Origin of the sequence: Rhizobium sp. BK275 (assembly GCF_014193555.1) — a bacterium.
Classification (GTDB): domain Bacteria; phylum Pseudomonadota; class Alphaproteobacteria; order Rhizobiales; family Rhizobiaceae; genus Rhizobium.
In genome coordinates this window covers 445,513-503,183 of record NZ_JACHZL010000004.1, presented here as the reverse complement: position 1 = coordinate 503,183, position 57,671 = coordinate 445,513, and the positions used below count along the sequence as shown (strand labels likewise).

The following is a 57,671-nucleotide window of genomic DNA, read 5'->3' as shown; positions in this document are numbered from 1 at the left end:
AGGATCCCTATTCCTCGCTGCATCCGCGCCACCGCATCTCCCGCATTCTCGGTGAGCCGTTGGCGTTGCGGGGCATGCGCAATGTCGAGGACGAGGTGAGTATTGCGCTCGATCAGGTCGGCTTGCCGGCTACTGCGGCCGTGCGTTATCCGCACCAGCTTTCCGGCGGGCAGCGGCAACGCGTGGCGATTGCCCGTGCGCTGCTTCTGAAGCCAAAGCTGCTGCTACTCGACGAGCCCACTTCGGCGCTCGATGTCTCGGTGCAGGCCGAAATCCTGAACCTGCTGAACGACCTCAAGGCCTCGCATGGGATGACCTTCGTGCTTGTCAGCCACGATCCTGGCGTCGTCGCGCATATGTGCGACCGGGCTGTGCTGATGCGGGCCGGTCGCGTCGAAACCGAACTCGACCGCGCCGCGCTTTCGCAAGGCGGCTGGGTCGAGCAGCTTGCCGTTCGCTAGTCAGGCGATTGGCAGGATCAGCACGTCGCGAGCTGGCACTTCGATGCGGCTGGCATCGTAGGCATGGTTCACCGGCCAGGCGGGTCTGCCGCCTGACAGCTTCCTATCGGCGAGCGTGACCGTCGTCGTCTGCGCCTTGCGTGTCGGGTTGACCAACCAGAGGAAGCTTCCGTTTTCGCCCTTGTGGATGCGGGCGAAGAGCGCGTCGTTGGACAGGCTCGCGTGGCGCGTCCTGCCGCTCCATTTCACCAGTTCGGCGAAGAAGGCGGCATTCGCCTTGCCGTCGGTGCGGTAGAAGGCGACAGAGGGGTTGGTGCCGATTAGCAGGGTGCGGCCCTTGCCAAAGCGGTTTTCGACGACGGCGAGACGCCCGCCGTCAAACGTGCCGCGGCCGGTGCCGCCGGTCAGGCGATAGGACTGTAGGAGGCCACCGCCATCGACGGCCATGTCGTCGAACTTGAAGTGGATGCGGTCGCCGATATCCGGCATGAATTCCACTTCTTCCTCGCGTGCACCGAAGACCTCATCGAGCCCCATATTCGGCTGCACCTGGCCGACATGGCCGCGGTCGCCGAAATAGCCGGGGCAAGCTTCCGCAATCAGCGTGCCGCCCTTTTCCACCCAGGCCTTCAGACGCGACGCCTGCGCGGCAGTAAACATGATCGGGTAGGGGAAATAGAGGAAGTCGTAGGCGTCAATATCCTCGATATGCACCCAATCCGGCTGCAGGCCCTGTGCGAGGAAGGCACGGTAGGCGCCCCACATGGCTTCCGGATAAGGCTTTTCCTTGCGATCGTAGTTCAGCAGGTAATCCCATTCCTGTGTTTCCGGGACAACCAGAATGCCGACCTCGCCACGAACAGGCTTTGCGTCCCAGAGCGTCTTTTGCGCTGGATCATTCGCCCATTTCGCCATGGCGCTCTGCATGTCGGAGCGTGGCGTGCGGCTGCCATCCATGCCATAGGCGCCGAAGGCGCCGAAGAGCGGGCCGTCGAGCAGCGGGCGCCAGCGCAGATTGAGGACGCCGCGCGCCCCGCCGGCAAAGGAGGTCATGCTCCAGATGCGGATGTCCTCGGGTTCAGCGACACGGCCATCTTCCTTGTCGCGGCTGATTACCTGCGGCTGCAGCCAGAGCGGGCCGCCCTGGCGCTCCGCATGCCAGAAGGGTTTGCCGCGGGCGGCGGCGCGGTTGATATCGACACCGTACCAGGTCTTCCACGGCTCCGTGCCCTTGCGGGCCTGGATCCAGGTGAAGCCGTAGATTTCCACCTTGGAGGCGGCGAGCCAGTCGTCGCAGCCATTGGCCGCCATATTGGGGATCGCGCCGGAAATGCCGTGGGCGGCGATGACGTTCTTCTGATCGACGGCGCGGATGGTGTCGATGCGCCATTGCATCTGGTCGTAGAAATTGTCGCGCTTGAACTGCAGCCAGTCGATGCATTCAGGGTAAGGCGCCATGTGGACCGGCGGCTCGATATCGTCCCATTCGGCGTAGCTGTAGCGGTGCCAGGCTTTGGCGAGCACTTTCAGGCTACCGTATTTCTTCTCCAGCCATTTGCGGAAAGCGGCCTTGGCATAGCTGCTGTAATCGACATCGGCGGAATAGTTGACCTCGTTCCAGACGTCATAGCCGTAGATTGCCGGATGATCCTTGTAGCGGGTGGCAAGTGCGGTCAGGAATTTACCGGCAGCTTCCTTCACTTCCGGGCAGTTCAGCGTCAGTGCGCCAGCGCCGCCGCCATTGTTGGAAAAGCCGCCGGTCGCGGCCGAGACGCCCATGTAGGAACCGAGCTTGGTGCCGTCGGCATTGACCTGCAGGGCATCGGCATATTTGCGTACCGCCCAGTCCGGCACGGCATGAATGAGTTCGGCGATAACAGTCTTGATGCCGTTCCTGGCGGCGAGATCGAGCTGGCGGTCATATTCTTCCCAGTCGTAGACGCCGGGAGCCACTTCGATCGCACTCCACATGAACCAGTGGCGGAAGATGTTCAGGCCATCTTCGCCTGCCGTCGTGTAGTCGCGTTCCCAGTCGTCGCGCGGCGGATTGGACTTGCGGAAATAGACGGCGCCGAAAGGGAATTGGATATCGTTTCTAAGCATTGTCCTGTCCTTCTCTGTCGATGTCCGGACATGGCTTCGCCGTCCGGAGAAAAGGCTCCGGCAGGAGGCAATCGAAGATGTCGTCCGGGTGTTCTAGATGGTCCTGATCTAGCGCGGCCCTCCGGCGAGGAGCTCGAGCGTGCGGATAAGGGCGGAATGGTCGCGTTCGCCGTCGCCATTGGCGATCGCGGCATTCATGAGCTGCTGGGTGGCCGCCGTATTCGGCAGCGACAGGTCGAGCGCGCGGGCGGCGTCAACCGCAAGCGTCATGTCCTTGCGGTGCAGGCGGATGCGGAAACCGGGATCGAAGGTTTCCTTGACCATGCGTTCGCCGTGTACTTCGAGAATGCGTGAGGCGGCAAAGCCCCCCATCAGGGCAGCGCGCACCTTGGCGGGATCGGCGCCGGCGCGTTTGGCAAAGAGCAGGGCTTCGGAGACGGCCTCGATGGTGAGGCCAACGATGATCTGGTTGGCGACCTTGGCCGTCTGGCCGTCGCCGACACCACCGACCTGCGTGATGTTCTTGCCCATCTTTTCGAAGAGTGGCCGTGCACGCTCGAAAGCCTGCTCCTTGCCGCCGATCATGATCGTCAGCGAAGCAGCCTTGGCGCCGACTTCGCCGCCCGAGACCGGCGCATCGATATAATCGCAGCCGAGCGCTTCGATGCGTTTGGCAAAGCCCTTGGTGGCGACGGGCGAAATCGAACTCATGTCGATGACCAGCTTGCCGGCGGACAGGCCCGAGGCCACGCCGTCTTCGCCGAAGAGAACGGCTTCGACGTCAGGCGTATCCGGCAGCATCAGGATGATGATGTCGGATGCTTGCGCGACAGCCTTGGCGCTATGAGCAGCCTTGCCGCCCTTGGTGACGAGGTGCTGCGAGGCTTCCTTCACGCGGCTCAGATGCAGGGTATGGCCTGCATCGATCAGGTGTTCCGCCATCGGGCGACCCATGACGCCCAGTCCGATAAAACCGATATTCATGTCTCGCTCACTTCCGATAGGGTTTCATCCAGCCGAGGCCTTCGCTGGTGCCGGCCTTGGGCTTGTATTCGCAGCCGACCCAGCCGTCGTAGCCGAGGCGGTCGAGTTCGGAGAGGATGAAGCCGTAGTTGATCTCGCCCGTACCAGGCTCGTTGCGGCCGGGATTGTCGGCGATCTGTACATGGGCGATCCTGTCCTTCAGCCTTGTGAATGTCGGGATCAGGTCGCCCTGCATGATCTGCATGTGGTAGAAATCATACTGGATGTAGAGATTGTCGGAGCCGACCTTTCCGAGGATGCGCTCGGCGTGGTCGGTGTTCGACAGGAAGAAGCCGGGAATATCGCGCAGATTGATCGGCTCGATCAGCAGCTTCACGCCGGCGTCGGCCGCGCGCTCGGCGGCATATTTCAGGTTTTCGACCAGCACCTTTTCCAGCGTTGCGAGATCGGCTCCCTTCGGCACGAGGCCGGAGATGACGTTGACTTGCGGGCAGGCGAGCGCCTTGGCGTAATCGAGCGCTAGCGAGATGCCGCTCCGGAACTCCTCGATGCGATCCGGCAGGCAGGCGATACCGCGCTCGCCGCCGGCCCAATCTCCCGAGGGCACGTTGAAGAGCGCCTGCTTCAGGCCGTTTGCCTGGAGCGCACCGGCGACCTTTTCCTTCGGTTCGGCATAGGGGCCGAGATATTCGAGCGCGCCGAAGCCGTCCTTCGCGGCAGCGGCGAAGCGGTCCAGAAAGGCAAGATCCTGATAGAGGAAAGAAAGATTGGCGGAAAATTTCGGCACTGGAACATCCTCAGGCATTGGCGGGAGCGATGAAACGATGCCGGTGCAGCATGCGCTTGTCGCGTGGGTCGGGATTGGGAACGGCGGAAATGAGGCTCTTCGTATAGGCTTCCTGTGGCGCGGTGCAGATCTGCTCGGCCTCGCCAAGTTCGACGATCTTGCCTCGATGCATGACGGCGACGCGGTCACAGAAATAGCGTACCACGGAAATGTCGTGGGAAATGAAGATGAAGCTCAGGTTCAGCCGCTGGCGGATATCGAGCAGCAGGTCGAGGATCTGGCTGCGGATGGATACGTCGAGCGCCGACGTCGCTTCGTCGGCGATGATGATGCGCGGATCGAGCGCGAGTGCTCGAGCAATGCCGATGCGCTGGCGCTGGCCTCCCGAGAAGGCGTGCGGATAGCGCTCCATGCCCATCGGATCTAGGCCGACGAGGCGCATCAATTCGGCGACGCGGTCCTCCAGCGCCTTGCCCTTGGCAAGGCCGTTGACGATCAGCGGATCGCCGATCACTTCCTTGACGGTCATGCGCGGGTTGAGCGAGGCGAAGGGATCCTGGAAGACGAGGCGGACTTCGCGGTGGAAATTGCGCAGTTCCTTCTTGCCGAGCTTGATGACGTCGGTCTCACCGCCATCCTTGTCACGATAGAGGACGGTACCGGTCGTCGGCTCGACGGTACGCAGAATCAAGCGGCCGAGCGTCGTTTTGCCGGAACCGCTTTCGCCGACGATGCCGAGATTTTCGCCGGGATAGAGGTCAAAATTGGCGTCATCGACGGCGCGCAGCGTATTGGCGTTGCCATGCCAGCCGAAGGTCTTGCTGAGATTGCGCACTGAAAGGATCGGCTGCGGCGCTTCCGAGGACAATGCGATGGGCGGCAGTCTGCCTTCGACGTGATGGCTGAGCTTTACCGTCGATGTCAGCAACTGGCGCGTATAGGGATGGGTGGCGGCATGGTAGATCTCATCGACCGAGCCGCGCTCGACGATATGGCCGAAGCGCATGACGGCGACATCATCCGCCACTTCGGCCACCACGCCCATATCATGCGTGATGAGCAACATCGCCATGCCGCGATCGACCTGCAGGCGCTTGATAAGGTCGAGGATTTCGGCCTGTGTCGTCACGTCGAGAGCGGTGGTCGGCTCGTCGGCGATCAGGATATCGGGATTGCCGGCAAGCGCCATGGCGATCATGGCGCGCTGGCGCATGCCGCCGGAGAATTCGAACGTATAGCGGTCGGCCATCTTGTCGGGATTGGGGATTTCCACCTGTCGCAGCAGCTCGACCATGTGGGCGCGTGCCGCCTTCTTGTCGAGATTGCTGTGCAGGCGGATCGCCTCGATGATCTGCGAGCCGATCGTGTGGACCGGAGAGAGGGAGCTCATCGGTTCCTGGAAGATCAAGCCAATGCGCCGGCCGCGGATCTCCCGCATGGCGCGACTGCCGGGCTGAAGAGTGGCGATATCGGTGATTTCGCTGCCGTTTCTCAGCAGGATGCGGCCCCCTACGATGGCGCCGGGCTTGTCGACGATCTGCAGCAGCGAGCGGGCCGTGACACTCTTGCCCGAGCCGCTTTCACCGACGAGGCAAAGCGTCTGGCCGCGCTTCAGCTGGAAGCTGACATCCTCGACGGCATGCAGGATATGCGTGCGCAGCCGGAAATCGATCGAGAGATTTTCAACAGAGAGAGCGACGTCATCGGGAAGATCGGTCATAGCTTCTCCTCAATTGTCATAGGGATCGGCTGCATCGCGCAGGCCGTCGCCGAAGAAGTTGAAGGACAGGACGGCAATGACGACCGCGAGAGACGGCCAGATCAACAGCCAGGGCGCGGTTGCGACCGTGCGGATATTCTGGGCGTCCTGCAGCAGCACGCCCCAGCTGACGACCGGCGGTTTGAGGCCGATGCCGAGGAAGGAAAGCGAGGTTTCGGCAACGATCATCGTCGGCACTGCAAGAGTGACGACGGCGAGGATATGGCTCGTCAGCGACGGTAGGATATGGCGGAAAATCAGCCGAGCCTCGCTTGAGCCGTCGAGCTTTGCGGCGGTGACGAAATCTTCGCTGCGCAGCGCCAGGAAACGGCCTCGCACCTCTCGGGCAAGGCTGGTCCAGCCGAGCAGCGAGACGATGATGGTGATGACGAAATAGACGTTGACGGGCGACCATGTGAGCGGAATCGCCGCCGCAAGGCCGAGCCAGAGCGGGATGGTCGGCATGGCGCTCACGACCTCGATCACGCGCTGGATCAGCGTATCCACCCAGCCACCGTAGAAGCCGGAGATAGAGCCGAGTACGACGCCGAGCACCAGCGACATGGCGACGCCAACGAGGCCGATCGACATGGAAATGCGGGTGCCGTAGATCAGCCGGGTGAGAACGTCACGGCCGAGGCGATCGGCGCCAAGCAGGTACATGGGATCATTGGGATTGATCGGACCGAAGAAATGCGTGGTCATCGGGATCAGGCCCCAGAGATAATAAGCCGGACCTTTGACGAAGAAGCCGACTGGCACGACCTTGCTATCGTCGACGACGAAGGTGCGCCTCAGCGCCACTTTGTCGATCTCCACCTTGTAGCCTTTCACATGGAAATTGAATTCCGAGCTGCCATCCGGCTTGGTGACGAAGAAGCTCAAGCCCTGCGGCGGCGCGTAGGTATATTGCGGCTTCGACGTCGCGGGCAGGGAAGGCGCCAGGAATTCGGCAAAGAGGCCAATGAGATAAAGAAGAAGGATGATCACGCCTGCAACCATCGCCACCTTTTGGCGGATCAGCTTGCCAGCAATCAGCCGCCAGGGACCGATGGCCGCTGTCGAGACCGTCTTTCCCTGTTTCAATGGGCTGATCGAGGGACCGTCGGCGGCGACGTTCAAAGGACCTGTATGGGTTCCCAATGTTTCGTGCGTCATCGGCGTCTCCTCAATTGAACCGGATGCGCGGATCGAGCAGCGCAAGCAGCAGGTCCGACAGGAGCATGCCGACGAGGGTCAGCGCGGAAAGCAGCAGGATGAAGCTGCCGGCGAGATACATGTCCTGCGAGACCAGCGCGCGGAAGAGCAGCGGTCCTGCGGTCGGCAAATTCAGGACGATGGCGGTGATTGTAACGCCGGAGACGAGATGTGGCAGCACCCAGCCGATCGCCGAGACGAAGGGGTTCAGCGCAATGCGCACCGGGTATTTCATGATCACCTTGTATTCCGGCAGGCCCTTGGCACGCGCGGTAATGACATAAGGCTTGTGCAGCTCGTCCGTCAGATTGGCGCGCAGGATGCGGATGAGGGCGGCGGTGCCTGACGCGCCGATGATGATGATCGGGATCCAGAGATGGGCGAGGAAGTCGCCGACCTTGGCGAGGCTCCAGGGTGCTTCGGCAAATTCGGGGGAGTTGAGGCCGCCGACACTCTGACCAAGATAACGGTAGGCGATATACATCAGCGTCAGCGCCAGGATGAAGTTCGGCACGGCAAGGCCAATGAAGCCGAAGAAGGTGAAGATGTGATCGCTGATCGAATGGCGGCGCACTGCCGAATAGATGCCGATCGGCAGCGCGACGATCCAGACGAAGAGGAGGCTGAGCAGCGAGATGACCAGCGTCGAGCCCATACGCGCCCATATGAGGCCGGAAACGGGCTGGTTCCATTCGAAGGACCAGCCGAAATCGCCACGGCTGACGATGCCCCACATCCATTTGAGATATTGGATGTAGAAGGGATCGTCGAAACCGTAGATTTCCTTCAGCCGCTCGATCTGTGCGGGATCGACAGCCTGGCCGCTGTCGCTCATCGTCGCGATCATCGAAGTCAGATAGTCACCCGGCGGCAGCTGGATGATCAGGAACGAGATCAGCGACATGCCGATTAACGTCGGGATCATGTAGAGCACGCGCTTGAAAATATAGCCAAGCATCGGAATGTTTCTCCTCCCGTTGAGAGCGCCGGGTCAGACGCTTCCTTCGGATCTTCATCCGCTTTCGGCCCTTCCAGGCCGAAAGCGCTCCTCCTTGTCTCAGCACCTCATTTCCAGGTGAGGTGCAGCACCTCCAGCCGTTCGATAGAAGGCACTTCCACCTGTGCGCGGCCATCTTTGACGCTGAAGTTTGCGGCTCGGTCGGCAACGACAAGCCATGCTTTGGCCACCGACTTGCCGTGGGGAATTTCCACTGAAACCGTCTGGGCCGCCAGAGAGTAATTTTCGCGTATCGGCCCCTTCATCATCATCGGGTTGGTAAGGTTGAAGAGGCTGACGGCTATACCTTCTGCGCTCTCGCGCAGCGCCATGTCGATGACACCGGGGCCTACCACGGTGACGCGTGAGGTCTTGCCGAGTGCCCAGCGGACAGCATTAGCAATCAACCTTCCATGGTCGACGGCGAAGACTTCCCAGAAGACTTCGCCGATGTTCCAGGGGATATAGACCGTGCGGCCGCCCTTGCCGGTTTCACGGGCGATAACGCCGGCGCCTTCCGGAGCCTTGCGCGGATAGACTTCTTCCATCGGGAGGTCCGGGAAATCAGGCACATAGAGGAAGGGCGTCGTCGCACTGCCGATGGGGTCGGCGTGGATGAGACGCGTGCCGCCCATGATGCGCTCGGCACCGTCATAGCCCTGATTGACCGGATGATCGCCCGAGAGCGCCACATAGGTGTTCTTGACGATGCCGCGCGGGCCGGAGACGAATTTCGCACCCAGCACGTCGGAAAGGCCGAACTCGCTGCGCTTCTTGCCGAATTCGTCGCGAAGCGAGGTTTCATAGGAGGCGACAATGCTGCCGCCGCGCTCCACATAGGCGCGGATCGCCTCGTTTTGAGCATTCGAAAGGCAGGAAGCGTTGGCGAGAATGATCAGTTTGAACCGGTCGAGGTTTTCCTTGGTCAGAACCTGATCGGAGAGAAGCTCGAAGGGCAAGCGGGCTTCGACGAGGGCATGGTAGAAACCGAGATCATGCTTCTCGGCGCTGTGTCGCTCTTCCGGCGCCCAGTGGCGGAGCGTGGTCGAGGGATCGATGACAGCGATTTCGGCCGTCGGTTGCATGCTTTCGAGGACGGGCTCGACGGCAGCCTGCAGGGCAAAGGAATCGGCGACCGGCTCCACCCAGCGCTTGTCTGGCACGACACCATTGAACTTGGTGAACCAGGCATAGAGGCCATGGGCCGTGCCATCGTTGATCCAGAGCTGCATCTCCTCGCCCGAGGTGACAGCATCCTTCCAGCGATATTCCTCCTCAGGACCGATCGAGGTGATGAGGACGACAGGCCGATCGGGGAAGGTGGCGCGGATGCGCTTGCCGTTGCGGCCGGCGGACCAGCCGAGCTCGAGGCCTTTACGGCCCTGATGATCGACGACGAGGAAGGGGCAATGTTTGGCGATGACTGAGAGGTCGAATTCCATGAGCGAAGCGCCACCCATGTTGGGGATGAAGCTCGCATGCGGGCGGATCGCTTTGACCGCATCGTCCCACTGGGCGATCATGTCGGTCAGAACCCGGCGGCGCCACTGTACCCAGGCCTGCCAGGCCGGATCCTCGGCATCGGGCTTTTTCGGCAGAGCGTGGCCGAACATATCCTTGAATCGGCGGGCGCTGTCTTCGCTGTAATCGACGCCGTGACCCTGCCAGCGATTGGCGAAGACGGCATCGATATCGTATTTGCGGACGATTTCCTTGACGACCTCAGGCATGAAGACCGTGTTGTAATCGCCATAAGCATTGGTGACCCAGACATCCGGATAGGCCCAGTGGCGGCGCGGCGTGCCATCGGCATTGATCATCACCCATTCGGGATGAGCCTTGGCGGCATCGTCATGGATCGCATGCGGGTCGACGCGGGCCATGACATGCATGTCGAGCTTGCGGGCGGCATCGACGAGCGCGCCGAAGATGTCCTTATCACCAAGATATTTGCTCACGTAGTGATAGGGAACTTCACTCGGATAATAGGCGATATAGCCGCCGGCGCTGAGGCAGACCGCATTCGATTTCGTGCGCTTGAAGACGTCGACCCAGAAGGCCGGATCATATTTCTCCGGGTCGTCCTCCACGAAGGTGAGCTGGGTCCAGCGCGTTGCGGTCTTGAACCAGTCGGGCGTTCGCAGCGTGTCGGTATTCTGTCTTCTGGCGTCGAGCATCGTCTTCATCCAATCATCGGCAAAAGAGGGGCCGCGGCGCCGGCTAGCGCGGCCGGCGCCTGCAATGCATCAAGCTGTTTCAGGCCGTCAGACCTTGTAGAACTGCTCCGGCATGGTGGGAGCGGGGGTCGGCCAGCCGAAGGAATTCGGCATGGTCTTGGTGATGTTCTTCATGTTGTTCTTGACGATGCCGTAACCATCCGGCGGCAGGGAAATGCCGAAGACATAGAAGTTTTCGGCAGCACCCTGCAGGATCTGTTTCATGATCTCCTGCTGGCTAGCTGGATCGGAGGTCGATTTCAGCTTGTCGTAAAGCTCGAGTTGCTTCTTCGTCTCTTCCGGCGGCTCTTCCGCATTGGCATTGTTGCGGTCGAGATACCAAAGCTGCCAGGCCGGGGCATACATGGCATTCGAATCCGTCGGCACGTAGTAGCGCGGGTCGAGCATCGCAGCGACGCCGCCATTCGCACCGAACTGGTGGGCCGTCGCATCGAAATCGCGGCCCTGGCGCACGCGGGTTTCCCAGAGCGAACGGTCCATGGTGCGCATCTGCGCATCGATGCCGACCGCCTGGAACATCGGGATGACCAGCTGGAAGAGATCGAGGAAGACGGCGCGCGCCTGGTCGATCTCGAAGATCACCGTCAGGCGGCGGCCCTTTTCATCGAGACGGAAGTTCTGGTCGTCGCGCTTCGGGATCAGCGTATCGAGCATGGCATTCGCCTTGTCGACATCGTAGCTGGTGAACTGTGTGGCAAGCTGCTCGTTGTAGAGCGGATCGCTCTGTTTGATCGAGGGCTGGGCAGGAGCGCCCTGGCCGACGAGCACGGCATCGATCAGCGACTGGCGATCGAGCGCCATGGAGAGCGCGGCGCGGAAATCCTTGTTGCGGAAGAGCTTGCGCTTGGTCTCGTCATTGTGGTTCAGGTTGAAGATGAAATTCATCACGTTGGCTTCGGTCGAGGTCAGCGTATAGAAATCATACTTGCCCTGTTCGCGCGCATCGTAGAGCACCGACTTGTTGTTCGGCGTGGCGATATACTGGTCCATCAGGTCGACTTCACCTTGCATGGCCTTCAGGAGCAGCACTTGCGGGTCCGCTACCATCTGATAGACGATGCGGTCCATGTAGGGGAGCTGGTTACCCTCCGTATCCACTTTCCAGTAGAAAGGGTTGCGTTCGGCAATAGCGCGTTCGGTATTCTCGCCGGGCGCTGTCGTAAACATCCAGGCATGCAGGCAGGGCTTCTTCGAGGAGTTCAGGAAGAAGGCATTGTCATCCTGGAAACCGGAGGCGGACTGGAAGGCGGCGATCCAGCTTTCGAAGCCGCGCTCTTTGGCAAGCTCGTTGGCCTTCGGGTTATAATCGATATGGAACTGCTCGAGGTAATGTTTGGGGCAGCGGGTCGTGTGGTCGCTATTGGACCAGGCGACCTGAAGCGGGAACATACCGTTAGGTTTTGCGAAGATAACTTTAAACGTCTGTTCGTCGACGATTTCGAGCTTGGCCGGCTTGCCGGCAGTTTTCCAGTGACCTTGGCCGTTCACGGCAACGCGCTTGTCGGTAAGGATGGTATCGTACCAGAATTTCACGTCCGCGGTGGTATAGGGTTGGCCGTCCGACCACTTCATACCCTTGCGCAGGCGGATGGTGTATTCGGTGGAATCCGTATTGCCATCGAAGGCTTCGGCGACGTTCAGCGTCACGCCGGACCAATCGGGCGTGTAGCGCAGCAGCGGCTCATAGGCCTGATAGCGGAACAGCATCGACAGCGAACCGCCGCCGACGAGCGCCATATTCCAGTCGCCGCCATATTTGCCGACGCTTTCAACCGGTTTGATGACGAGCGGATTTTCCGGCAGCCGATCCTTCAGAGCCGGTAGCACGCCGCTTGAAACTTTCTCCTTCAGAATGTCCGCTTCTTTGAAGTCGGCGGCAAAAACCGGCAGGGCCGGCAGGATCAGAACGGCCGAAGTCCCGGCCAGAAACGCACGACGTTTCAGCTTGATCATAGGGTTCTCCTCCAAAAATCCCCAGCCCTTATCGTTATTTTTGGCTTCAGGCTGAGATAACGGAAAGAATACATTTGGATATTGTTAGGTAAAGCGTTATGTTTTGTTATGGCAAGAATTTGCAATTCCGGTAGGGAAGGTGTAGCGAAGCGCTCCGAATGCCGGACGGGAAATCGAGGTGTAGAGTGGGAAGCAGGGGGCGAGTTACCTTACAGACGATCGCGCGGGAGGTCGGCCTCTCGAAATATGCGGTCTCGCGCTCGCTGGCAGGCAAGAGCGGCGTCAGTGAGGAGACGCGCGCGCTGATCCGCGCGACGGCCGAGCGGCTGGGCTATACGCGCCCTGCCGGCCAATCGCAGACGAACGATATCGCTGTCGTTTTCCACGATCTCGATGCCGTCAACAGTGAACTCTACATGCAGATCCAGAATGGCGTGCAGCGTGAGGCACACAGGCTGGGCATGGCACTACGCATCCGTTGGACACATAGCGCTGGTCAGCTTGAGGAATTGGCGTGTTCCTGCGCCGGGCTGCTGCTTGTCGGTCCGCATGACCGGGAGGCAATCGCCGCAGCAACAGCAATCGGGGTGCCGATCGTGCGTTTCGGCTGGGTTGATCCGCTGGAGCAGGCGGATCAGATCACCGGCACGGACCATGAGGCGGGCCAGGCCGTGCTTCAATATCTGATCGGGCTTGGTCACCGGTCGATCTGCTATGTCAACGGCACGCCCGGTTTCCGAGGCCGGCGCGAGCGCTTCTATGGGGCGCGGGAGATTGCAGAACGCTGCGAGGATGTCTCGCTGCATGTGCTGCGGTTCGACGAGCAGGTCGGCTTCGGCGAGGTTTTCAAGGACCTCAAGGCAAAGGGTATTCACCCGACAGCCTTCTTCTGTGCCCATGACGGACTGGCGCTAACGGTGGTTTCCGAACTGCTGGGCCAGGGCTATCGCATTCCCGATGATGTCTCGGTCGTCGGCTTCGGCGATTTCTCACCGGCTACGCAGATTTCGCCGCCGTTGACGACGGTGAAAATGGAAGGGCAGGAGGGCGGGGCCGTCGGTCTCCGGCTGCTCCTGGAGCGGATAGAAAATCCGCGTCTGCCCGGCATGCCCGCCCGCCGCGTCATGATCGCGTCACGCATCGTCGAGCGCCGGTCTGCCGGTCCGTGCAAGGTCGCGGCAGCGACCGATCCAGTAAAGCCGCAATCGGAAATCGCTCAGAACAACGCGCTCGTGAAGTGATTGGGCTGGAGTTGCCGGATGGCGGCAGAGAGCTGAACGTCAGCCCAACCTCGCTGCAACCGCCTTCACTGCATCGGCACCCGGCGCGAGGGGCTTGTATTCCAGCCCGATAGCGCCGGTGTAGCCGTTGGCGAAGATCCAGTTGAGGCGGTGAGCGAGATCGATCGTGCCGGTGCTAGGTTCGTTGCGGCCTGGGTGATCGGCCACGTGGACGTGAAACACGCGGTCTAAGCGGCCAGCCAGAACATCTTCCGTGCGTTCGTCCATAACAGCGGAATGATAGATATCATAAACGATGCCTATTTCCGGACGGGCGACATCATCGACGATGTCCAGGCCCTCGCTGGTGGAATCGAGGAAATAACCGATATGGTCGATGCGGATGTTGAGCGGTTCCACACCGAGGCGCACGCCGCTACCATCAAGGATATCGGCGCCGGCTCGCAGTGTTTCCGTCAGCGCCTTGCGTTGTTCATCCCGCGTGAAGCCCGCGAGATCGTCGCCGGCCTGCGCGATCAGGACAGGCGCGCCGAGGCGTTTTGCGACGGCAACGGAATCGGCAAGGCCGTTCAGCCAGGTCTCGCGATTGGCGGCGTTGGTGAGCGCGATCATCGGCTCGGCGACAAGGCTCGTTACCTTGAGACCGGTTTCCTTCAATGCAGCTTCGATCGCGTCGAGATCCTTGTCCGTCCAGCGCCAGAATTCGATCGCATCGAGACCGGCGGCATGGGCACGGCGGATGCGATCGGCGAAAATGTCGCCGTCCTCGGCAAACAGCCATTCGATGCAAGCTGAATAAAGTCGCATGAAAACTCCTCCACTATCGCTTCAGGCATGTGACAGATCCCAGCCTGCGGCAAGAGGGATCGGCTCCTGATGCTGATGATTTTCCGCCGTGGCTTGACGGGCAGAACCAATGCCGGAAGAGTTGACGAATTGGCCGGACCGTCGGCCGGATTGGGAGGATTTCATGGATCTCGGATTGAAGGGAAAGACCGCCGTCATCACGGGTGGTTCGGTCGGTATCGGGCTTGCCATCGCCGAAGGGTTGGCGGCCGAGGGTGCCAACCTCATTTTGTCTGCGCGTGGACGCGAGCGGCTGGATGCCGAAGCCGTGCGCATCGCTGAAAAATATGATGTCAGCGCCATTGCGGTCGAAAGCGATGTGGCGACTGTCGAAGGTACGGAGGCGATCATCGCGGCGGCAGCCGACCATGGTGGAGCGGATATTCTCATCAACAATGCCGGCACCGGCTCCAATGAGACGGTCATGGAGGCGCCCGACGAGAAGTGGCAGGCGTATTTTGATCTGCATGTGATGGCCGCCGTGCGCCTTGCCCGCGGAATTGCGCCGCAGATGAAGAAGCGCGGCGGCGGAGTGATCCTCCATAATGCCTCGATCTGCGCCGTGCAACCGCTCTGGTACGAGCCGATCTACAATGTCACCAAGGCGGCGCTCATGATGTTTTCCAAGACGCTTTCCACGGAGCTTGTGAAGGACAAGATCCGCGTCAACTGCGTCAATGCCGGCCTTATTCTGACACCCGACTGGATCAAGACTGCCAAGCAACTGACGGCCGAGACTGGCGGTGACTGGGAGGGTTACCTGCAAAGCGTGGCGGATGAACATGCCTCATCCAAGCGTTTCGGCACGCCGGAGGAGCTCGCAAACTTCTTCGTTTTCCTCTGCTCCGACCGGTCGAGCTATAGCATCGGTTCTACCTATTTCGTCGATGGCGGCATGCTGAAAACAGTCTAGCTCCCGCGATTTCCGGTCCCGCATCAGCCTGTTGGTGTCGGACCGGCATTAAACTTCGGAAGACTTCGGAAGAGCGGTTTCGCGGCAACATAAATCGCCAAAATAACCCATAAAAACGGGTTATTTTGTTGTCTCTTCATGGTTTTGACTCTATTTGCCTGCTATTACAGAAGAATAATGCCGCAAAGTGCAGGGCGACCGAGATGCTGACGAAAAAGGGAAAATACGGATTGAAGGCGCTGGTTGATCTGGCGCGGCTGGCGCCGGGCGAAACCGCCTTCATCAATGATATTGCTTCGCGCAACAACATCCCGAAGAAGTTCCTCGACACGATCCTCTTGGAATTGCGCAATGTCGGCATTCTGCGGTCGAAGAAGGGGCCGGGCGGTGGCTATTCGCTTTCGCGCCCTGCGTCGGAGATCCGCATCGGTCACGTCATCCGCACGCTGGACGGGCCGCTCGCGCCGATCCGCTGTGCTAGCCGCACGGCCTATGAGGCTTGCGATGATTGTTCCGATCCCGAGACCTGTCAGGTGCGGCGCTCGATGACCGAAGTCCGGGACGCGATCGCCGCCATTCTCGACAATATGACACTCGAGCAGTTCGTTGCCGGTGGCGGCATCGAAACGGTCGAGGAAAAGGTCCCGGTTTCTGCGGCGAGCTGATCCGCTCTCTTCGTTTTTCCGCAATTCCGGCAAAGCCGCTGCACACTTCTGCCGGAATTGCTTCAGTTTTCGCTGATTTTCAGAATATGCGCTCCCGCTGCGTTCAGCAGCGGTTCGCGTTGAATCGCCATGTCGTGGATACGGGCGTTCCTCCAGTGACGGTCGAGGTTGAGCGCTATGCTACCCGTTGTGCCCCGAGCCAGTTCGAAGAGAGCATTTGCCGTTGCCAGCGCCACCTCGGTTGCCGTGAGGCAGGCGGATGAGGCGGAGAAACAGGCTTCCGCCATGGCTGCCCCGGCGGGGCTTACCTGGGCGATATCAAGCTTGCGGCCGGCCTGTTCCAGCGCTCCGGTCGCGGTTTCGATACGGATTGCGTGCTCGCCGATTTTGCTGGAGAAGGCAGAGGGGTCCTTCGCCATGAGAAGCAGGTCGGAAAAGGCGGCGCGGGCTATGCCGAGGCCGACGGCTGCATGCAGCAGAAGGCCCAGAGATTTTTCCGTTGCGTGATCGCCGGAAAGGGCGGCGGTGACGGTATCGGCATTTACATGCAGCTTGCCGGCAATCAGCGTTGCCGTGCCGTTGGTGCGGAGGCCGAAGGCGTCCCAATCGTCCACCGCCTGCAATTCGTCGCTGTCACGCTGAAGGTGGAGCGTTACCCTGCGGCCGCCGGGATCGATCGCTGCCACGGCGATCCAGTCGGAAAAGAGAATAGCTGCTGCCTGTTCCGACCGGCCTGTCAGGCAAAAGCCGGAGCCTTCGGCGACGAGGCCTGCCTGCTCGCTAAAGCGGGTGGCGGCGAAGCGGTCGCCGTCCAGTGCACGGGCAAAGAGGGTGCTCTTCAACTCTTCCGAAGGCTGGTTTCGCAGCCCTTCCAGCACGCGGAAGTGAGATGCCAGCACGTTGCCGATCGAGGCGTCGCTTTCGGCGATGATGGCGACGATCTCGGCGAGCAGGGCGTTCGAAACATCGAGCCCCTGATATTCCGGGGGCACGGTGATTGCCGTCAGGCCGGATTGCGAGAGCGTGTCGAGCTCGGCATTGGGCATGAGGCGATTGATGTCGCGCTCGTTTGCCTGCCGGCGAAAGGCGGCCGCAAGCTCGCGGGCCGTGGAAACGGCTTCTTCCTCGGTCTCGATGCGATGCGCCGGAGGGCGCACATTGTCGTGCAACTGCGATACGGTGCCCATCTGCCACTCTTTCCTTATGTTAAAAAAGTGCGCGATTGCATCGGCTTGCGTAAGACCGGTTTTTCCACAAAAGCCCGACCGGCCGAATTTTCCTACCAGCTTGATCGACTTGCCGTATGCTCTAGTTATGGTTAAGGGACGGCCAACTGATCAGGAATGATGATGAGCGATTCTCTTGCACGAAGCCGCGAGGGTTCGAAGGCTGGACGTCAGCCGCGTCCGCGCGTGAGCATGGATATAGCCGAAATCCCGACCTATGCCATCGGCGACGTGCACGGTCGTCTCGACCTGCTGCAGAAAGCGGAAGAGGCGATCGTGCGCGATGCCGAGCATCTGCCGGGCACCAAGCTCATCGTCATGCTCGGCGATTATGTCGATCGCGGCCCTCAATCGGCGCATGTTCTCAGCCATCTCATGGATCCGGCGCCCGAAGGCTTCGAGCGCATCTGCCTTGCCGGTAACCATGAGATCGTCATGCTCGACTATATCGACGGCTGGGCATCCTATGACGACTGGATGACCATGGGTGCTGCCGAGCTTCTGCGATCTTACGGTCTCGATCCCGATCATCTGCCGCTTGTCTTCCGCTCCGGTGCGCAGCTCGACGCCTTCATCCGCCAATCGCTGCCGCATACGCATATCGACTTTATCCGCGCCATGCCGATCATGCTTGACACGCCTGACGTCGTCTTCGTGCATGCCGGTATCGATCCGCGGGTGACGCTCGAAGAGCAAGCGGATGACGACCTGGCCTTCATCCGCCAGCGTTTCCTGGAAAGCCCACTGCCGCTGCCGAAACTCATCGTGCACGGACATACACCCAGCGACCAGCCGGATGTACAGCCGATGCGGCTGAACCTCGATACCCGCGCCTTCAGGAGCGGCAAGCTCTCCGTTGCCCGCTTCTGGCAGGGGCAGGTTCACCTATTCTCCACCTAAGCCCCGCTCAGGCCGCGTTTTCCTCGGCGTCTGCATGTGCAGCCGGCACCTCCGCCGGCTTTTTGCGCCAGCGGCGCAGCACGACGTAGAAGACCGGCGTCAGGAACAGGCCGAAGATCGTTACCCCCAGCATGCCGGAGAACACGGCGGTGCCGAGCGACTGGCGCATTTCAGCACCGGGGCCGGTGGCGATGGCGAGCGGCAGAACGCCGAAGATGAAGGCGAAGGCCGTCATCAGGATCGGGCGCAGGCGAAGATGGCTTGCCTCGATTGCGGCATCCACGACGCTTTTCCCTTCTTCTTCTGCCTGTCTTGCAAACTCGACGATCAGGATGGCGTTCTTGGCAGCAAGACCGATCAGCACGATCAAGCCGATCTGTGTCAGGACGTTGTTGTCCATTCCCCTGAGCCACACGCCAATCAATGCGGCAAGCACTGCGAGCGGAACGATGAGGATGATCGCCAGAGGCAGGACCCAGCTTTCATATTGTGCCGCAAGCGCAAGGAAGACGAAGATCACCGACAGGACGAAGATATAGATTGCGGTATTGCCGGTGTGGGTTTCCTGATAGGCAAGCTCAGTCCACTCGAAGCTCGTTCCCGGCGGCAGGATCTGCCCCGCCAGCGCTTCCATCTTCTTGATGGCGTCGCCGGTCGATGTGCCGGGCGTCGGGTTGCCCTGAATCGGCACCGAGACATACATGTTGTAGCGCTGGACAAGTGCCGGACCGCTGGAATCCTGGATATCCATCAGAGTGCCAAGCGGAACCAGCGCGCCGGTTGCCGATCGAACCTTCAGCGCGAGAATGTCGTCCCTCTCCATGCGATATTGCCGGTCAGCCTGGGCGCGAACCTGGTAGACGCGCCCGAACGCATTGAAATCGTTCACATAGGCGACACCAAGGTTGATGGACAATGCGTTGAAGATATTGGGGATCGGCACGTTCAGGAAACGTGCCTTGTCGCGGTCGATTGCAAGGAAATATTGCGGGCTTGCATCTGAGAATGTCGTAAAGACGCCGGTCAGTCCCGGGGTCGTTGCAGCGGCGCCCATCATCTGGCGAGCGAGACCCAGGACACGCGTCATGTCAGAGCTCTCAAGATCCAAAATCTGCATCTTGAAGCCGCCCGAATTGCCGACGCCACGCACGGATGGCGGCGGGATGGCAATGATGAAGGCTTCCTGGATGCTCTGAAGCTTGCCGTAGAGCTCGCCGATGATCTTGTTGGCGGTCTCGCCGCCTTCTTCACGTTCGGCAAAGGATTTGAACGGGACGAAGACGACGCCGGCATTCGAGGCATTGGTGAAGGTCGCCCCGCTGAAGCCGGCAAATTGCACGGCATTGCCGACGCCTGGCACCGTGCGGGCGATGTCACCCACCTGTTTGACGACGGCGTCGGTACGCGCCAGCGAGGCGCCGTCCGGAAGCTGGATGACGACGATCGCATAACCCTGGTCCATGGTCGGGATGAAGCCCGAGGGAACCTTCTGGCCCATGTACCAGGTCGCGCCCAGCAGGCCGGCGAAGACGACGAGCGAAGCGGTCAATCCGACCCAGCTGCTGACCAGATGCCGGACGATCCAGGAATAGCCCAAGCTCATTCGATCGAAGCCGCGGTTGAAGCCATTTGCAAGACCGCTCCCCAACTGGGAGAAGATATTCTTGCGCTTGCTTTCGTGATCATGGGTTTTGAGCAAGATGCCTGCGAGCGCAGGCGAAAGGGTCAGTGAATTCAATGCGGAAATTGCCGTGGTGACTGATATCGTCACCGCAAACTGTTTGTAGAACTGACCGGAAATCCCCGGAATGAAGGCCGTCGGCACGAACACTGCGATCAGCACCAGCGAGATGGCGACGACGGCGGTTCCGACTTCGTCCATCGTAACGTGCGCCGCCTGTTTCGGCGTCATGCCGCGCGCCAGGTTTCGCTCGACATTTTCCACCACTACGATCGCATCGTCGACGACGATACCTATCGCCAGTACGAGGCCGAACAGGGTGAGCATGTTGAGCGAGAAGCCAAAGGCGAGCAGGACTGCGAAAGTGCCGATCAGCGATACGGGGATGGCGATGATCGGAATGAGGGCGGTTCGCCAGGATTGCAGGAAAACGAGGACGACGATCGCCACGAGGATCGCCGCTTCAGCGATGGTCCTATAGACCTCGTAGATCGAATCCGCGATGAATTCGGTCGTGTCATAGACGATGCGATATTCCAGCCCCTGCGGGAAATTCTGAGACAGGTCCTTCATGATGGCCTGGATCTGATGGGCGGTATCCAGTGCGTTGGTTCCCGGTCGAGCAAAGATGCCGAGGGCGACGGCCGGGTCATTATTGAGATAGCTGTTGGTGACGTAATCCTGTGCGCCAAGTTCGATGCGGGCGACATCCTGCAAGGCCACGAGCCGGCCGGTTGCTGTCGATTTTACAATGACATAGCGGAACTGCCGCACGTCCGAGAAGCGTCCGTCCGTTCGTACCGTATATTCGAACGCATTCTTGCCGGTGACGGGCGGGGCGCCGATCTTGCCGCCAGATACTTGGACGTTCTGGTCTCTCAATGCGGCGACGACGTCATCGGATGTCATTCCGTAGGCAGAGAGCTTTTCCGGATCCAGCCAGATTCGCATCGAATACTGGCGCTCGCCGAAGAGCTGCACGTCGCCGACGCCGTCAAGGCGCACGAGAACGTCGCGTATGCGGTTGCGGGCGTAGTTCGAGACGTAGAGCTGGTCATAGCGGTGCGACGGCGACAGTAGATGCACCACCATCATCAGGTCAGGCGAGCTCTTGTCGGTGGTCACGCCGAGCCGCTGGACTTCATCGGGAAGGCGGGGCAGGGCGATGGAAACGCGGTTCTGCACAAGCACCTGAACCTTGTCGAGATCGGTGCCGAGCTTGAAGGTGATCGTCAGCGACATGGCGCCATCGGCGCTGGAGTAGGAAGACATGTAGAGCATGTCTTCGACGCCGTTGATCTGCTGTTCGAGCGGGGTCGAAACCGTGTCGGCGATCGTCTGCGGATCGGCGCCCGGATAGGAGGTGCGCACGACGATGGTCGGCGGTGCGATCTCCGGATATTGGGAGACCGGCAATTGCGTGTAGGCAATGCTGCCAACGACGAGAAGAACAATGGAGATGACGGCCGCAAAGATCGGCCGGTCCACGAAGAAATGGGCAAATCTCATTGGCTGCTCTCCGCACCGGCGGTTTCCGGCGGCGCGTCTGTCCGCTCCTTCGGCAGTTCGGTCATCTGAGGTGTTACCTTTGCGCCGGGCCGGGCGCGTATCAGGCCGTTGACAATGATCGTCTCGGTGCCGTCGAGGCCTTCGCGAATGACGCGGTAGCCGTAGAGCCGCGGGCCGGGCCGGACGGGCTTGGTCGAAACCGTGCCGTCTGGTGCGACAACATAAACGACGCGCTCATTCTGGTCGGAACCGATTGCCTCGTCGGGGACGAGAATGGCCTGATAGGTGTTAGAAGCTTCGACCTGGATGCGGCCGAAGAGGCCGGGCTGAAGGACGAGATCAGGATTGGGGAAGCGGGCACGCAGACGAATGGTGCCGCTCTCGTTGTCGATCCGGTTCTCGGCGAAATCGAGTTTTCCCTGGAACGGCTTGGCATTGGGATCCGAGATCGTGACGGTTACATCCAGTCCGCCGCCGCCCTGCTGGAGAGCCTTGCCCAGTTTGCGCGCCGTGTCGGCGAAGTTCAGCAGGCGGCGCTCGTCGACATCGAAATAGAAATCGATCGGATCGAGTGAGACGATCGTCGTCAGCACGGTCTGATCTGTCTGCACGAGGTTGCCGGCAGAGATCAGGCGCCGGTCGATGCGGCCGCTAAGCGGCGCGGTGATCTCCGTATATTCCATGTCGAGAGCCGCGCGATCGGCTGCAGCCTGAGCGCCGCGGACATTGGCTTGCGCCGAATCGAATTCACGGCGGCGATCGTCCAGCGTCTGCGCCGACTGGCTGCCGCTCGAAGCAAGCGACTGGGCGCGCTTATATTGCGCATCGGCAAAGACCAGAGCCGATTTCGACGCTTCGAGCGCGGCATTCGCCTGATTGAGCGCGGTGACAAACGGCCGCTGATCGATGACGAAGAGCCGGTCGCCCTGTTTCACCAGTGCGCCGTCGGTGAAGTCGATCTCCTGCAGATAGCCACCGACGCGCGAGCGGACGGAAACCTCATCGACAGGCTCGAAACGGCCGATGAACTCATCATTGTCGACCACATCGCGCACGACGGGCTTGGCAACGGTGACGGGTGGGGGAGCAGGCGCCTGCTGCGCCTCGGCAATAAGTGGCAGGAAGGCTGCGAAGCAGCCGAGCGCCAGTGTCTGTCGAAGTGAATAAGCCATTCCGGTCCCCCTTGCGGGCGGCCGAACGCAGCCGCCTGAACCTATGCCTGAGATAAGCTGTTCATACCTGCTGGAACGAAAGCATGAGCCTTCGTCCTAAGTCCGAATTCTACTCATGTTTGGCTGCCGGGAAGATGACAGGTGCAAGCCAGCGCCTCGAAATCAACCGGAGGGAGAAAATTCTGCTTCCCCCTAACTCTATGAAGGCAGACTATAAACGGGAGAATCCAAAAATTGCAAACGTCAATTGATTGCATTGATTTGGAGTTCCCCAAACCCCGGCATTTCCGCCGATGTGTCGCTTTATCACATTGCTGTGACGAGTTCCGGCCGCTGCTTGGATCTTTCGAAAGACCGGATCGAAGGCTCCCCTTAGTGCCGGCTGCGGCATTTTGGCCGCAGGTGCGGAATCTTGAGGCTGCATCCTTGTGCGCTGCCTATGCTCAATATATCTACCAATATCATAAGGATGCTTATTACTAGCCGGCGAAGGTATATGACCAACAATCCGACACTCGGTTTTCTTCTGCACGACGTTGCCCGTCTGCTTCGCAAGCGGTTCGAGCAGCGCGCAAAGGACCTTGGGCTGACGCGGTCTCAGTGGCAGACGCTTGCCTATCTCGCCAATAATGAGGGCATCCATCAGAGCGGGCTTGCCGAAATCCTCGAAATCGAGCCGATCACGCTGGTCCGCATCCTCGACAAGCTTGCCGAGCGCGGCCTGATCGAGCGCCGCCAGCACCCGACCGACCGGCGCATCTGGCTGCTTTACATGCGTGAAGCAGCTCATCCGATTCTCGCCGAAATGCGAGGGATCGGCGACGTGACGCGCGGCGAAGCATTGGAAAGCGTCACGCCCGAACAGCGCGACCAGCTTTTCCACATCCTGTCCGTAATGAAGACGAACCTGGTGCAGGCGTGCCGGTCTCCGGTCGCCGAGAATGAGACGAAACATGGCTGACCAATCCCCGCTGCGCGTCGTGTCCGATGCGAGTGCCAAGAACCCTGTCGAAGAAAAAGACATTCCCCAACAACCGGAAACGGTAGCTGAGGCGCCTTCATCCAATTCAGCGCCTGCGGCTGCCGCGGTGGCTGCGCCTGGCGGCAACAAGGTCCGCCGCCGGCGCAGCTTCACCCGCCCCGTCCTCTTTGCCCTGCTGCCCGTGGCGCTCGCCGTCGGCGGCTATTATTACGTCAATGGCGGTCAGGTCATGTCGACCGATAACGCCTATATCCAGGCGGACATGGTGGGCATCACGACCGATGTTTCGGGCATCGTCGCGCAGATCAACGTGCACGAGAACGAGCAGGTCAAGGCGGGGCAGGTGCTTTTCAGCCTGCAGTCCGACGCCTTCAGGATCGCGCTTGACGGCGCCAAGGCGCAGCTCGGCGCGCAGCGCAACCAGATCATGAACCTCAAGGCCAGCTACCAGCAGTCGCTTGCCGAGATCACCCAGGCCGAAGCCGATCTGCCCTATTACCAGGATCAGTTCGACCGGCAGCAGAGCCTCGTCAACAACGGCAGCGCGACGCAATCGGCCTATGACGAAGCCAAGCACAATCTCGAGGCCGCGCAGCAGAAGGTCTCCGTCGCCAAGGCGGAAGCCGCAACGACGCTCGCCCAGCTCGGCGGCAATGCCGACCAGCCGATCGAGGAAAACCCGCTCTATCTGCAGGCCAAGTCGCAGGTCGACAACGCCCAGCGCGAGCTCGACCACAGCGTCGTCAAGGCACCCTTCGATGGCATCGTGACCAACGTCAACGCACTGCAGGTCGGTTCCTATCTGCAGGCTTCGCAGCAGGCCTTCTCGCTGGTTTCGACCTCGCACCTGTGGATTGCCGCAAGTCCGAAGGAAACCGAGCTGACCTACGTCAAGCCCGGCCAGTCGGTCGATATCTACGTCGACACCTATCCGGGCGTCCTATGGAAGGGCAAGGTCGAGAGCATCAGCCCGGCTTCCGGTTCCTCCTTCTCGCTGCTGCCGGCACAGAACACGACCGGCAACTGGGTGAAGGTCGTACAGCGTATTCCGATGCGCGTCAGCATCGACGACTCTCAGGGCAAACCGCCGCTCCGTGTGGGCATGAGCACGGTCGTCGATGTCGATACCGGCCATGCGCGTGGCCTTCCCGATTTCATCAGCAATCTTCTGGGCCAGGCCAAGAGCCACGAGTAACGGCCATGAGCAATGCTCCTGCATCACCGGCAACCCCCGTCGCCAATCGCGGCGCTATCACGGCCTGCGTCATTCTCGCCGTCATCATGCAGGCGCTGGATACGACGATCGCCAACGTGGCGCTGCCCTATATCCAGGGCAGCGTTTCGGCTTCCGCCGACCAGATCAACTGGGTTCTGACCTCCTACATCGTCGCGGCCGCGATCATGACGCCGCCATCGGGCTTCCTTGCCGCCAAGTTCGGCCGCAAGCGCGTGCTGCTGACGGCAATCGTCGGCTTCGTCGTCGCCTCCGTTCTTTGCGGTCTCGCGCAGTCATTGCCGCAGATCGTTGCTTTCCGCTTGCTGCAGGGCCTGTTCGGCGCCTCGCTCGTTCCCCTTTCTCAGGGCATCCTCCTCGACATCTATTCCGTCGAGGAGCGCGGCTCGGCCATGGCCCTATTTGGCGTCTCGGTCATGGTCGGGCCGGTTCTGGGGCCAGTCATCGGGGGGTGGCTTACCGACAATATCAGCTGGCGCTGGGTCTTTTACATCAACATTCCGATCGGCGCGCTCGCCTTTGCCGGCATCGTCATATTCGTCTCGGAGACGAAGAGGGATGCGCTCGCCAAGCTCGACTGGTTCGGCTTCGGGATGATGAGCCTGTTCATCGCTGCGCTGCAGCTCTTTCTTGATCGCGGCGAGCAGCTCGACTGGTTTTCCTCCGGCGAAATCATGATCGAAGCGATCGTCTGCGCCGCGGCTTTCTATCTGCTGCTAGTGCATACGCTGACGGCGGAGAAATCCTTCGTCAATCCGCGGCTGTTCCTCGACCAGAATTTTACCGTCAGCATGGTCTTCATTTTTGTGATCGGCATCACCTATCTCGCCTCGCTGGCGCTGATGACGCCGTATCTGCAGACGCTGATGGGCTATCCGGTCATCACCGCGGGTATCGTCATGGGACCGCGCGGCCTCGGCACCATGCTCTGCATGTTCATCGTCGGCCGGTTGATCGGCAAGGTGGATACGCGCTGGCTGCTGCTGCTCGGTCTCGGCCTGACAGCCTGGGCAATGTACGACATGACCGGCTGGACGCCTGACGTGTCGCAGTGGACGATCATCTCGGTCGGCTTCATCCAGGGTGCCGGCCTCGGTTTCCTCTTCGTGCCGCTGACGACAATTGCCTTTGCGACGCTGCCAGCCCAGATGCGCGGCGACGGGACGGGTCTCTATAATCTGTCGCGTAATATCGGCTCCTCGGTCGGCATCTCGATCGTCTCGGCGCTAATCGTGGAGAATACGCAGAGCAATCACGAGTCGATCGCGGCCTATGTGACGCCGTTCAACCACGCCTTCAATGCGACGGCGGCGCAGGGCCTGAGTCCTTTGACGGCGGTGGGCCGTGCGGCGCTCAACGACGTCATCACGCTGCAGTCGACCATTATCGCCTATATGGACGACTTCAAGCTGCTGATGCTGATGTCGCTTGCCGTCATGCCGCTGGTGCTGCTGCTTCGCAAGCCGAAGGCTGCGCCGGCCGTGGACCACAGCGCCGTTATGGAGTGACAGTGAAGTTCCGCCATTAGCGGAACGGCTTGCTCAGATATCGCGATCCCTGAATGCCGAAGCGCCACGGTGCTTCGGCATTTTTCGTGATGCCTATGCGCTTGCCTGAGACGATTGGTACGGGTGCAGACGGTGAGATCGCGTAAGGCGGCTTGTCGAGCGTCCGGTCGTTGATGGCTATATCGATGTCGAGTGCCTGGCAGAGCTTGCCGGGGCCGTTGCAGAGTTGCGCCAGCACATCGGTGCCCCGCCGCTCCATCATGGCCGGCAGGCCGATTTCCGGCTCCAGGGCACGGATCAGCACCGCCGAGCCCGGTGAGCAGACGAAGTTCAGGCACCAGTACATGCCGTAGATGCGGTAAATATAGACATTGCCAGGACGGCCATACATGGCGCCGTTGCGCTTGGTCGGTCCGCGGAAACTGTGGGAGGCCGGGTCGTCGGGGCAATAGGCTTCCGTCTCGGTGATCCGCCCGCCTGCATCGTTGACTGTGAGGTGGCAGCCGAGCAGGTCGCGGGCGACCTCGATCGCATCACGTTCAAAGAAATGGCGCAGGCTTTCCCCGGCAAGCGGGCCGGCGCCGATCGCGCCATTGATCATGTCGGTTGTCATGAAGAGTGCCGATAACATCCTCTTTGCTCATCCACCACCCGGAACAATGATTTGCCGGCTGGCGTTTGGAACGCAAGCCAACAATTGCAAGGAAATGGATCATGGATGATCTCAAGCTCTATCGGCTGGTGCCTATCGCCGCTCCTGATGATCCCAACTGGGATCTTGCGCCTTCCCATGGCGTGGTGGTCGTTGCGGCGCTGACGCCTGGCGATGCACGTATCGTCGCCGCAGAAGCCGAGCTCGATTTTCTGGAAATCGACGGTTCGCCGGCGGAAGACAAGTCGACAAAGAATGCGAGCGCGTTCCGCAACGAAAAACTCTATACCGTCATCGAAGAAGCGGCGCACACTGAGATCACCGAGCGTGGCGTCGTGCGCGGTGAGGTCCGCGTCGATAACATCGTCTCGACACAGGTTTAGTGTCCGGCGTTGGGATCGCGCATTGGAATGGAGGTGACGGTGACGGAGACCGGATCGCTTGCAGGGAAGGAATCCTCCAACCCTTCGTTCAACTCCTCCTCCAGCATTGCGGCATCCTTGCTGCGGGCGCTATCACCGTGAACGGGTTCGAATGCAGAGGTCAGCAGCGCTCTGGCTCTGGCAATGGCATTGTCGTGGGTGAGATCGGGCGCTTCGCGCAGGGTGACCGCGATCCGGTCTTCGCCTTCACCGCCGAACTCGACGACGAAGCCTTCACCGGTCTGGTAGACGATGATATCGCTGAGTGCCATGTCCGTTCCTCCGAAAACGCTAATATGAGTGAACCGTGTTTTCGGCGGTTTGTCGAGCAAAGACCTTCACGAGCCAATCGATGAAGACGCGCACGCGCGGCGAAAGCTGGCGGTTTCGCGGATAAAGCAGCGACACCGGCGTCCGCGTGAGCGGAAAATCGGCGAGCACTTCGACGAGAGTGCCGGCGGCAAGATCGTGCTCGGCGTGATAGCGCGGGATCTGGATCATGCCGAGGCCCATGCGGGCGGCGGAAATGTAGCTCTCGGCCGCATTGACGGTCACGGTCGCAGGAATGGCGATGTTGCGAACGCTGCCGTCGACGATGAATTCCAGCGGCAGCGGACCGGCGCTGCCGGTCGCGCGGAAGCCGACCATGCGGTGGGCATCGAGCCTATCAGGGTGTTCGGGCTTGCCGAACGCGACGATATAGGACGGCGAGGCAAGAGTAATCTCATCCAGCATGGCGACGCGGCGCGCAACCATGTCGCTGTCCTGCGGCACGCCGACGCGCAGCACACAATCGATGCCTTCGCGCACCAGATCCACCAGCCGGTCACCCTCGCTCATATAGAACTCGATATCGGGATAGGTCTCCAGGAAGGATGGCAGGCTCGGCAGCACGAAGTGCCGGGCAAGCGTGCCATGAACGTCGACCCGCAGCAGCCCTTTCGGCTTGGCGCCGGCAAAGGCGCCTTCGGCATCTTCGATATCGGCGAGGATCGACAGGCAGCGCTGATAATAGGCCTCACCGTCGAGCGTCGGGCTGACATGGCGCGTCGTGCGCTGGAGCAGACGCACGCCAAGGCGCGCCTCCAACTGCTTGACAGCATCTGTCACCGTCGAGCGCGGCAAGCCGGTATCTTCGGCGGCAAGCGTGAAGCTGCGGCGCTCCACGACGCGGGAAAAGACCCGCATGGCATCAAATCTGTCCATCTTATTTGTTCGTATTTCCCGGATAGTGATGCCGAATAATGGCTGATTATCCGCAAAGTGGAAAGGGGCATCTTCTCCTCATCGAAAAGGCGCTGCGGCGCCGAAATCAAAGGAGAAGAACATGTCTGCCAATCAAAACAAGGTCGCTCTCGTTACCGGCGCTTCCCGCGGCATCGGTGCTTCGATCGCCGAACGTCTCGCAAAGGACGGCTTCACCATCGTCATCAACTATTCAGGCAATGCGGCACTTGCCGAAGAACTGGCCCAGAAGATCGAAAAGGCCGGCGGCAAGGCGCTGACGGCACAGGCCGATGTTGCCGATGCCGAGGCCGTGCGCCGTATGTTCGACGCTGCAGAAGCAGCCTTCGGCGGTGTCGACGTCCTCGTCAACAATGCCGGCATCATGCTGCTTTCCCGCCTTGCCGATGTCGACGACGCGACGTTCGACCGCCAGATCAGCGTCAACCTTAAGGGTACGTTCAACACGCTGCGCGAGGCTGCCAAGCGTCTGCATGACGGTGGCCGGGTCATCAACTTCTCGAGCTCGGTCGTCGGTCTGAAGCCGGAAACCTACAGCGTCTATGCCGCCACGAAGGCTGCCGTCGAGACGATGAGCGCTATCATGTCGAAGGAAATGCGCGGTCGCCGGATTACCGTCAATACGGTCGCTCCCGGCCCGACAGGCACCGACCTCTTCCTCAACGGCAAGTCCGACGAGCTGATCGATCGCCTTGCCAAGGCAAACCCGCTCGAACGCCTTGGCACGCCTGAGGATATCGCTGGCGTCGTTGCCTTTCTCGCCGGCCCTGACGGCGCATGGATCAATGGTCAGGTGCTGCGCGCCAATGGCGGCATGGTCTGACGCAGGTTTCGTGGCGGCGTGACGCGCCGCCAACGTTTTCCCTCGCATTCTTTCAGCCAACCCACTCACAGAAGGAACAGGATCATGAGCAAGCAAGTCATCGTCATCACCGGCGCTTCCAGCGGCTTCGGCGCCCTTACCGCCCGCGCGCTCGCCAAGGCCGGCCATACCGTTTATGCCTCGATGCGCGAAACCGAATGCCGCAACCGGCCGCAGGTCGAGGCCGTCGAAGCTTTCTCCAAGGAAAACGGCGTCGATCTGAAGGCTGTCGAACTGGATGTTGCCTCCGATGCTTCCGTCGAAGCCGGTATCGCGAAGGTGATCGCCGCCGAAGGCCATATCGACACGATCATCCACAATGCCGGCCATATGTCCTTCGGCCCGGCCGAAGCCTTCACGCCGGAGCAATATGCCGAGCTTTTCGATATCAACGTGCTTTCGACCCAGCGGGTGAACCGCGCAGTGCTTCCGCATCTGCGCAAGCAGGGGCAGGGGCTGGTCGTCTGGGTCTCCTCTTCGAGCACCCGCGGCGGCACGCCTCCCTATCTTGCTCCCTATTTCGCCGCCAAGGCCGCCATGGACTCCCTTGCCGTCTCCTATGCCAGTGAACTGACCCGCTGGGGCATCGAAACGACGATCATCGTTCCCGGCGCCTTCACCAAGGGCACGAACCACTTCGCCCATTCCGGTTCGCCTGCCGATACGGCCCGCGCTGCTGAATATAACGAAGGTCCCTATAGGGGTCTGCCGGAACTGGCGTTGAAGGGTCTTGCCTCGCTCGAACCTGCCGATGCGGATGCTGCTTCCGTTGCGACTGCGATTGTCGATGTGGTGAATATGCCTTTCGGCAAGCGGCCGTTCCGCACACATATCGACCCGTCGGAAGACGGTGCGGAAATCGTCAACGGCGTTGCCGATCGTGTCCGGGCCGAACTTTTCCGCCGCATCGGTATCGAGGATCTGCTGAAGCCTGCTATCAGGAGATAACCGCCTGTCGCAAAGTTGTGAACGGTCTCCCGAGTACAGCCCCTTACTATCCGGCTAAGCGCACCTATATCAGGATAGACGGACGCGGGTGGCACACCGCCGCCAGCGTCCCGACCTCCACTCCAGGGCCTGCCGCGCCTTTCCTGCGGTGCGACAGACCTTCAGTTCAAGACATCAGATCAAGGCCCGTGACGGTTATCCCTCCCATCACGGGCCGCTTTCTTTTGTAAGCGGGCGTTTTCAGCGGGCGTTGAGATTCGCATCCGCCAGCAATTTCACCAGCCAGTCGACGAAGACGCGAACCTTGTTGCTGAGGTGCCGGTTCGGCGGATAGACGACGTAGAGCGGCAGCGACTCACGCGTCCATTCCTTCAGGGTTTGAACCAGCTCGCCTTTTGCCAGTGGTTCACGTGCCATGAAGATCGGAATCTGGGCGAGGCCGAGGCCGGCAAGGGCCGCGGTCATGTAGGTGCGGCTGTCATTGACGGAGACAATATAGCGCGGATTGACCTCGACAACCTCATTGTCCTTGCGAAATTCGAAAGGCACCGTGCGATTGTTCTGGGCGCGGAAATAATTGACGGAATAATGTTCCGTTTCAAGCTCTTCCGGCCGCTGTGGCAGGCCGAATTTCTCGACATAAAGAGGCGCAACGCAGGTGATCATCTCGATCTCGGAAACGCGTCTGGCGATCAGCGACTGGTCGGCCGGCGTGCCGGCACGCAGCGCACAGTCGACGTTCTCAGCGAGATAGTCGACAGTGCGGTCGCCGACTCCGAGGTCGATGCGGATATCAGGGTAACGCTGGTAGAAATCGCAAAGCGCCGGCACGATGATGGAGTCGGCAAAGGCACCGGCCATCTCGACGCGCAACCGTCCCGTCGGCAGGCTCTGAGAGTTTGAAAGACTGCCATCCAGCTCCTCAAGTTCGGAAATGATCTGTGCGGCGCGTTCGTAGTAAAGGGCACCGTCCGTCGTCACCATGACCCGGCGCGTCGTGCGGTTGAGAAGCTTGGTGCGCAGATGCGCTTCCAGCCCCTGAATGAGATTGGTCACCGTCGCCTTGGGCATGGCGAGCATGTCGGCGGCGCGGGTGAAATTGCCCGTCTCCACCACGCGGATGAAGACGCGCATTGCCGAGAGTTGATCCATCGGTTCAAGTCCGCAGTTTGCGTTGCAACATTGTTCGGGATTTGGAATAGTGTTATCGCGATATCGCTTCTTATTCCCCGAATTGAATAACAATATCTTTTTGGTTCAAAATGCAAGAGGCGGGCGTTGTCCGTCATATGCAAAGAGATAGAGACGATGGTGCCCGAGATCAAAGACATGGTGCTGGAAAAGGTGGCCGCTGGCCCCGTTTCTGCGCGCGTCTATATGGGCGCCGATTTCGGCAAGGGTCCGCCGATCGTGCTCTATCTGCATGGCGGGGCATTTCTCGATAGCGATCCGAATGCCGACCGCCCGATCGCCAGCAGCCTCGCAAAGGCGGGTGCGATCGTCGTATCTGCCGATTACAGCACGCTGTCGGGCAATGTCTTTCCGAACGCGCTTGAAGTTTCCTTCTCGATTCTTTCCTATCTTGCCCTCAAGAAAGCCGGTCTTGGTGACCGCAAGTCGCTGCTTTTCGTCGCCGGTGAAGAGGCGGGTGGCAATGTCGCCGCCGGCGTCGCGCTGAAGGCGCGTGACCAGATTCCGGATGCGCTTGACGGCCAAATTCTGATTTCTCCTCTTCTCGATCCTTTCATGGGTACGTCTTCGATTCGCAAGGCGGACAAGATCGGCATGCGCCAGCGCTGGACGGAAGGCTGGAGCCATTATCTGAGCGGCGGCGGCTGCCATCCCTATGCTGCGCCGTGCCTCTGTTCGCGTATATCAGGTGTTGCACCGGCGCTGATTTTTACGGCGGAGGATGATCCGCTGCATGACGAAACAATCGGTTACGCCGCTCGCCTGAAGAAGGCAGGCGTTGGCGTGCGCCAGCATGTTCTTCCCGCCGGGACAGGTTGGCCATCCATTTACGGCGGAAAATCTGAGGGGATTTCCACGTGGCAGGGCAACGTCAGCCGCCACTTTGGAGATTTCCTTCAGGACGTGAGCGTTCAGCCACAATTGCATTGAAGACGAACTGATTTTTTACGGCCATTCGGGGCCGCAAGGAGAGTACCAATGACGTCCAGAAGTAAGCGCTGGGCCCTGGTGGGCGCCGGTCTGGGTGTTGCTGCGTCCGTTTCGGCCGCTGCCATCTTTTTCGAACTGCCGATGAGCGCAACCGCCACGGCCGCCTCCGAACCTGCGCAGCCTCCCGCTGTGCCGGTGACGGTTGCCGTCGTCGCCAGCCGGGATGTGACGAACTGGGAGAATTTCTCCGGTCGTCTCGAGGCTATCGACCGCGTGCAGATCCGCCCCCGCGTTGGGGGTGCCATCCAGTCCGTGCATTTCCGTGAAGGTGCCTTGGTGAAACAAGGCGACCTGCTTTTCGCCATCGATCCTGCCCCCTATCAGGCAGCCGTCGCCCAGGCCCAGGGCCAGGTCGCTTCGGCTGAAGCCAAGGTCAGCCTGGCACAGACGGAACTCGATCGTGGACGCCGTCTCTCGGACAACCGTACAATCTCGCAGAGCGATCTCGACCAGCGCCAGAGCACGCTGGCCGAAGCCCAGGCGAGCCTGCGTTCGGCACAGGCGGCTCTCCAGTCCGCGCAGCTCGATCTCGATTACACGCAGGTTCGCGCACCGGTTTCCGGCCGTATCGGTAAGATCGAGGTCACGGTCGGCAATATTGTCGCCGCCGGCTCGGCCTCGCCTGAGCTGACGACGCTCGTCTCCGTCGATCCGATCTATGCAAGCTTCAACGCGAGCGAAGAGATGGTCACGAAGGCTCTTTCGGAGCTTCCGGCAACTGACGCCGCATTGCCGGCGGTTGAACAGATCCCGGTCGAAATCGGCACGCTTGCCGATGAGGGAACGCCGATCAAGGGCAAGCTTCAGCTCGTCGACAACGAAGTCGATGCTGCCAGCGGCACCATTGCCGTGCGGGCAGTCTTCGACAATCCCGGCGGCAGGCTGATCCCCGGCCAGTTCGTGCGAGTGCGCATGGGCCAGCCGAAGGCCGAGAACAAGATCGTCATCAGTGACCGGGCCGTCGGCACCGACCAGGACAAGAAGTTTGTCTTCGTCGTCGACGGTGAGAACAAGGTCAATTACCGGCAGATCCAGCTCGGCTCGCTGTTCGATGGCCAACGCGTGATCGAAGGCGGCCTCGAGGTCGGCGACAAAATCGTCGTCAATGGGTTGCAGCGCATCCGTCCGGGCGCAGTCGTCGCACCTCAGATGGAAGAGAAGGTCGCGACCGCTCAGTAAGATGCAGTCCCCTCCTTCAGGGAGGGGCCATTGGCCGAAATAACATGACCCGCCGGCGAGCCTTCAGGCCGCCGGAGAGGGATTTTGCATCCATGTTCACCCCGGAGAGGGCTTTAAAATGAACATATCCAGATTCTTTGTCGACCGCCCGGTGTTTGCCGGTGTTCTTTCGGTCCTCATCGTGGTCGCCGGCCTGATCGGCCTCAGGGCGTTGCCAATCTCGGAATATCCCGAGGTCGTGCCGCCGTCGATCGTCGTGCGCGCCACCTATCCCGGCGCAAACCCGACCGTCATTGCCGAAACGGTGGCCACACCGCTCGAAGAGCAGATCAACGGTGTCGAGGGCATGCTCTACATGTCCAGCCAGGCGACATCGGACGGCGTTTTGAACGTCACGGTCACCTTCAAGCTCGGCACCGACCCGGACAAGGCGCAACAGCTCGTTCAGAACCGCGTGTCGCAGGCCGAACCCCGCCTGCCGGCGGAAGTTCGTGCACTCGGCATTACCACGGTCAAGAGCTCGCCGGACTTCATCATGGTCGTCAACCTCGTTTCCGATGGGAACAGCCATGACATCACCTATCTGCGCAATTATGCGACGCTGAACATCAAGGACCGGCTCGCCCGCATCGCCGGCGTCGGCCAGGTGCAGGTCTTCGGCGCCGGCGACTATTCGATGCGCGTGTGGATCGATCCGCAGAAGGCTGCCGAGCATAATCTTGCCGCCAGCGACATCAGCAACGCGATCAGCTCACAGAACGTCCAGGCTGCTGCCGGTATCATCGGCGCCTCTCCCAGCCAGCCAGGGGTCGATCTCCAGCTCAACGTGAATGCCCAGGGCCGTCTGCGCACGCCCGAGGAATTCGGCAACATCATCGTCAAGACGGGCGCCAATGGCGAAATCACCCGCCTGCGCGACGTTGCCCGGATCGAACTCGGTGCCGCCGACTACACGCTGCGTTCGCTGCTCGACGGCAAGCCGGCTGTCGCTGTTGCCGTTCTCCAGGCGCCGGGTTCGAACGCCATCGAGATCGCCGACAATGTCCGCGCGACCATGGATGAGCTGCAGCTCGCCATGCCGACAGGCGTGAAGTACGAGATCGTCTACGATACGACGAAGTTCGTGCGCGCCTCGATCGAGAAGGTCATCGATACGCTGCTCGAGGCCATCGCGCTCGTCGTTCTCGTCGTCATCCTCTTCCTGCAGACATGGCGTGCCTCGATCATCCCGCTGATCGCCGTTCCGGTATCGATCATCGGTACGTTCGCGGTCATGTATATGTTCGGCTTCTCGATCAATGCGCTCAGCCTTTTCGGCCTGGTGCTGGCGATCGGTATCGTCGTGGACGACGCGATCGTCGTCGTTGAAAACGTCGAACGCAACATCGAGGCCGGGCTCAGTCCACGCCAGGCGACTTACAAGGCCATGAAGGAAGTCTCCGGCCCGATCATCGCGATCGCGCTGGTGCTCGTCGCGGTCTTCGTGCCGCTTGCCTTCATCTCCGGCCTGTCGGGTCAGTTTTATCGCCAGTTCGCGCTGACGATCGCGATCTCGACCGTCATTTCGGCCTTCAATTCGCTGACGCTGTCTCCGGCTCTGGCAGCCCTTCTTCTGAAGGGGCATCATGCGCCGAAGGACTGGCTGACGCGCTTCATGGATGCGGTCTTCGGCTGGTTCTTCCGCGGCTTCAACCGCGCTTTCGGCGCAGGTTCGAACGCTTATGGCAAGGGCGTCGGTGGTCTGGTGTCGCGCAAGAGCATCGTCATGGTGATCTACCTTGCGCTGGTCGGAGCGACCTACGGCATCTTCAATACGGTGCCGGGCGGTTTCGTGCCGTCGCAGGACAAGCAGTATCTGATCGGCTTTGCCCAGTTGCCGGATGCCGCAAGCCTGGACCGTACGGAAGACGTCATCAAGCGCATGACCGACATCGCCCTGGCGCAGCCGGGCGTTGCCAACGCGATCGCCTTCCCGGGCCTGTCGATCAACGGCTTCACCAACTCGTCGAATGCCGGCATCGTCTTCGTGACGTTAAAGGATTTCGAGGAGCGCAAGACGCCCGATCTTTCGGGCGGGGCAATTGCCATGGCCCTGAACCAGAAGTTCGGCGCCATCCAGGATGCCTTCATCGCCATGTTCCCGCCGCCGCCGGTCAACGGCCTCGGCCAGACGGGCGGTTTCAAACTGCAGATCGAGGATCGCGCAGGCTTGGGCAACCAAGCACTTGACGAGGCGACCAAGGCGGTGCTTGCCAAGGCCTATCAGACGCCTGAACTCGCTGGCCTGTTCTCCAGCTTCCAGATCAACGTGCCGCAGCTCTATGCCGATCTCGACCGTGCTAAGGCCGAGCAGCTTGGAGTCTCCGTCACTGATGTCTTCCAGACGCTGCAGATCTATCTCGGTTCGCTCTACGTGAACGACTTCAACGCTTTCGGCCGCACCTACAGCGTTCGTGTACAGGCCGATGCCAAGTTCCGTGCTCAGCCGGAAGATATCGGTCAGTTGAAGGTTCGCTCGGCATCGGGCCAGATGATTCCGCTCGCAGCTCTCCTGAAGGTGGATGCAAGTACAGGTCCGGAACGTGCGAACCGTTATAACGGCTTCCTCGCTGCCGATATCAACGGTGGTCCGGCTCCGGGCTTCTCGTCCGGGCAGGCACAGGCTGCGATCGAAAAGATCCTGAATGAGACGCTGCCTGCCGGCATCGACTTCGAGTGGACCGACCTGACCTACCAGCAGATCCTTGCCGGCAACTCCAGCGTCGTCGTCTTTCCGCTCGCCCTGCTGCTCGTCTTCCTGGTGCTCGCTGCCCAGTATGAGAGCCTGACGCTGCCACTGGCGATCATCATGATCGTGCCGATGGGTGTTCTTGCCGCCTTGACGGGCGTCTGGCTCACCGGCGGAGACAACAACATCTTCACGCAGATCGGCCTCGTCGTCCTTGTCGGTCTATCGGCCAAGAACGCGATCCTGATCGTGGAATTTGCCCGCGAACTGGAGTTCGAAGGCAGGACGCCGCGGGAAGCCGCAATCGAGGCAAGCCGTCTGCGCCTGCGCCCGATCCTCATGACCTCCATGGCCTTCATCATGGGCGTCGTGCCGCTCGTCACTTCGACTGGTGCCGGTTCGGAAATGCGCGCGGCCATGGGCGTTGCGGTGTTCTCGGGTATGATCGGCGTGACCTTCTTCGGTATCTTCATGACGCCGGTGTTCTATGTGCTCCTGCGCCGGATGACGGGCAACCGTCCGCTCATCCAGCACAACGACAATCATCCGCAGGACGAAGACGACCATATGAAGGTCGCTGCGGAGTAACCTCTCCTTTGTCGGGTAAATCGGGCGGGGACCTTAGTCCTCGCCCGTTTCGTTTTTGAGCGCTCCGACAAAAAATGCGTTACGTCCATCAAATCGGTTGCATGCTGAGGTGAGGAGATTATCAAGGGCAGGCAACAGTTCGGGGAGGGCTGGGTGACACACGCATCGAAAGACGATGGAAAGCGCAAGATCGCTTTCCTCGGCACCGGGCTCATGGGGGCGCCGATGGTGCGGCGACTGCTTGGCGTAGGCTTTTCCGTCACTGTCTGGAACCGTGATCGCGCCAAGGCGGAGGCTCTTTCCAGCGATGGCGCCAATGTCGCTTCCGCGCCCGCCGAAGCCGCCTCTGCAGCCGATATCGTCATCTCCATGCTAACCAATGCTCAGGCCGTAGGACAGGTGCTGTTCGACATGGGCACTGTCGAGGCCATGAGACCAGGCGCTGTGGTCATCGACATGAGTTCCATCGCGCCGCCTTTCGCGCGCGCGCATGCGGAGAAGCTTGCCGCACGGGGTATCCGCCATATCGACGCGCCGGTTTCCGGCGGCGTGATCGGGGCCTCATCCGGGACGCTTGCCATCATGGCGGGCGGGGATGCTTCCGTCATTACCGAACTGGCTGATGTCTTTGCGCCGATGGGGCGCGTCACCCATGTCGGGCCTGATGGATCAGGGCAGCTTGCCAAGCTCGCCAACCAGCAGATCGTTGCAGTGACGATCGGCGCTGTCGCAGAAGCGATGATGCTGATCGAGGCAGGCGGTGGTTCGCCGGCAGCGTTCCGGGATGCCGTGCGCGGCGGCTTTGCCGACAGCCGCATTCTGGAAATCCACGGCAAACGCATGATCGACCGGCAGTTCGCGCCGGGCGGTTCTTCAGCCAATCAGTTGAAAGATCTCGACGCGGTCATGGCGACGGCGAAGGCCTTGTCCCTCACGCTGCCGCTGACGGAAGCGGTGCATGCCGAATTCACCGAATTTGTTGCTAAAGGCAACGGTGAGACGGATCACAGTGCCCTGTTGCTCCATCTCGAAGACAGGAATGCCCGACCGGGAGGAAAGAGATGACCGATAGCGAGACCGCCAAACGCCGCCTGCGTTCGCAGGACTGGTTCGATAATCCCGATCATATCGACATGACGGCACTCTATCTGGAGCGCTTCATGAATTACGGTGTGACGCCCGAGGAATTGCGGTCTGGCAAGCCGATCATCGGCATTGCCCAGAGCGGCAGCGACCTGACGCCCTGCAACCGCGTCCATATCGAATTGGCCAAGCGCGTTCGTGACGGCATCCGCGATGCGGGCGGCATCCCGATTGAATTTCCGACCCATCCGATCTTCGAGAACTGCAAGCGCCCGACGGCAGCACTCGACCGCAATCTCGCCTATCTCGGCCTCGTTGAAATCCTCTACGGCTATCCGCTCGACGGTGTCGTGCTGACGACGGGCTGCGACAAGACAACGCCTTCGGCGATCATGGCGGCTTCGACGGTTGATATTCCCGCCATCGTTCTGTCGGGCGGGCCGATGCTCGATGGCTGGCACGAGGGCAAGCTTGCCGGCTCCGGGATGGCGATCTGGCAGTCACGGCGGAAGCTTGCGGCCGGCGAGATCGACGAAGAGGAATTCCTGCAGACGGCGCTCGATTCGGCACCCTCCGTCGGTCATTGCAACACGATGGGCACGGCCTCGACAATGAATGCGCTGGCCGAGGCGCTCGGCTTGTCACTGACGGGCTGTGGCAACATCCCCGCCGCCTATCGCGAACGCGGCCAGATGGCCTATCGCACCGGCCGTCGCGCCGTCGAGATCGTGTTCGAAGACCTGAAGCCGTCGGATATCCTGACGCGTGACGCCTTCCTCAATGCCATCAAGACCAATTCTGCAATCGGTGGCTCGACCAACGCTCAGCCGCATCTTGCTGCCATGGCGAAACATGCGGGCGTCGAGCTTTATCCTGATGACTGGCAGGTGCACGGCTTTGACATTCCGCTGCTGGCGAATGTGCAGCCGGCAGGGGCCTATCTTGGCGAGAAGTTCCATCGTGCCGGCGGCACGCCTGCGGTCATGTGGGAGCTGCTGCAGGCGGATAAGCTGAACGGGGACTGTCGCACCGTCACCGGCAAGACTATGGCCGAGAATCTGAGAGGACGTGAGGCGCGCGACCGCGATGTCATCAAGCCCTACAACGAGCCTTTGAAGGAGCGGGCCGGTTTCCTTGTGCTCAAGGGCAATCTCTTCGATTTCGCCATTATGAAAATGAGCGTCGTCTCCGAGGATTTCCGCAAGCGTTATCTGCAGGAACCGGGCCGCGAAGGCGTGTTCGAAGGCAAGGCCGTCGTTTTCGATGGCTCCGAAGATTACCACAAGCGCATCAACGATCCGGAGCTTGGTATCGACGAGAACACGATCCTCGTCATCCGCGGCGCCGGTCCGCTCGGCTGGCCGGGGTCTGCCGAAGTGGTCAACATGCAGCCGCCGGATCATATCTTGAAGCGTGGTATCAACAGCCTGCCGACGATCGGTGACGGGCGCCAGTCCGGCACGTCGGACAGCCCCTCGATCCTCAATGCTTCGCCCGAAAGTGCCGCCGGCGGTGGACTTGCCTGGCTCCGGACGGGCGATATGGTCCGCATCGATTTCAACCATGGGCGTTGCGACATGCTGGTCGACGATGCCGAAATCGAGCGGCGCAAGGGCGACGGAATTCCGCCAGTACCGACCGATGCGACGCCGTGGCAGCGCATCTACCGCAATTCGGTGACGCAGCTCTCGGACGGTGCTGTCATCGAGGGGGCATCTGACTTCCGGCAGATTGCCAAGAATCCACCACGTCACAATCACTGATTGAGGGTATTCTCCGGCTAAAACAATACTGATCGAAAAGGAGGCAGTCGTAACGAACAGTTCACCTAGTAACTAGTTCGGTACTTCTGAAAAGGCTTCATTAATGGGGGCTTGCGACTATACTATGAGTTTTGCAGGCTTCGAAGGCTGAAACCGAATTGCCCGAGAACAAACCAACGCGATCCGAGCGAGAGTTCCAGAATCTTCTCCGGAGACTGGAGCTTGCGCTGGACGCTTCGCAGATCGGTGTGTGGGAGCACAGCATCAACAGGGATGTTATTCTCTGGGATGCGCAGATGCATCGCCTGTATAGTACCGGTCAGGCGGACCGGACAGTGCCGACCTGGTTCTGGTCGAATGCCTTGCATCCCGAGGACCGGGAACGGGCCGAGCAGGATTTCGAGCGAGCGGTCGCCGCCCGCGGTGCCTATGACTCACAGTTTCGCATCATCCTGCCGAGTGGAGAGATCAGGCATTTGAAGTCGCGTGCACATTTTTACGTCGATGAGGAAGGTACTCCGTCCTTCATCGGCGCGGAATGGGACGTGACATCTGACGTGTTGCTCAATGCCGAACTCGGCAAGCAGAAGATGGTGGCGGAGACCCGGGCGCAGGCACTTGAGGAAAGCAATGCGCGGATCGAGCATGTGGCCGACCACGACTACCTGACGGGGATGCCGAACCGGCGTCTGCTCGACAGGCGGCTTGCCGGGCTGCCAACGGACAAGAGCGTGTCCACGCTTGCCGTTCTGCATCTCGATCTCGACCAGTTCAAACAGATCAATGATAGCCATGGTCACGCCGCCGGCGATGCCGTGTTGCGCGCGGCATCGCTGAGAATCGCCGCTGCCATTCCCGCAAATGGGATGGCGGCGCGTGTCGGCGGTGACGAATTCGTCATCGTGCTGATCAACTTCGTCGGCCTCGACGAACTGAAGGCTATCGTCGAGGATGTGCAGCGGCGATTGCGGAAGAAAATCCGTTTCGGGCAGGAGATGCTGCAATCCGGCGCGTCTATCGGCGTATCCTGGAGCAGCGACAGGCGGGCGCGCAATCTGCTCGCTGAATCCGATCTGGCACTCTATCAGGCGAAAAAACTCGGCCGCAACCGTATCGAATTTTTCAGCCGGCAGCTTCAGGAAGACCTGCGGGGCAGGCGCCGCCTCGCCGAGGATCTCGCTCAAGCCCTGGAGCAGGGTCAGGTCGTTCCCTACTATCAGGTTCAGCTCGATGCGCGCACCCGCGAGATCACCGGACTGGAAGCGCTGGCACGCTGGAACCATCCGGAAAAGGGCGTGCTTGCGCCGGGCGTCTTCCTCCGCATTGCCGACGAATATGGGCTTTCCGCAGAGATCGATGCCATGGTCCTGCAGCGCGCGCTCGAAGATCGCGCCGCCTGGCAGGCCATGGGTTGCAGTGTGCCGCGAATCGCCGTGAATATCTCGCCTGCGCGTCTTGCCGATCCAGCTCTGCTGGACAAGCTGCGCCGGCTCGCTATTCCGCCGGGCGCCATCGTCTTCGAGTTGGTGGAAACGATCTTCCTCGACGATTGCGATGAGAAATTCCTCGCCAATATCGACCTCATCAAGCAGATGGGCATCGATATCGAGATCGATGACTTCGGTTCCGGTCATGCCTCGCTCATCGGCCTGGTACGACTGAAACCGAAGCGACTTAAAATCGACCGCCAACTCGTCACCGATGTCGTGGAATCGGCTGAGCAGAGGCGTGTGGTCGGATCGATCGTCGAAATCGCCAAGGCTCTCGGTGTAGAAGTGATCGCCGAAGGGGTGGAGACCGAAGCTCATGCCGTGACGCTGTCGTGGCTCGGCTGCGACAGCCTGCAGGGCTTTGCGCTCGGCTATCCCTCAAGCGCCGCCGATACGGGGCGCCTTCTTGCACCAACCGGCCACAACGGCAAATCGCGCAGTGTGGCCGGCTGAGATTTCTCAGACCGTATAAATCCAATCGATGAATGGAAGAGAACCAATCTCGGTTGCGAATGGCCCAGCTGTTGAATGCGTCGAAGTAATCCTCAATGCACCGAGACGGCACGCCTTGGGTGCGTGCCGTACTTTCAGGTCGTGCGGAAGCGGCCCCGGATCTGGCTCATGTAGAAGTCGCCAGGAGAAGCAGCTGCGGCGAGTCCGACGACGATGCCTTCAGGGACATCTTCGTAATGACGGCGCTGGCCGTTGGTCAGATAGAGCGTGAGGTGTCGGGTCTCGCGCTTGTAATTGATCGCTTCAATGAGTTTGGACTGCAGTCTAGTTTCCATGCGGTACTCCCCGAAGTGTTTAGCGCGAGAGAAGTGGCTGCTGGATCCGACGAGCGGTTCAAGACAGCGTCAAAGCTAATCTCTGGCCGATTCAAGTCAAGGATCGAAAGAGCTTGGCCGCACCTATTTTGAGTTAAATGCGTCTGAAGTTTGACGCGCTAAATTAGCCCGAAAGCATTAGGACGATTAAGCGCAACCTGCAGCGGAACAATGCTCCTTCAGCGAGCGTTCAGAGCGCTTCGTCCGGCCTTGAAATGGGATGTCCTTGCGGGTGATTCTGCCGGCGGGACGGTCAGGATCTTGCCGGGCTGCTCAACGACATGCCTGAGGTGCAGCTCGTTGCCAGCGCGAAATGATCAGGCGCGTCGCCAGAAGATGAGTTCCGGCACCTGCCAGGAGGGATTGGGCGCGGGCAACCAGGTCTTAGGGGAAAAATAATCCTTTGTGCGGCGCTGTTGGGCGGAGGTCTCCTGAAGCAGGAGCGTGAAGTTGAAGGCGCCCGGCCGCGAATATTCCTGAGTGAAGTTGATGAGGGCACCGAAGCCTTCCTCCTTCACATCCCTGAGATTGCGGATTGCCGCCAGCGCATCATGGAAATCCAGCCACGCCGGCTGCGTCAGCATGGTTTCGAAGACGCGCAATATGCTTGGATCAAGCTGTCTGTTGCCGTCGGTCGCGGGACCGACGAGCTTCACGCGCATGCTCGTAATCGTGCCTCTGCCATTGCCGCGCACGACGAGGAAGAGCGAGCTAACGACGTGGTCCTTCTCCTTCTTATAGATATGTTCGTAGGAGCATTCGAACGTATCGGAATTGAAGGCCGTTTCCGCCCATTCGCTTGTTTCGATGCCGGCAGAACGCAGTGCCTCGCACATGGCCGGGCCGGAAATCCGCCAGGTGCGCAGGAAAACACTCGCGAGCGCCGGCTGCGGTGGGTCGAACATGCGCGGCGCGATCTTGATGCTGACGGGTTCGGTGCGGCGGAAGATCTTGGGCGGTGGGGGAGGTGGAGGTGCCGCGGGCGGGAAAAGCTCTATGCCGAGGTAGTGGGCCAGCGACTTCAGGTGCCGCATGTCATTCGACAGCAGCACCGTTGCGCCAACTATCGAAACGGACAGAACAATCAGCAGCCACATGACGGCGCGGCCCTTTCGCGGCTGCGGCGCCAGTTTCATATTCTGATCAGACGATGGCATCGTCAGTTCGCGAGACCTCGGACAACGGAAGTCATCATTTATAAGGCTCGCGCCGATGTGGCAATCGATCTCGACCGGAGCGTGACATATTCGATTTAAAGCCACGCCGGAAAAAATATCGAGCCACGTTAAGCTGCGATGCGACGGTACTGTTTTCTGATTCGGTCGATGTAATACTGACCCGGCGAGGGTGCCGTCACCATCGTATTGACGTCGTCGGCCGGTACGCCTTCGAACAGGCGCTCTTCACCGTTGCGGAAGCAGATGCGCAGGCGCCCATCCTCCTGGCTGAAATAGACGTTCTGGATAATCCTGGATTTGACTGGAACTTCGTGCATCGTTTTTGCCCCTGTTTCGTTTTGAGGCACCTTAGAAGTAGGGATGCGAAGATCCCGTCAAGGCGTATGGTAAAGATTGTTTTCTGCTTGAAGAGCGGCAGTCTAAAAAATCGCGTTTCAATAAAATTGTACGGATCGGCTTAAAAACCCTGCAAATACTGGCATGTAGAGTGACCCTCATGAAAGCGGCCGGGCATGGACAGATGCGACCGGCGCTGCGGCCAGGCAGACATCGCCCGGCCGCCTGGAAAACGGGGACTTCAAGATGAGCAGACTTCTTCTTGCCGCGACGCTCGCAATCACTGTATCGACCGCAAGCCAGTCGGCTTTTGCTTTTGGCCCGGGTGGTTTCGGCCGCGACCTCATGTACACCTCGGCCATCGGTCATATGCCGGAGGAGCCGTTGACCACGAGCGCCGGCTTCGTTCGCCCGAACGTTCCTTTCGCTCTGCACGCTCCGGCTCAGGTCGAGAGCGAGGGATATGAGCTGAAAGCCTATTCGCGGCAGCTGACCATTGCCGTCGGCTTCGTTTTCGACAGCGTTCTGACCCAGGCTGCTCAGACCATCGGTGCTGCCGAAGCGCTGGGTCCGCTTCTGCGCTGAAGCTTAAATACTTGATGCTGCCCTCTTTCGATTTGCGCCCGTCGGAAGCATCTTGCGGGCGCAGTAATTTTCTTGAGATTGCAATTACATTGTTTCATGGTAATGCGGGGTCGAAGTTCTTTTGCATTGTATTGAAAAACGACGACACGCATCGTTCAAGCCATGAACGCGAGTTCATCATGACCGGTCTGAGCACATTGACAATCGACTTGACGATTGCTTGGTGGATCGCGGAATGGACTTGCGGGTTTCAATCTGGGAAGGTTGCATGAATTCGGAATTTGCCGTTCGTTCCATGCGGCCCGGTGAACTGGAGCTTGCGCTGGAATGGGCACGTCAGGAGGGCTGGAATCCAGGCCTCGACGATGCGATCGCATTCCATGAAGCCGATCCTTCCGGATTTTTCGTTGGTGCCATCGGCGAAGTGCCGGTCGGCTCCATTTCGGTCGTCAAATATGGCGATACCTTCGCCTTCCTCGGTCTTTACATCGTGCATCCCGATTTCCGTGGCCGGGGTTTCGGCAAGGCGATCTGGAACGCCGGCATCGCTTCGGCGGGAGACCGTACGATCGGTCTCGATGGCGTTGCCGCCCAGCAGGAAGCCTATCGCAAAGCCGGTTTCGACGCCGCCTACACGACAATCCGCTATGGCGGCGTGCCGACATCGGTGCCGCAGGCGTCGCTCGTCGCGCAGCCGGTTCCCGATGCGCGGCTCGAAGGCCTTGTGCGATACGACAGCGGCATTTTTCCGAAGCCTCGTGCGGCTTTCCTTGCCGCCTGGTGCACGGGCCGCAAGGGGCGCAGTTCGGTCGTCGTGCGCAAGAGCGGCAAGATCCGCGGTTACGGCACGATCCGCCGCTGTTATGAAGGCTATAAGATCGGTCCGCTTTTCGCCAGTGATGCGGACAGTGCCGCCGCCCTTCTGGCCGGCCTCATCCCCCAGGCGCACGGCGCGTCGATCTTTATCGATATCCCCGCTGCCAATGCCGAGGCGATCTCGCTGGCGGAAAGCGTGGGGCTCGAGCCGGTCATGGAAACCGCACGCATGTATCGCGGTCCGGCGCCGGAAATCCCGCTGAAGAACGTCTATGGCGTGACGACACTGGAGCTTGGTTAGTCGACAGGCGAAGCGGGCACCGTGGCTGCGGAAGCCTTCGGACGTCCCTTTTCGGCGATGGCGATGCCGCCGAGTGTCAGCGCCAGCGCAATCATGTGGAAAAGCTGCAGCGTTTCGCCGAGCAGGGCGACGGACAGCAGCGTGCCGAAAACCGGGACGAGGTTGATGAACAGGCCGGCGCGATTGGCGCCGATTTCCTCGACGCCTCTGATATAAAGTATCTGCGCCAGCAGGGAAGCGAAGATCGCCGTGTAGAAGGCAATCGCCCAGCCTTCTGCGTCAGGCCATTGGGCCGCGCCGCGGGAGGCTTCCCACAAGAGCAAGGGCAGGGCGGTCAGCGCCGCGCCGAGAGCTGGGATTGCCATCAGCGTGCGCCAGTCGACGATAGGCTTCCAGCGCAGGAAGATCGTATAGACGGCATAGGCGGCGACGGCGATCAGCATCAGCGCATCGCCGCGGTTCAGGCTGAGCTGCAGCAGGGTGACGAGATCGCCATGGGCCGCCGTCAGTCCTACGCCGACGAGCGTCATGCCGAAACCGACGACCTGGGCCAGCGAAACGCCGGTGCGGAAAAAGACGAAATTCAGCAGGAAGATCAGCATGGGAATGCCGGCCTGCTCGATGGCGACATTGATCGCCGTCGTGTACTGCACGGCCGAATAGAGCATGGCGTTGAAGGTCGTGTAGCCGATCACGCCATAGAAGAAGAGGAGGGGCAGGTTTTTGCGCACCACCGGCCAGTCCTTCTTCAACCGCGGCAGCGAAACGGCGGCGATCAGAACTGCTGCCAGGAACCAGCGCAGGAAGGTCAGCATCATCGGGCTGACATGGCCGAGCGCCAGCTTGCCTGCAACGGCATTTCCGCCCCAGCAAAGAGTTGCAATGACGAGGCAGATATAGGCTGTGGCTTGCAAAGGGTGATCTTCCCGTCTCTGTCGTCTTTGGGTCGTCGCTGGCAGGCTTTTATGACCGGGCTTAGCCTGCCGGCGGCTGATTTGTCACGTAAAAAGCCGAATCTGCTGTGACAACAGGGTCGCTTTCCCAAAAACAAAGCTTTATAGATGCGCGGGTTTGAGCAGGTGTGCGGTTCTCCGCCGGTAACAGGAAGAGTTTGATGACGAACGTGGTCGTAGTCGGTTCGCAGTGGGGTGACGAAGGCAAGGGCAAGATTGTCGATTGGCTTTCGGAACGCGCTGACATCGTTGTGCGCTATCAGGGCGGACACAATGCCGGCCATACGCTCGTCATCGACGGCACGAGCTACAAGCTCTCGCTCTTGCCTTCCGGCGTCGTGCGCCCCGGCAAGATGGCCGTCATCGGCAACGGCGTCGTCGTCGATCCGCATGCGCTGATCGCCGAGATCGGCCGGCTGGAAGCGCAGGGCGTGAAGGTCACGCCGGAAAATCTGCGCATCGCCGACAACGCGACCCTCATTCTTTCCCTGCACCGCGAGCTCGATGCTTACCGAGAAGATGCAGCATCCAACAGCGGCACCAAGATCGGCACGACGCGGCGCGGCATCGGCCCGGCCTATGAGGACAAGGTCGGCCGCCGCGCCATCCGCGTGATGGATCTCGCCGATCTCGAAGCCCTGCCGGGCAAGGTCGATCGCATCCTGACCCACCACAACGCACTTCGCCGTGGTCTGGGCGTTGCCGAAGTCAGCCACCAGACGATCATGGACGAACTGACGTCGATCGCCGACCGCGTTCTGCCTTTCCGCGATACGGTCTGGCTGTTCCTTGACAAGCAGCGCCGCAAGGGCGCCCGCATCCTCTTCGAAGGTGCGCAGGGCAGCCTGCTCGATATCGATCACGGCACCTATCCCTTCGTGACCTCGTCCAACACCGTGGCCGGTCAGGCCGCTGCGGGTTCGGGCATGGGTCCGGGTTCGCTCGGCTATATCCTCGGCATCACCAAGGCCTATACGACGCGCGTCGGCGAAGGTCCGTTCCCGACCGAGCTGACGGACGAGATCGGTCAGTTCCTCGGCGAGAAGGGCCACGAATTCGGCACGGTGACGGGCCGTAAGCGCCGTTGCGGCTGGTTCGACGCCGCACTCGTGCGCCAGTCGGTCGCCACCAACGGCATCAGCGGGATTGCGCTGACAAAGCTCGATGTGCTCGACGGCCTTGATGAATTGAAAATCTGCGTCGGCTACATGCTCGATGGCGAACAGATCGACCATCTTCCGGCAAGCCAGGCGGCGCAAGCTCGCGTCGAGCCGATCTACGTTACGCTGGAAGGCTGGAAGGAATCGACGGTCGGCGCCCGCAGCTGGGCGGATCTGCCGGCGCAGGCGATCAAATATGTTCGCCAGGTCGAAGAGCTGATCGGGGCGCCTGTCGCGCTTCTTTCCACAAGTCCTGAGCGTGACGACACCATACTTGTGACCGATCCGTTTGAGGATTAATGTCGCGGGTCACCTAGGGCGACCGTTCGGGAGTGTGCCGGACTTCTTGAGAAAGTACTGATGGCGGATTTTATTGCAGTTATTCGGCGGGCAGTCGACGGCCTGTCTGAAAATACGCCCGAGATGCGGGTGAAGGTCTACGAGCGTGCGCGCGGCGCTGTGCAGCGGCAGCTCGAGAACATGAAGCCGCGTCCGCCGGAAGCCATGCTGCAACGCCAGCTGGACAAGCTCGAGGCCGCAATCCGTGACGTCGAGGCCGAGCATGCAGAAGCCGCTGATGTCGAAGAGCTGGTCGCAGCCGTTCCGGAGCCCGAGATCTCCCAAGAGGAACCTGCTCTAGAACACGAGTCTGTCGCAGAGGCAGCGCCTGTTACCGAAGCCTCTGCTGATGAAAGCCATGAGCAGCAGGAAGCCGAACATCCCGCCCCCGAGCAGCAGCCCGCCGAACCGGAAGAGGTCGTTCATGCGGCCGCTTCCGCCGAAGAGGTAGTGCCCGAGCATGCCGAGTGGCATCCGCCTCATGAGGAAGAGGCTCCAGCAGAGGAATGGCGTGCGCCGGAGCAGGCAGACATTCATGCCGAGCCCGGGCGCCTTCATGAGCCTGCAGAAGAGCACTATCCGGAAGAGCAGCTGCCCGAAGAGGTCGCTGCCGAGCCGGTGGCCGAAACCGTTCACGAAGTGGAAGAAGAGCTTCGGCACGAAGAGATTCAACAGCCGGTTCCACGCGGCATGGAGCGTGCGTCGAACCGGCTCGTAGAGCCGATGGCCGATTTCGAGCCGCCGCCGCAAGTGGAGAAATTCGTCGAGCATACACGCGAGGAGCCGCTTGTTGCGGATGCGGCGGCGCATTTCGATCGCATGTGGTCCGAACCGGCTGCGGAAACGCCGGCCCCTGCGCCACAGGAAGCCGAGACCGAATGGGCGCGCGAAGAACTCCAGTCCTATGCCGAGGCTGCGCCTGCTGTTCCCGCCGATGCTTCGGCACGCGCTTTCGATGAGGTCATCTCGACGCTCGGAAACGGCGCTTCGCCGGCCGTCATGCCGGCAGCCAAGGAGAATTTCTCCTGGGAAGCGGCCGCTTTCGACGATCTGCCGCCGATCGAGGCCGGCACGGGCAAGAAGACACCGGCTTCGGCTCATTTCGACGACGTCGATATCTTCGCCGAAGTGCATGCCGGCAATGGTTCCGGCTCTGCGGCTCCAGCACCGGCCGCGCCAGGCGAAGGCTGGCGTGAGGCGCGCGCGCTGCGCGGTTACGACCGCCGCAACGCTGCTGTTGCCGATGACGACGACGGCAACCCGCCGATGGATCTGGACCAGATCGTTGCTTCCAAGATGCAGGGCAAGAGCTTCCGCATGGAGCCGAAGCGTCGCCGCTTCGGCATTGGGACCATTCTGGCGATCCTTGTTACGCTCGGCATTATCGGTGGTGGTGCCTATGCCGGCTGGATGAACCGCGAGGCGGTGAAGGAGATGGTCGACGGCCTCGTCAGCTCCGCACCGTCACAAGCCGTGCGCAACGAAACTGCCACGCCGGCGACAACACCGGTGCCGCCGAGCAGTACGCCGGCCACGACGCCGCCGGCAAATCAGGGTGCCGCGGTGCCCCCGGCGCGGCCCAATCAGGAAGTTGCCTCGTTGGACGGCTCGGCCGCCAATACCAAGTTCACCCAGCGGCTGCTCGCCGATGGCACAGAAGTCGATAGCGGCGCGGCAGCAATGCCGGGTACGCCGACGGCGGAAGGCAAGTCGGTTGCTGAGCAGAATGTCGCTGCAGCCGATACCAGCACGCCGAGCGTCCAGTCCGATGCTGCGCCTGCCGAAAATCTGACGCCGAATGGTCCGGTGGCTGCACCGGCGCAGAATGCGCCAGTCGGCACCACGGAAAAGATGTTCCTCTACGAAGAGCGGATCGGCGAAAGCTCGCCGACGGCGATCGAAGGTTCGATTGTCTGGACCATACAGCATGAAGCCGGGCAAGACGGCCGGCAGGAAGCCACCGTGCAGGGCAACGTCACCGTGCCGGAGCGTAACCTTTCTGCTCTCCTGACCTTCAAGCGCAATTCCGACCCGTCGCTGCCGGCAAGCCATCTCGTCGAGATCGTATTCTCCGTTCCGCCGAATTTCGAGGGGGGCAGCATCGACAGTGTCCAGCGCATCTCGATGAAGCGCACGGAACAGGATCGCGGCGATCCGCTGATTGCCGTGCCCGCCAAGATTACCGACGATTTCCACATGATCGCGCTCAACGACTATCCGGATGCGCGCAAGGCCAATCTGGATCTGCTTGGCACCCGCGACTGGATCGACATTCCAATCACCTACCGCAACGGCCGTCGTGCGCTGCTGACCATGCAGAAGGGCGCTACCGGCGGGAATGCCTTTACCACGGCGATCAAGGAATGGACTGCGCTCGGGGACCTCTCCACCAGCCAGTAAGGCTGGTGCTTTCGGAGCTCAAAAAGCGCGCAAAACAAAAGGCGGGCCACAAGGACCCGCCTTTTTGATTTCATGCAGACACAATCGGCTTACGCGGTGGCTTCGACCACACGCACGGCCTTGGCACGCTCCAGCGCTTCTTTGCGGACCGCATCCTGCACCTTTTCAAAGGCGCGGACTTCGATCTGGCGGACACGTTCGCGGCTGATGTCGAACTCGGCCGAAAGGTCTTCCAGCGTTACCGGATCTTCGGCGAGGCGGCGAGCCTCGAAGATGCGGCGTTCGCGGTCGTTCAGCACGCTCATGGCCTTGGCCAGCATGCGGCGACGGGTATCGAGCTCGTCCTGCTCGATCAGCACGTCTTCCTGGCTATCGTGGTCGTCCACGAGCCAATCCTGCCACTGGCCGCTGTCGCCCTCGGAGGCCTTGATCGGCGCGTTCAACGAAGCGTCGCCGGAAAGGCGGCGGTTCATCGAAACGACCTCTTCCTCGGAGACGTTCAGCTTTGTCGCGATCTCGGTCACATGCTCCGGTTTCAGGTCGCCGTCATCGATGGCCTGGATACGGCCCTTCAGGCGGCGCAGGTTGAAGAACAGGCGCTTCTGGTTGGCGGTCGTACCCATCTTCACCAGAGACCATGAGCGCAGGATATATTCCTGGATCGAGGCCTTGATCCACCACATTGCATAGGTGGCGAGACGGAAACCGCGTTCCGGATCGAACTTCTTGACGGCCTGCATGAGGCCGACGTTACCTTCCGACACGACTTCACCGATCGGCAGGCCGTAGCCGCGATAGCCCATGGCGATCTTCGCGACGAGGCGAAGATGGCTGGTGACGAGCCTGTGGGCGGCGTCGCGATCGCCGTGCTCGGAGTAACGCTTGGCGAGCATGTACTCTTCCTGCGGCTCCAGCATCGGGAATTTACGGATTTCGTCCAGGTAACGATTGAGACCGGCTTCGCCGGCGGTAATAGACGGCAAGTTATTTCGGGCCATGATGCACCCTCCTTATATGGATTCCGGTTCCCGATGGAACGCGCCCTCGCGTTAAAGGCAAACCGGGACATGCGGCTCTCTCCAAGCCCGCAATAAGTCTATTTACAAATAAGTATGGCGAAACAGCGATTCAAGGTCGCCTCGGCGTTCACGAGGGTGTTATCCGGCCTTTGCCGGAGCCAACAAGGGGCATTGATTTTACCGACAGCTGCCGCATTTTTCCAGTGACGGTGGCACTCTTGCCCAGCCGCTTTGATGAGGGGAACCAGATGATCAGACCAGCCCTTGCCGTCATCCTGCTGCTTTCGCTTTCGGCCGCTCTTTCATCCTGTGGGAACACCGCCAGGGGACTGGCGCAGGACGGGCGCGACACCAGCCACGCTCTCGACAATGCCACGCATCGGGTCCTGAGTGCTGGCTCCAAGAAATAGCAGCCGCCATTTCTCATCCGCGCAGGGCGTCAGCTAGCTCCACCATGTCATCCGGCAGCGGCACTTCGAAATGCATCACCTCGCCGGTGCGCGGATGCTCGAATTGCAGCATGTAGGCATGCAGCGCTTGGCGGTCGAAAGCCTTGACGACCTTGCGGGCCTCGTCGGGCAGAAGATTGGCCTTGGTCTTGAAGCCGGCGCCGTAGACGGCGTCGCCCAGCAGCGGATGGCCGATATGGGCCATGTGGACGCGGATCTGGTGCGTGCGGCCGGTTTCCAGGTGGCATTCGACGAGCGAGGCAAGCGCGCTCGCATCCGGGCTTTCATGGAAGCGCTCGAGCACTTCGTAATGGGTGATCGCCTCGTCGGCACTCTCGTTTTCAGGGCGCTTGACGGCGCGGCGGGTGCGGTCGCCGGTGGCACGGCCGAGCGGCGCGTCGATCGTTCCCGAGAGCGAGCGCGGACGGCCCCAGACGATCGCCTGATAGGCGCGTTCCAGCGGCATGGTGCGGCCGTGATCGGCGAACTGCAGCGAGAGATGGCGATGCGCTATATCGTTCTTGGCGACGACCATGACGCCGGTCGTATCCTTGTCGAGGCGGTGAACGATGCCGGGGCGGCGCACACCGCCGATGCCGGAGAGGGTATCGCCGCAATGGTGGATCAGCGCGTTGACGAGCGTGCCCGTCCAGTTGCCAGGGCCGGGATGGACGACGAGGCCAGCCGGCTTGGAAATGACGATGACGTCTTCATCTTCGTAGAGGATATCGAGCGGAATGTCCTCGCCCTTCGGGGCCGGATCTTCGGGCTCGGGCAGGGTGATCTCGTAGCTGTCGCCGGCTCGCACCTTCCGTTGCGGATCGGTAATTGGCGCGCCCTTCAAAAAGACCTGCCCGTCCTTGATCAGCGCCTTGATGCGGCTGCGGGAAAATTCCTCGCCAACCTGCGCGGTCAGCCATGCGTCGAGGCGGCCTTCGGCTGTCTCGTCGGCGGTCAGGACTTTTCTATTGTCATCTGCTTGTTTAAAGGGGTCGCTCAAGACGCTTCTTCTCCGACGTATTTTTAGAACGGGACGCCATAGATGACGAAATTCGAGCCAGCCGACGACGAGCAGGAAGAAAAGCCCCTCGACCCGGCTATGGAAAATGTCCGGCGCAAGATGGTTCGCCTGCAGATCGTCTCAGGCGCCATCATGTTCGTGAGCCTTATGGCGGTCTTCGGCGCCGTTGTCTACAAGGTGACGCGCGCGGAACCCTCCCAGACCACGGCATCTGCAGGCTCTTCCAGCGTTCCCTCTGACGCGCCGGTGAGTTCGACGGCCTCACTGCCGCTTGGCTTCAAGATCGAGCAGACGTCGCTTTCAGGCGGGCAGATCCTGTTCTATGGCACAGATGTCAACGGCAGGCGCAAGGCGCTGGTCTTCGATATCAAGGCGAGCCGCATCGTGGCTGACATCACGCTGTCGGGCAATTGAGGCCGGTATGGCCGGACAGCCCCTCACGATCGAAAGCGCCGACGATCCGCGTATTGTGGAATTTCGTGATATTCGCGAGCGCGACCTGACGGGCCGGCAGAACCGCTTTATCGCCGAGGGTACGGTCGTGTTGCGCATGCTCGCCGAGGCACATGCCTCAGGCAGAGAATTTTCGGCGGAGAAGATCTTGCTGCTCCGCAACCGGCTCGACGGCGTGGCGGAAATTCTCGACCGCTTTCCCGACGACGTGCCCGTCTATGTGGCGGACGCCGATGTTCTTGACGGCATTGTCGGCTTCAACATGCATCGCGGTGTGTTAGCGCTCGGTCGCCGGGAACAGCCGGCGCAAACCGTGTTCCTCGATACGCTGCCGGAGCAGGCGCTGGTGCTCGTCGGTTGCGGCATTTCCAATCACGACAATGCGGGGTCGATGTTTCGCAACGGCGCTGCCTTCAAGGCGGATGCGATCCTCTTCGACGAGACCTGCTGTGACCCGCTCTATCGCAAGGCGCTACGCGTTTCCGTCGGTTCGGTTTTGAGCATGCCCTATCATCGCGGCGGCAATGCGCTCGCTCTTCTTTCTGGTCTTGCCGAGCGCGGCTTTGCGATCTGGACGCTTTCCCCACGTGGCGAGACGGATATCCGGCAGATACCGGCTTCTGATCGCATGGCGCTCGTCGTCGGTACCGAGGGCGAGGGGCTGCCAGAGGCGGTGCTTTCCCGTTTCCGCAGCGCACACATTCCGCAGTCCGAAGGGCTGGATAGTCTCAACGTGGCGACGGCGACGGGCATTGCGCTCTTTGCCATATCTTCGGCGATGGCGCGTATCTGACGGGTTCAGCGCTGCGGATCGGCGATAACAGCAGCTGCGCGGTCCGCGAGGTTCACACGATCGTTTGCACCCTTCTTCTCCCTGCCATCGGGCAGAAGGGGCAGGATCGGAGAGGACGGGCCTTCCTTGAGCGCCGTGAGCGCTACCACGTTGGCGGCGATCGAGGTGATTTCCTCGCGAAGAGCGCCATCACGGCCGGTATTGTTTCTTGCCTTCTGCAGATGGTCGGCAAGTGCTGCACTGCGTCGGCGCACATTGTCGCTCATCTGCGCTGTCACAGCAGAGAGATCGAGTTCAGAGGTTTCTGCTTCACCGGTCGTTTCGGCGGGCAGATCGGCAATAGCCTTGGAGAGGCCGGCATCACGCAGCACCTTGGCTGCCTTGCGGAGTTCGGCATTGGCAGCCTTCAACTGATCCTTCAGCTTGGCGATTTCCTGTTGCCGGCGGCCGAGCAGGGCTTCCTTGTCCGCGGCAGAGGCGGCCTCACGGGCGGCCTTGTCTTCCAGGCGAATGACCATGTGCTGCTGCTGGCTGAGCTTCTGTTCGGCGTCCTTGGCGCGCTTCTGCAGTACGGTCATGTCCTGGCGCATCGTATCGCGTTCGTCGCGCAGGGCATTGGTGCGGAACTTCAGGCTCTCGGCCTCAGTATCGCGCGCGGCAAGGTCGATCTTCAGATTGTCGGTCTGTTCCGCGAGCCTGGAAAGCCGGGCACGCAGCGTTTCCAGCTCGGCATCCTTGTTGGCGCCCGCCTGTTCGGCAATGTGCAGGCTCGTCTTCAACTGGCTTATATAGTTCTCATCCTTGCGCAGGTGTGAGCGCTGTTCTGCAGCCTCCACCTGCATCTCGCCGATCTGCGCGCGCGCCTCATTGACTTCCGAGGCAAGCCTGCCGGCATCGACGGCAAGGGAATCATGGCGAAGCTGCAGGGAAAGCGACTTCTCGCGTTCGCGATGAAGGTCCTGCGCAGTACGGGCGTTTTCAGCGGCGTAGAGGGCGCGCACCATATCCTTCTGAGCCCGCACTTCCTGCGGGCTCAGCGGCATCGTCGCCTTGAGGCGGTTTTCAGTATACCAGACGATGCGGCGGTGGACGGCAGGCGAGACCAGAAAGACGAGAAAGGCCGCGGTCAGGAAGCCCAATCCGAACAAGAGAGCATATTCGATCACGGCGCGGCCATCGATTCGAAGGTTGATACGGGTCAGTCCGGTTGATTAAGCACGCAGTAGGCGCATCGGCAAGGCTGCGGGCACCGGCAAGACCATATTCCCAAGGATATTAGCGCCGATTTCAGCTTTTCAGAAGGGGTTCCAGGTCGGGTTCGGCGTGACTTTCAGATAGCCGACATTGATGCCGAGGCGGGCGCCGACGCCCGTGCGGATCGGCACGACCAGAACATTGTTGTTCTTGAGAAGCGTCATACCGAAGCCGGCGATGACATAGGCGGATCCGCTGACGCCGCCAAAGCGCGCATAGATGGAGTCGATGGAGGGCAGGTCGTAGACCAGCATCATGACGCGCGAGCCCTGGCCGCCGTAGTCGAGACCCAGAGACGGACCCTGCCAGTAAAGCGGGTGCTCGCCGGCATTCTTGGTATTGAGCTGGCCTTCGCCGTAAGTGAGGCCGGCGATGAAGGCGCCGCCGCCTTCCTGGCCGAGAATGTAGCCGTTTGGCAGGCCGTATTTCTGGAAGGCGCTTTCAACGACCTTGGCAAGGCCGCCGCTGGTCTCGCCGAAGAAGGAGTGACCGGCATCGACGATTTCCTGCACCGTGTACTGGCCGTTGTTCTGCTGCGCTGCGGCCTGTCCCGTAATCATCATCGACGATACCATGATAGCGGTCAGCAACTTGCAGAAGCCGATAAATCTTCCGAGAAATTGGAGGCGCATGATGTCATCCATTCGTCATTGTCGGGGCATTGGCATTTGATGCATTTTGCGCCGATCGTCTTAACAATCGGTTTACCAAATATGGTGTCATTATGGCGACGAGTACGGTCGCAAACTTCGCGCAATTTTGATCAGGCACACTACCGGGCGGAATGACACTGCCGCCCTCAGGAGACGATGATGTCCAAGAACCCGAATCTCACTCTGTCCGGCCCGGACCTGGCTGCGCTTCTGTGCAGTCGTGTGTGCCATGACGTGATCTCGCCGGTCGGCGCGATCAATAACGGTCTGGAGCTGCTGGACGAAGGCGGAGCGGATTCGGACGCGATGGATCTCATCCGCACCAGTGCGCTCAATGCTTCGGTCCGTCTCAAATTCGCTCGCCTTGCCTTCGGTGCATCCGGTTCCGTCGGCGCCTCGATCGATACCGGCGAGGCCGAACGTGCAGCCAAGGATTTTGCCGTGGCCGAAAAGAAGACCGAAGTGAGCTGGAGCGGCCCGCGCGCGATCGTCGCCAAGAACAGGGTCAAGCTGCTCCTCAATCTCTTCCTCGTCGCCTATTCTTCCATTCCGCGCGGCGGCAATCTGGATATTACGCTGGAAAACCCGGAATTCGATGCCAGCTTCAGGCTCGTCGCCAGGGGCAAATTGATGCGCATGCCGCCGAAATTCGTCGAGATCGCCACTGGTACCGTCGAGGAAGCGATCGATGCGCATTCGATCCAGCCTTATTACACTGTGCTGCTGGCGGAAGAATGCGGCATGATTCTGGATTATTCGGCCAGCGCCGAAGAGATCGTTTTCACAGCCAAGGTCGCCGCAGCCTAGTTCATCGATCGCTGACCGAAGCGGGGCGGTAACGATTCCTTAGCCTGATGAACCTATCCTCAAAGGTTAGGAAGGCCCTCGACGGAGACAGCGCGAGGGATAAGGAGCCGCCATGCAGAGATTCATGATCACCGACAGTTCGGACATTGTTCGCAAGGTCGGCAAGCGAATCCTTTCCGAACTCGATTTTCTGGTCAGCGAAGCTTCGAGTGCCGAAGAGGCGCTGCAGCACTGCCAGGCCGAACTTCCCGAATATCTGATCGTCGATTCAGGTATGGAGGGAGCACTCGATCTTATTGCGGCCATCCGTGCCATGGACGGCGGCAAAGAGGTGAAGATCTACTATTGTGTCATCGAGGCCGACCTGAAGAAGCTGATGGCCGGCAAGCGGGCAGGGGCCACCGATTTCCTGCTCAAGCCCTTCGACCGCAAGATCCTCACCGCCGTGTTCGGAAATCGCGCAATCGCCGCCTGAGCAGGTCGCGTAAATCGTTAACGGGGCCGTCCCTTTGGGCGGCTTTTTTTCCGCATATTCCCGACAAAATAAAAGTCCCGCCAGAGAGGCGGGACTTTTTATTCGATAAGGGGATTCGGCGGATCAGGCGGTTTCGGCGTATTCGGCACCATCGGGCTCGCGCAGCACATAGCCGCGGCCCCAGACGGTTTCGATGTAGTTGGCGCCGCCGGCAGCATTTGCGAGCTTCTTGCGCAGCTTGCAGATGAAGACGTCGATGATCTTCAGTTCCGGCTCGTCCATACCGCCGTAAAGGTGGTTCAGGAACATTTCCTTGGTGAGCGTGGTGCCCTTGCGGAGCGAGAGAAGCTCCAGCA

The 57,671-nt window shown here is 60.6% G+C and carries 51 protein-coding genes (2 of these 51 only partly in view); 26 read left to right on the top strand and 25 right to left on the bottom strand.

The window, feature by feature from the left end:
- A protein-coding gene (locus FHT82_RS15930) for an ABC transporter ATP-binding protein (RefSeq protein ID WP_183732435.1) crosses the window boundary here: on the top strand, positions 1-461 show its 3' portion. Its footprint begins 268 nt before the window's first position; 461 of the gene's 729 nt are visible here — the last part of the coding sequence; the start codon falls outside the window, past its left edge; it ends in the stop codon at positions 459-461.
- Here the strand turns inward: FHT82_RS15930 and FHT82_RS15925 are convergent, their stop codons facing one another.
- The 8 genes from FHT82_RS15925 to FHT82_RS15890 form a co-directional block, all read right to left on the bottom strand.
- Positions 462-2,564 carry a beta-galactosidase gene (locus tag FHT82_RS15925; protein WP_183732432.1) on the bottom strand — a complete coding sequence of 701 codons (2,103 nt, stop codon included), beginning with the start codon at positions 2,562-2,564 and terminating at the stop codon, positions 462-464.
- Positions 2,565-2,672: 108 nt separating this feature from the next.
- A complete protein-coding gene (locus FHT82_RS15920; protein WP_183732429.1) occupies positions 2,673-3,548 on the bottom strand; it encodes a 2-hydroxy-3-oxopropionate reductase in 876 nt (291 codons plus the stop codon).
- 7 nt (positions 3,549-3,555) lie between these two features.
- Complete coding sequence (otnI, locus tag FHT82_RS15915; protein ID WP_183732426.1) at positions 3,556-4,335, bottom strand: 2-oxo-tetronate isomerase; 780 nt, start codon at positions 4,333-4,335, stop codon at positions 3,556-3,558.
- Positions 4,336-4,345: 10 nt separating this feature from the next.
- Positions 4,346-6,055 carry an ABC transporter ATP-binding protein gene (locus FHT82_RS15910; protein ID WP_183732423.1) on the bottom strand — a complete coding sequence of 570 codons (1,710 nt, stop codon included), beginning with the start codon at positions 6,053-6,055 and terminating at the stop codon, positions 4,346-4,348.
- A gap of 9 nt (positions 6,056-6,064) precedes the next feature.
- Positions 6,065-7,252, bottom strand: a complete 1,188-nt coding sequence (locus tag FHT82_RS15905) for an ABC transporter permease (protein WP_183732420.1) — start codon at positions 7,250-7,252, stop codon at positions 6,065-6,067.
- Positions 7,253-7,262: 10 nt separating this feature from the next.
- Complete coding sequence (locus FHT82_RS15900) at positions 7,263-8,249, bottom strand: ABC transporter permease (RefSeq protein ID WP_183732417.1); 987 nt, start codon at positions 8,247-8,249, stop codon at positions 7,263-7,265.
- Positions 8,250-8,356: 107 nt separating this feature from the next.
- Complete coding sequence (locus FHT82_RS15895) at positions 8,357-10,465, bottom strand: alpha-amylase family protein (RefSeq protein WP_183732808.1); 2,109 nt, start codon at positions 10,463-10,465, stop codon at positions 8,357-8,359.
- A gap of 87 nt (positions 10,466-10,552) precedes the next feature.
- Positions 10,553-12,478 carry an ABC transporter substrate-binding protein gene (locus tag FHT82_RS15890; RefSeq protein WP_183732414.1) on the bottom strand — a complete coding sequence of 642 codons (1,926 nt, stop codon included), beginning with the start codon at positions 12,476-12,478 and terminating at the stop codon, positions 10,553-10,555.
- Positions 12,479-12,663: 185 nt separating this feature from the next.
- Between FHT82_RS15890 and FHT82_RS15885 the strand changes: the two genes are divergently transcribed.
- Positions 12,664-13,719, top strand: a complete 1,056-nt coding sequence (locus tag FHT82_RS15885; protein ID WP_183732411.1) for a LacI family DNA-binding transcriptional regulator — start codon at positions 12,664-12,666, stop codon at positions 13,717-13,719.
- A gap of 39 nt (positions 13,720-13,758) precedes the next feature.
- On the opposite strand, the gene FHT82_RS15880 is transcribed toward FHT82_RS15885, so the two are convergent.
- On the bottom strand, positions 13,759-14,526 hold the full coding sequence (locus tag FHT82_RS15880; RefSeq protein WP_183732408.1) for a TIM barrel protein: 768 nt from the start codon (positions 14,524-14,526) through the stop codon (positions 13,759-13,761).
- Between the two features lie 163 nt (positions 14,527-14,689).
- On the opposite strand from FHT82_RS15880, the gene FHT82_RS15875 reads away from it, so the two are divergent.
- Both FHT82_RS15875 and FHT82_RS15870 read left to right on the top strand, forming a co-directional pair.
- Positions 14,690-15,478, top strand: coding sequence for an SDR family oxidoreductase (locus tag FHT82_RS15875; RefSeq protein ID WP_183732405.1), 789 nt, complete (start codon positions 14,690-14,692; stop codon positions 15,476-15,478).
- 203 nt (positions 15,479-15,681) lie between these two features.
- Positions 15,682-16,143, top strand: a complete 462-nt coding sequence (locus FHT82_RS15870) for an Rrf2 family transcriptional regulator (RefSeq protein ID WP_183732402.1) — start codon at positions 15,682-15,684, stop codon at positions 16,141-16,143.
- 62 nt (positions 16,144-16,205) lie between these two features.
- On the opposite strand, the gene FHT82_RS15865 is transcribed toward FHT82_RS15870, so the two are convergent.
- The gene (locus FHT82_RS15865; protein ID WP_183732399.1) at positions 16,206-17,330 is read right to left on the bottom strand and encodes an acyl-CoA dehydrogenase family protein; all 1,125 of its coding nucleotides are present in this window, start codon (positions 17,328-17,330) and stop codon (positions 16,206-16,208) included.
- A gap of 162 nt (positions 17,331-17,492) precedes the next feature.
- Between FHT82_RS15865 and FHT82_RS15860 the strand changes: the two genes are divergently transcribed.
- Positions 17,493-18,269 carry a metallophosphoesterase gene (locus FHT82_RS15860; protein ID WP_183732396.1) on the top strand — a complete coding sequence of 259 codons (777 nt, stop codon included), beginning with the start codon at positions 17,493-17,495 and terminating at the stop codon, positions 18,267-18,269.
- A gap of 7 nt (positions 18,270-18,276) precedes the next feature.
- Here the strand turns inward: FHT82_RS15860 and FHT82_RS15855 are convergent, their stop codons facing one another.
- Complete coding sequence (locus FHT82_RS15855; RefSeq protein ID WP_183732393.1) at positions 18,277-21,459, bottom strand: multidrug efflux RND transporter permease subunit; 3,183 nt, start codon at positions 21,457-21,459, stop codon at positions 18,277-18,279.
- Complete coding sequence (locus tag FHT82_RS15850; protein WP_183732390.1) at positions 21,456-22,631, bottom strand: efflux RND transporter periplasmic adaptor subunit; 1,176 nt, start codon at positions 22,629-22,631, stop codon at positions 21,456-21,458. Before FHT82_RS15850 ends, FHT82_RS15855 begins: the two co-directional genes overlap by 4 nt.
- Positions 22,632-23,127: 496 nt before the next feature.
- Here FHT82_RS15850 and FHT82_RS15845 point away from each other — a divergent pair, with 496 nt between their 5' ends.
- From FHT82_RS15845 to FHT82_RS15835, 3 genes are read left to right on the top strand one after another with little or no spacing between them, the layout of a single operon-like run.
- On the top strand, positions 23,128-23,592 hold the full coding sequence (locus tag FHT82_RS15845; RefSeq protein WP_183732387.1) for a MarR family transcriptional regulator: 465 nt from the start codon (positions 23,128-23,130) through the stop codon (positions 23,590-23,592).
- Positions 23,585-24,808, top strand: coding sequence for an HlyD family secretion protein (locus FHT82_RS15840; protein WP_183732383.1), 1,224 nt, complete (start codon positions 23,585-23,587; stop codon positions 24,806-24,808). Before FHT82_RS15845 ends, FHT82_RS15840 begins: the two co-directional genes overlap by 8 nt.
- 5 nt (positions 24,809-24,813) lie before the next feature.
- Positions 24,814-26,355, top strand: a complete 1,542-nt coding sequence (locus FHT82_RS15835) for a DHA2 family efflux MFS transporter permease subunit (protein ID WP_183732379.1) — start codon at positions 24,814-24,816, stop codon at positions 26,353-26,355.
- 16 nt (positions 26,356-26,371) lie between these two features.
- On the opposite strand, the gene FHT82_RS15830 is transcribed toward FHT82_RS15835, so the two are convergent.
- A complete protein-coding gene (locus tag FHT82_RS15830) occupies positions 26,372-26,986 on the bottom strand; it encodes a DNA-3-methyladenine glycosylase (RefSeq protein WP_183732376.1) in 615 nt (204 codons plus the stop codon).
- A gap of 83 nt (positions 26,987-27,069) precedes the next feature.
- On the opposite strand from FHT82_RS15830, the gene FHT82_RS15825 reads away from it, so the two are divergent.
- Positions 27,070-27,390, top strand: coding sequence for a hypothetical protein (locus FHT82_RS15825; protein ID WP_210276773.1), 321 nt, complete (start codon positions 27,070-27,072; stop codon positions 27,388-27,390).
- Here FHT82_RS15825 and FHT82_RS15820 read toward each other — a convergent pair.
- A complete protein-coding gene (locus tag FHT82_RS15820; protein ID WP_183732373.1) occupies positions 27,387-27,701 on the bottom strand; it encodes a hypothetical protein in 315 nt (104 codons plus the stop codon). The genes FHT82_RS15825 and FHT82_RS15820 overlap by 4 nt on opposite strands.
- 19 nt (positions 27,702-27,720) lie before the next feature.
- A complete protein-coding gene (locus FHT82_RS15815; RefSeq protein ID WP_183732370.1) occupies positions 27,721-28,635 on the bottom strand; it encodes a LysR family transcriptional regulator in 915 nt (304 codons plus the stop codon).
- Positions 28,636-28,756: 121 nt separating this feature from the next.
- On the opposite strand from FHT82_RS15815, the gene FHT82_RS15810 reads away from it, so the two are divergent.
- Positions 28,757-29,497: an SDR family oxidoreductase gene (locus tag FHT82_RS15810; protein ID WP_183732367.1), complete on the top strand. Its 741-nt coding sequence runs from the start codon at positions 28,757-28,759 to the stop codon at positions 29,495-29,497.
- 84 nt (positions 29,498-29,581) lie between these two features.
- Entirely contained in the window at positions 29,582-30,484 is a 903-nt protein-coding gene (locus FHT82_RS15805; RefSeq protein ID WP_183732364.1) for an SDR family oxidoreductase, read from the top strand.
- A gap of 240 nt (positions 30,485-30,724) precedes the next feature.
- Here the strand turns inward: FHT82_RS15805 and FHT82_RS15800 are convergent, their stop codons facing one another.
- On the bottom strand, positions 30,725-31,636 hold the full coding sequence (locus FHT82_RS15800; RefSeq protein WP_183732362.1) for a LysR family transcriptional regulator: 912 nt from the start codon (positions 31,634-31,636) through the stop codon (positions 30,725-30,727).
- A 156-nt stretch (positions 31,637-31,792) separates the two neighbouring features.
- Here FHT82_RS15800 and FHT82_RS15795 point away from each other — a divergent pair, with 156 nt between their 5' ends.
- The 6 genes from FHT82_RS15795 (at position 31,793) to FHT82_RS15770 (ending at position 41,949) form a co-directional block, all read left to right on the top strand.
- Entirely contained in the window at positions 31,793-32,605 is an 813-nt protein-coding gene (locus tag FHT82_RS15795) for an alpha/beta hydrolase (protein ID WP_183732359.1), read from the top strand.
- A gap of 48 nt (positions 32,606-32,653) precedes the next feature.
- The gene (locus FHT82_RS15790; RefSeq protein ID WP_183732356.1) at positions 32,654-33,844 is read left to right on the top strand and encodes an efflux RND transporter periplasmic adaptor subunit; all 1,191 of its coding nucleotides are present in this window, start codon (positions 32,654-32,656) and stop codon (positions 33,842-33,844) included.
- A 118-nt stretch (positions 33,845-33,962) separates the two neighbouring features.
- Positions 33,963-37,160, top strand: coding sequence for a multidrug efflux RND transporter permease subunit (locus tag FHT82_RS15785; protein WP_183732353.1), 3,198 nt, complete (start codon positions 33,963-33,965; stop codon positions 37,158-37,160).
- A gap of 153 nt (positions 37,161-37,313) precedes the next feature.
- Entirely contained in the window at positions 37,314-38,225 is a 912-nt protein-coding gene (locus tag FHT82_RS15780) for an NAD(P)-dependent oxidoreductase (RefSeq protein WP_183732350.1), read from the top strand.
- A complete protein-coding gene (locus tag FHT82_RS15775) occupies positions 38,222-40,006 on the top strand; it encodes an IlvD/Edd family dehydratase (protein WP_183732347.1) in 1,785 nt (594 codons plus the stop codon). Before FHT82_RS15780 ends, FHT82_RS15775 begins: the two co-directional genes overlap by 4 nt.
- 131 nt (positions 40,007-40,137) lie before the next feature.
- The gene (locus tag FHT82_RS15770) at positions 40,138-41,949 is read left to right on the top strand and encodes a GGDEF domain-containing phosphodiesterase (protein WP_183732343.1); all 1,812 of its coding nucleotides are present in this window, start codon (positions 40,138-40,140) and stop codon (positions 41,947-41,949) included.
- 134 nt (positions 41,950-42,083) lie between these two features.
- On the opposite strand, the gene FHT82_RS15765 is transcribed toward FHT82_RS15770, so the two are convergent.
- From FHT82_RS15765 to FHT82_RS15755, 3 genes are all read right to left on the bottom strand, one after another.
- Positions 42,084-42,284, bottom strand: coding sequence for a KTSC domain-containing protein (locus FHT82_RS15765; protein WP_183732340.1), 201 nt, complete (start codon positions 42,282-42,284; stop codon positions 42,084-42,086).
- A 356-nt stretch (positions 42,285-42,640) separates the two neighbouring features.
- Positions 42,641-43,480 carry a DUF6030 family protein gene (locus FHT82_RS15760; RefSeq protein WP_183732338.1) on the bottom strand — a complete coding sequence of 280 codons (840 nt, stop codon included), beginning with the start codon at positions 43,478-43,480 and terminating at the stop codon, positions 42,641-42,643.
- A 128-nt stretch (positions 43,481-43,608) separates the two neighbouring features.
- Positions 43,609-43,818: a KTSC domain-containing protein gene (locus tag FHT82_RS15755; RefSeq protein ID WP_183732335.1), complete on the bottom strand. Its 210-nt coding sequence runs from the start codon at positions 43,816-43,818 to the stop codon at positions 43,609-43,611.
- Between the two features lie 265 nt (positions 43,819-44,083).
- Here FHT82_RS15755 and FHT82_RS15750 point away from each other — a divergent pair, with 265 nt between their 5' ends.
- Complete coding sequence (locus FHT82_RS15750) at positions 44,084-44,422, top strand: hypothetical protein (RefSeq protein ID WP_183732332.1); 339 nt, start codon at positions 44,084-44,086, stop codon at positions 44,420-44,422.
- Positions 44,423-44,690: 268 nt separating this feature from the next.
- Positions 44,691-45,539, top strand: coding sequence for a GNAT family N-acetyltransferase (locus FHT82_RS15745; protein ID WP_183732329.1), 849 nt, complete (start codon positions 44,691-44,693; stop codon positions 45,537-45,539).
- Here the strand turns inward: FHT82_RS15745 and FHT82_RS15740 are convergent.
- Positions 45,536-46,453, bottom strand: coding sequence for a DMT family transporter (locus FHT82_RS15740; protein WP_183732326.1), 918 nt, complete (start codon positions 46,451-46,453; stop codon positions 45,536-45,538). The two genes, FHT82_RS15745 and FHT82_RS15740, sit on opposite strands and share 4 nt — an antisense overlap.
- A 200-nt stretch (positions 46,454-46,653) precedes the next feature.
- Between FHT82_RS15740 and FHT82_RS15735 the strand changes: the two genes are divergently transcribed.
- Both FHT82_RS15735 and FHT82_RS15730 read left to right on the top strand, forming a co-directional pair.
- Positions 46,654-47,952: an adenylosuccinate synthase gene (locus tag FHT82_RS15735; protein WP_007815162.1), complete on the top strand. Its 1,299-nt coding sequence runs from the start codon at positions 46,654-46,656 to the stop codon at positions 47,950-47,952.
- Positions 47,953-48,012: 60 nt separating this feature from the next.
- On the top strand, positions 48,013-50,391 hold the full coding sequence (locus FHT82_RS15730) for a hypothetical protein (RefSeq protein WP_183732323.1): 2,379 nt from the start codon (positions 48,013-48,015) through the stop codon (positions 50,389-50,391).
- Between the two features lie 89 nt (positions 50,392-50,480).
- Here the strand turns inward: FHT82_RS15730 and rpoH are convergent, their stop codons facing one another.
- Complete coding sequence (gene rpoH / locus FHT82_RS15725; protein ID WP_183732320.1) at positions 50,481-51,389, bottom strand: RNA polymerase sigma factor RpoH; 909 nt, start codon at positions 51,387-51,389, stop codon at positions 50,481-50,483.
- Between the two features lie 269 nt (positions 51,390-51,658).
- Here rpoH and FHT82_RS15720 point away from each other — a divergent pair, with 269 nt between their 5' ends.
- Complete coding sequence (locus tag FHT82_RS15720) at positions 51,659-51,820, top strand: entericidin (RefSeq protein ID WP_183732317.1); 162 nt, start codon at positions 51,659-51,661, stop codon at positions 51,818-51,820.
- A gap of 13 nt (positions 51,821-51,833) precedes the next feature.
- Here the strand turns inward: FHT82_RS15720 and FHT82_RS15715 are convergent, their stop codons facing one another.
- Complete coding sequence (locus FHT82_RS15715) at positions 51,834-52,859, bottom strand: RluA family pseudouridine synthase (protein ID WP_183732315.1); 1,026 nt, start codon at positions 52,857-52,859, stop codon at positions 51,834-51,836.
- 42 nt (positions 52,860-52,901) lie between these two features.
- On the opposite strand from FHT82_RS15715, the gene FHT82_RS15710 reads away from it, so the two are divergent.
- Both FHT82_RS15710 and FHT82_RS15705 read left to right on the top strand, forming a co-directional pair.
- Positions 52,902-53,294 carry a hypothetical protein gene (locus FHT82_RS15710; RefSeq protein ID WP_183732312.1) on the top strand — a complete coding sequence of 131 codons (393 nt, stop codon included), beginning with the start codon at positions 52,902-52,904 and terminating at the stop codon, positions 53,292-53,294.
- Between the two features lie 7 nt (positions 53,295-53,301).
- Positions 53,302-54,126 carry an RNA methyltransferase gene (locus tag FHT82_RS15705; protein ID WP_183732309.1) on the top strand — a complete coding sequence of 275 codons (825 nt, stop codon included), beginning with the start codon at positions 53,302-53,304 and terminating at the stop codon, positions 54,124-54,126.
- Positions 54,127-54,131: 5 nt separating this feature from the next.
- Here the strand turns inward: FHT82_RS15705 and FHT82_RS15700 are convergent, their stop codons facing one another.
- Together FHT82_RS15700 and FHT82_RS15695 are read right to left on the bottom strand one after the other, a co-directional pair.
- A complete protein-coding gene (locus FHT82_RS15700; protein WP_183732307.1) occupies positions 54,132-55,292 on the bottom strand; it encodes a hypothetical protein in 1,161 nt (386 codons plus the stop codon).
- Positions 55,293-55,421: 129 nt separating this feature from the next.
- Positions 55,422-56,012, bottom strand: coding sequence for an EipA family protein (locus tag FHT82_RS15695; protein WP_183732305.1), 591 nt, complete (start codon positions 56,010-56,012; stop codon positions 55,422-55,424).
- A 180-nt stretch (positions 56,013-56,192) separates the two neighbouring features.
- Here FHT82_RS15695 and FHT82_RS15690 point away from each other — a divergent pair, with 180 nt between their 5' ends.
- On the top strand, positions 56,193-56,840 hold the full coding sequence (locus tag FHT82_RS15690; protein WP_183732302.1) for a histidine phosphotransferase family protein: 648 nt from the start codon (positions 56,193-56,195) through the stop codon (positions 56,838-56,840).
- A 112-nt stretch (positions 56,841-56,952) separates the two neighbouring features.
- A complete protein-coding gene (locus FHT82_RS15685) occupies positions 56,953-57,315 on the top strand; it encodes a response regulator (RefSeq protein WP_183732298.1) in 363 nt (120 codons plus the stop codon).
- Positions 57,316-57,438: 123 nt separating this feature from the next.
- On the opposite strand, the gene ctrA is transcribed toward FHT82_RS15685, so the two are convergent.
- Positions 57,439-57,671 carry the 3' portion of a cell cycle two-component system response regulator CtrA gene (ctrA, locus tag FHT82_RS15680; protein ID WP_112562832.1) on the bottom strand. It continues 469 nt past the right edge of the window, so the window shows 233 of its 702 coding nt (coding positions 470-702); the start codon falls outside the window, past its right edge; the stop codon is at positions 57,439-57,441.

Coding starts and splice junctions, on each gene's coding strand:
- FHT82_RS15685 (WP_183732298.1), top strand. CDS start 56,953: ATGCAGAGATTCATGATCACCGACAGTTCGGACATTGTTCGCAAGGTC.
- FHT82_RS15810 (WP_183732367.1), top strand. CDS start 28,757: ATGTCTGCCAATCAAAACAAGGTCGCTCTCGTTACCGGCGCTTCCCGC.
- FHT82_RS15920 (WP_183732429.1), bottom strand. CDS start 3,548: ATGAATATCGGTTTTATCGGACTGGGCGTCATGGGTCGCCCGATGGCG.
- FHT82_RS15710 (WP_183732312.1), top strand. CDS start 52,902: ATGACGAAATTCGAGCCAGCCGACGACGAGCAGGAAGAAAAGCCCCTC.
- FHT82_RS15800 (WP_183732362.1), bottom strand. CDS start 31,636: ATGGATCAACTCTCGGCAATGCGCGTCTTCATCCGCGTGGTGGAGACG.
- FHT82_RS15805 (WP_183732364.1), top strand. CDS start 29,582: ATGAGCAAGCAAGTCATCGTCATCACCGGCGCTTCCAGCGGCTTCGGC.
- FHT82_RS15900 (WP_183732417.1), bottom strand. CDS start 8,249: ATGCTTGGCTATATTTTCAAGCGCGTGCTCTACATGATCCCGACGTTA.
- FHT82_RS15895 (WP_183732808.1), bottom strand. CDS start 10,465: ATGCTCGACGCCAGAAGACAGAATACCGACACGCTGCGAACGCCCGAC.
- FHT82_RS15730 (WP_183732323.1), top strand. CDS start 48,013: ATGGCGGATTTTATTGCAGTTATTCGGCGGGCAGTCGACGGCCTGTCT.
- FHT82_RS15890 (WP_183732414.1), bottom strand. CDS start 12,478: ATGATCAAGCTGAAACGTCGTGCGTTTCTGGCCGGGACTTCGGCCGTT.
- FHT82_RS15760 (WP_183732338.1), bottom strand. CDS start 43,480: ATGCCATCGTCTGATCAGAATATGAAACTGGCGCCGCAGCCGCGAAAG.
- FHT82_RS15925 (WP_183732432.1), bottom strand. CDS start 2,564: ATGCTTAGAAACGATATCCAATTCCCTTTCGGCGCCGTCTATTTCCGC.
- FHT82_RS15790 (WP_183732356.1), top strand. CDS start 32,654: ATGACGTCCAGAAGTAAGCGCTGGGCCCTGGTGGGCGCCGGTCTGGGT.
- FHT82_RS15910 (WP_183732423.1), bottom strand. CDS start 6,055: ATGACCGATCTTCCCGATGACGTCGCTCTCTCTGTTGAAAATCTCTCG.
- FHT82_RS15835 (WP_183732379.1), top strand. CDS start 24,814: ATGAGCAATGCTCCTGCATCACCGGCAACCCCCGTCGCCAATCGCGGC.
- FHT82_RS15880 (WP_183732408.1), bottom strand. CDS start 14,526: ATGCGACTTTATTCAGCTTGCATCGAATGGCTGTTTGCCGAGGACGGC.
- FHT82_RS15750 (WP_183732332.1), top strand. CDS start 44,084: ATGAGCAGACTTCTTCTTGCCGCGACGCTCGCAATCACTGTATCGACC.
- FHT82_RS15705 (WP_183732309.1), top strand. CDS start 53,302: ATGGCCGGACAGCCCCTCACGATCGAAAGCGCCGACGATCCGCGTATT.
- FHT82_RS15820 (WP_183732373.1), bottom strand. CDS start 27,701: ATGGCACTCAGCGATATCATCGTCTACCAGACCGGTGAAGGCTTCGTC.
- FHT82_RS15830 (WP_183732376.1), bottom strand. CDS start 26,986: ATGTTATCGGCACTCTTCATGACAACCGACATGATCAATGGCGCGATC.
- FHT82_RS15785 (WP_183732353.1), top strand. CDS start 33,963: ATGAACATATCCAGATTCTTTGTCGACCGCCCGGTGTTTGCCGGTGTT.
- FHT82_RS15850 (WP_183732390.1), bottom strand. CDS start 22,631: ATGGCTTATTCACTTCGACAGACACTGGCGCTCGGCTGCTTCGCAGCC.
- FHT82_RS15815 (WP_183732370.1), bottom strand. CDS start 28,635: ATGGACAGATTTGATGCCATGCGGGTCTTTTCCCGCGTCGTGGAGCGC.
- FHT82_RS15695 (WP_183732305.1), bottom strand. CDS start 56,012: ATGCGCCTCCAATTTCTCGGAAGATTTATCGGCTTCTGCAAGTTGCTG.
- rpoH (WP_183732320.1), bottom strand. CDS start 51,389: ATGGCCCGAAATAACTTGCCGTCTATTACCGCCGGCGAAGCCGGTCTC.
- FHT82_RS15855 (WP_183732393.1), bottom strand. CDS start 21,459: ATGAGATTTGCCCATTTCTTCGTGGACCGGCCGATCTTTGCGGCCGTC.
- FHT82_RS15795 (WP_183732359.1), top strand. CDS start 31,793: ATGGTGCCCGAGATCAAAGACATGGTGCTGGAAAAGGTGGCCGCTGGC.
- FHT82_RS15870 (WP_183732402.1), top strand. CDS start 15,682: ATGCTGACGAAAAAGGGAAAATACGGATTGAAGGCGCTGGTTGATCTG.
- FHT82_RS15690 (WP_183732302.1), top strand. CDS start 56,193: ATGTCCAAGAACCCGAATCTCACTCTGTCCGGCCCGGACCTGGCTGCG.
- FHT82_RS15775 (WP_183732347.1), top strand. CDS start 38,222: ATGACCGATAGCGAGACCGCCAAACGCCGCCTGCGTTCGCAGGACTGG.
- FHT82_RS15765 (WP_183732340.1), bottom strand. CDS start 42,284: ATGGAAACTAGACTGCAGTCCAAACTCATTGAAGCGATCAATTACAAG.
- FHT82_RS15845 (WP_183732387.1), top strand. CDS start 23,128: ATGACCAACAATCCGACACTCGGTTTTCTTCTGCACGACGTTGCCCGT.
- FHT82_RS15875 (WP_183732405.1), top strand. CDS start 14,690: ATGGATCTCGGATTGAAGGGAAAGACCGCCGTCATCACGGGTGGTTCG.
- FHT82_RS15755 (WP_183732335.1), bottom strand. CDS start 43,818: ATGCACGAAGTTCCAGTCAAATCCAGGATTATCCAGAACGTCTATTTC.
- FHT82_RS15825 (WP_210276773.1), top strand. CDS start 27,070: ATGGATGATCTCAAGCTCTATCGGCTGGTGCCTATCGCCGCTCCTGAT.
- FHT82_RS15745 (WP_183732329.1), top strand. CDS start 44,691: ATGAATTCGGAATTTGCCGTTCGTTCCATGCGGCCCGGTGAACTGGAG.
- FHT82_RS15840 (WP_183732383.1), top strand. CDS start 23,585: ATGGCTGACCAATCCCCGCTGCGCGTCGTGTCCGATGCGAGTGCCAAG.
- FHT82_RS15720 (WP_183732317.1), top strand. CDS start 51,659: ATGATCAGACCAGCCCTTGCCGTCATCCTGCTGCTTTCGCTTTCGGCC.
- FHT82_RS15905 (WP_183732420.1), bottom strand. CDS start 7,252: ATGACGCACGAAACATTGGGAACCCATACAGGTCCTTTGAACGTCGCC.
- FHT82_RS15735 (WP_007815162.1), top strand. CDS start 46,654: ATGACGAACGTGGTCGTAGTCGGTTCGCAGTGGGGTGACGAAGGCAAG.
- FHT82_RS15860 (WP_183732396.1), top strand. CDS start 17,493: ATGAGCGATTCTCTTGCACGAAGCCGCGAGGGTTCGAAGGCTGGACGT.
- FHT82_RS15865 (WP_183732399.1), bottom strand. CDS start 17,330: ATGGGCACCGTATCGCAGTTGCACGACAATGTGCGCCCTCCGGCGCAT.